This window comes from Rhizobium sp. Nf11,1, from assembly GCF_050587665.1.
GTDB lineage: Bacteria > Pseudomonadota > Alphaproteobacteria > Rhizobiales > Rhizobiaceae > Rhizobium.
This window is the reverse complement of sequence record NZ_JBOBHU010000004.1, coordinates 169,150-226,820: the sequence shown is the minus strand read 5'-3', so window position 1 is coordinate 226,820 and position 57,671 is coordinate 169,150. Positions and strand designations below refer to the sequence as shown.

General features: G+C 61.9%; 42 protein-coding genes and 1 tRNA gene (2 of these 43 only partly in view). 18 read left to right on the top strand and 25 right to left on the bottom strand.

What is annotated here, in order from left to right; all coding sequences use genetic code 11:
* A protein-coding gene (locus ACQ7C1_RS08855; protein WP_430958089.1) for an adenylate/guanylate cyclase domain-containing protein crosses the window boundary here: on the bottom strand, positions 1–1,292 show its 5' portion. 259 nt of this gene lie to the left of the window's left edge; 1,292 of the gene's 1,551 nt are visible here — the first part of the coding sequence; it begins with the start codon at positions 1,290–1,292; the stop codon falls past the left edge of the window.
* A 330-nt stretch (positions 1,293–1,622) separates the two neighbouring features.
* Here ACQ7C1_RS08855 and ACQ7C1_RS08850 point away from each other — a divergent pair, with 330 nt between their 5' ends.
* The gene (locus ACQ7C1_RS08850; protein WP_430958088.1) at positions 1,623–3,794 is read left to right on the top strand and encodes a CHASE2 domain-containing protein; all 2,172 of its coding nucleotides are present in this window, start codon (positions 1,623–1,625) and stop codon (positions 3,792–3,794) included.
* A gap of 6 nt (positions 3,795–3,800) precedes the next feature.
* On the opposite strand, the gene ACQ7C1_RS08845 is transcribed toward ACQ7C1_RS08850, so the two are convergent.
* Positions 3,801–4,844, bottom strand: a complete 1,044-nt coding sequence (locus ACQ7C1_RS08845) for a FecR domain-containing protein (protein WP_430958009.1) — start codon at positions 4,842–4,844, stop codon at positions 3,801–3,803.
* A gap of 307 nt (positions 4,845–5,151) precedes the next feature.
* Between ACQ7C1_RS08845 and ACQ7C1_RS08840 the strand changes: the two genes are divergently transcribed.
* The 4 genes from ACQ7C1_RS08840 (at position 5,152) to ACQ7C1_RS08825 (ending at position 10,387) form a co-directional block, all read left to right on the top strand.
* Positions 5,152–6,405, top strand: coding sequence for a sarcosine oxidase subunit beta family protein (locus ACQ7C1_RS08840; protein WP_221112648.1), 1,254 nt, complete (start codon positions 5,152–5,154; stop codon positions 6,403–6,405).
* 109 nt (positions 6,406–6,514) lie between these two features.
* Entirely contained in the window at positions 6,515–6,856 is a 342-nt protein-coding gene (locus tag ACQ7C1_RS08835; RefSeq protein ID WP_085779479.1) for a sarcosine oxidase subunit delta, read from the top strand.
* Positions 6,853–9,846, top strand: a complete 2,994-nt coding sequence (locus tag ACQ7C1_RS08830) for a sarcosine oxidase subunit alpha (protein WP_430958008.1) — start codon at positions 6,853–6,855, stop codon at positions 9,844–9,846. Before ACQ7C1_RS08835 ends, ACQ7C1_RS08830 begins: the two co-directional genes overlap by 4 nt.
* Positions 9,839–10,387 (top strand): sarcosine oxidase subunit gamma, encoded by a 549-nt coding sequence (locus tag ACQ7C1_RS08825; protein ID WP_430958007.1) that lies wholly within the window; start codon positions 9,839–9,841, stop codon positions 10,385–10,387. The genes ACQ7C1_RS08830 and ACQ7C1_RS08825 overlap by 8 nt, the downstream gene beginning before the upstream one ends.
* Before the next feature lie 144 nt (positions 10,388–10,531).
* Here the strand turns inward: ACQ7C1_RS08825 and ACQ7C1_RS08820 are convergent, their stop codons facing one another.
* The 14 genes from ACQ7C1_RS08820 to ACQ7C1_RS08755 all read right to left on the bottom strand — a co-directional run bounded on the left by ACQ7C1_RS08820 (position 10,532) and on the right by ACQ7C1_RS08755 (position 34,560).
* Positions 10,532–11,020, bottom strand: coding sequence for a MaoC family dehydratase (locus ACQ7C1_RS08820; protein ID WP_097597230.1), 489 nt, complete (start codon positions 11,018–11,020; stop codon positions 10,532–10,534).
* A gap of 89 nt (positions 11,021–11,109) precedes the next feature.
* On the bottom strand, positions 11,110–13,086 hold the full coding sequence (gene glgX / locus ACQ7C1_RS08815) for a glycogen debranching protein GlgX (protein ID WP_430958006.1): 1,977 nt from the start codon (positions 13,084–13,086) through the stop codon (positions 11,110–11,112).
* Positions 13,087–13,099: 13 nt separating this feature from the next.
* Positions 13,100–14,731, bottom strand: coding sequence for an alpha-D-glucose phosphate-specific phosphoglucomutase (locus ACQ7C1_RS08810; protein ID WP_430958005.1), 1,632 nt, complete (start codon positions 14,729–14,731; stop codon positions 13,100–13,102).
* Positions 14,732–14,737: 6 nt separating this feature from the next.
* Entirely contained in the window at positions 14,738–16,180 is a 1,443-nt protein-coding gene (gene glgA / locus ACQ7C1_RS08805) for a glycogen synthase GlgA (protein WP_085779473.1), read from the bottom strand.
* A gap of 3 nt (positions 16,181–16,183) precedes the next feature.
* A complete protein-coding gene (glgC, locus tag ACQ7C1_RS08800) occupies positions 16,184–17,446 on the bottom strand; it encodes a glucose-1-phosphate adenylyltransferase (RefSeq protein ID WP_085779472.1) in 1,263 nt (420 codons plus the stop codon).
* A gap of 18 nt (positions 17,447–17,464) precedes the next feature.
* On the bottom strand, positions 17,465–19,672 hold the full coding sequence (gene glgB, locus ACQ7C1_RS08795) for a 1,4-alpha-glucan branching protein GlgB (protein ID WP_097597233.1): 2,208 nt from the start codon (positions 19,670–19,672) through the stop codon (positions 17,465–17,467).
* On the bottom strand, positions 19,669–22,131 hold the full coding sequence (locus tag ACQ7C1_RS08790) for a glycogen/starch/alpha-glucan phosphorylase (protein ID WP_183698709.1): 2,463 nt from the start codon (positions 22,129–22,131) through the stop codon (positions 19,669–19,671). The genes glgB and ACQ7C1_RS08790 overlap by 4 nt, the downstream gene beginning before the upstream one ends.
* A gap of 275 nt (positions 22,132–22,406) precedes the next feature.
* Positions 22,407–23,654, bottom strand: coding sequence for a vWA domain-containing protein (locus ACQ7C1_RS08785; RefSeq protein ID WP_430958004.1), 1,248 nt, complete (start codon positions 23,652–23,654; stop codon positions 22,407–22,409).
* Positions 23,655–23,768: 114 nt separating this feature from the next.
* Complete coding sequence (locus tag ACQ7C1_RS08780; protein WP_430958003.1) at positions 23,769–24,656, bottom strand: transglutaminase family protein; 888 nt, start codon at positions 24,654–24,656, stop codon at positions 23,769–23,771.
* Positions 24,653–27,070 (bottom strand): circularly permuted type 2 ATP-grasp protein, encoded by a 2,418-nt coding sequence (locus ACQ7C1_RS08775; RefSeq protein ID WP_183698714.1) that lies wholly within the window; start codon positions 27,068–27,070, stop codon positions 24,653–24,655. Before ACQ7C1_RS08775 ends, ACQ7C1_RS08780 begins: the two co-directional genes overlap by 4 nt.
* A 37-nt stretch (positions 27,071–27,107) precedes the next feature.
* Complete coding sequence (locus tag ACQ7C1_RS08770) at positions 27,108–30,431, bottom strand: DUF2126 domain-containing protein (protein WP_430958002.1); 3,324 nt, start codon at positions 30,429–30,431, stop codon at positions 27,108–27,110.
* Positions 30,432–30,541: 110 nt separating this feature from the next.
* Positions 30,542–31,924, bottom strand: coding sequence for a sensor histidine kinase (locus ACQ7C1_RS08765; protein WP_430958001.1), 1,383 nt, complete (start codon positions 31,922–31,924; stop codon positions 30,542–30,544).
* Positions 31,921–32,598 carry a response regulator gene (locus ACQ7C1_RS08760; protein WP_085779464.1) on the bottom strand — a complete coding sequence of 226 codons (678 nt, stop codon included), beginning with the start codon at positions 32,596–32,598 and terminating at the stop codon, positions 31,921–31,923. Before ACQ7C1_RS08760 ends, ACQ7C1_RS08765 begins: the two co-directional genes overlap by 4 nt.
* 93 nt (positions 32,599–32,691) lie before the next feature.
* A complete protein-coding gene (locus ACQ7C1_RS08755; protein WP_097597240.1) occupies positions 32,692–34,560 on the bottom strand; it encodes a TPR end-of-group domain-containing protein in 1,869 nt (622 codons plus the stop codon).
* Between the two features lie 322 nt (positions 34,561–34,882).
* Between ACQ7C1_RS08755 and ACQ7C1_RS08750 the strand changes: the two genes are divergently transcribed.
* From ACQ7C1_RS08750 to ACQ7C1_RS08730, 5 genes are all read left to right on the top strand, one after another.
* Complete coding sequence (locus tag ACQ7C1_RS08750) at positions 34,883–35,929, top strand: ABC transporter substrate-binding protein (RefSeq protein ID WP_430958000.1); 1,047 nt, start codon at positions 34,883–34,885, stop codon at positions 35,927–35,929.
* Positions 35,930–36,222: 293 nt separating this feature from the next.
* Complete coding sequence (locus ACQ7C1_RS08745) at positions 36,223–37,167, top strand: Bug family tripartite tricarboxylate transporter substrate binding protein (RefSeq protein WP_221157131.1); 945 nt, start codon at positions 36,223–36,225, stop codon at positions 37,165–37,167.
* Positions 37,164–37,655: a tripartite tricarboxylate transporter TctB family protein gene (locus tag ACQ7C1_RS08740; RefSeq protein WP_085779460.1), complete on the top strand. Its 492-nt coding sequence runs from the start codon at positions 37,164–37,166 to the stop codon at positions 37,653–37,655. The genes ACQ7C1_RS08745 and ACQ7C1_RS08740 overlap by 4 nt, the downstream gene beginning before the upstream one ends.
* An 87-nt stretch (positions 37,656–37,742) precedes the next feature.
* Entirely contained in the window at positions 37,743–39,260 is a 1,518-nt protein-coding gene (locus tag ACQ7C1_RS08735; RefSeq protein WP_011426797.1) for a tripartite tricarboxylate transporter permease, read from the top strand.
* Between the two features lie 157 nt (positions 39,261–39,417).
* Positions 39,418–39,588 (top strand): hypothetical protein, encoded by a 171-nt coding sequence (locus ACQ7C1_RS08730; RefSeq protein ID WP_097597244.1) that lies wholly within the window; start codon positions 39,418–39,420, stop codon positions 39,586–39,588.
* A gap of 114 nt (positions 39,589–39,702) precedes the next feature.
* Here the strand turns inward: ACQ7C1_RS08730 and ACQ7C1_RS08725 are convergent, their stop codons facing one another.
* Positions 39,703–40,794 (bottom strand): DUF475 domain-containing protein, encoded by a 1,092-nt coding sequence (locus ACQ7C1_RS08725; RefSeq protein WP_430957999.1) that lies wholly within the window; start codon positions 40,792–40,794, stop codon positions 39,703–39,705.
* A gap of 349 nt (positions 40,795–41,143) precedes the next feature.
* On the opposite strand from ACQ7C1_RS08725, the gene ACQ7C1_RS08720 reads away from it, so the two are divergent.
* The 3 genes from ACQ7C1_RS08720 (at position 41,144) to ACQ7C1_RS08710 (ending at position 42,487) form a co-directional block, all read left to right on the top strand.
* A complete protein-coding gene (locus tag ACQ7C1_RS08720; RefSeq protein WP_430957998.1) occupies positions 41,144–41,374 on the top strand; it encodes a hypothetical protein in 231 nt (76 codons plus the stop codon).
* Positions 41,375–41,433: 59 nt separating this feature from the next.
* Positions 41,434–41,613 (top strand): hypothetical protein, encoded by a 180-nt coding sequence (locus ACQ7C1_RS08715; protein ID WP_085779457.1) that lies wholly within the window; start codon positions 41,434–41,436, stop codon positions 41,611–41,613.
* A gap of 148 nt (positions 41,614–41,761) precedes the next feature.
* Complete coding sequence (locus ACQ7C1_RS08710) at positions 41,762–42,487, top strand: hypothetical protein (RefSeq protein ID WP_430957997.1); 726 nt, start codon at positions 41,762–41,764, stop codon at positions 42,485–42,487.
* 6 nt (positions 42,488–42,493) lie between these two features.
* On the opposite strand, the gene ACQ7C1_RS08705 is transcribed toward ACQ7C1_RS08710, so the two are convergent.
* The 5 genes from ACQ7C1_RS08705 to cpdR1 form a co-directional block, all read right to left on the bottom strand.
* Positions 42,494–42,988, bottom strand: coding sequence for a hypothetical protein (locus tag ACQ7C1_RS08705; protein ID WP_183698729.1), 495 nt, complete (start codon positions 42,986–42,988; stop codon positions 42,494–42,496).
* 436 nt (positions 42,989–43,424) lie between these two features.
* Positions 43,425–44,468 carry a porin gene (locus tag ACQ7C1_RS08700; RefSeq protein WP_430957996.1) on the bottom strand — a complete coding sequence of 348 codons (1,044 nt, stop codon included), beginning with the start codon at positions 44,466–44,468 and terminating at the stop codon, positions 43,425–43,427.
* A gap of 463 nt (positions 44,469–44,931) precedes the next feature.
* Positions 44,932–45,126 carry a hypothetical protein gene (locus tag ACQ7C1_RS08695; protein ID WP_430957995.1) on the bottom strand — a complete coding sequence of 65 codons (195 nt, stop codon included), beginning with the start codon at positions 45,124–45,126 and terminating at the stop codon, positions 44,932–44,934.
* A 172-nt stretch (positions 45,127–45,298) separates the two neighbouring features.
* Positions 45,299–45,373, bottom strand: a tRNA-Val gene (locus tag ACQ7C1_RS08690).
* Between the two features lie 84 nt (positions 45,374–45,457).
* Positions 45,458–45,820, bottom strand: coding sequence for a response regulator CpdR1 (gene cpdR1, locus ACQ7C1_RS08685; protein WP_003542883.1), 363 nt, complete (start codon positions 45,818–45,820; stop codon positions 45,458–45,460).
* A 188-nt stretch (positions 45,821–46,008) separates the two neighbouring features.
* Between cpdR1 and ACQ7C1_RS08680 the strand changes: the two genes are divergently transcribed.
* Together ACQ7C1_RS08680 and hisN are read left to right on the top strand one after the other, a co-directional pair.
* Positions 46,009–46,890 carry an N-formylglutamate amidohydrolase gene (locus ACQ7C1_RS08680; RefSeq protein WP_085779417.1) on the top strand — a complete coding sequence of 294 codons (882 nt, stop codon included), beginning with the start codon at positions 46,009–46,011 and terminating at the stop codon, positions 46,888–46,890.
* A gap of 267 nt (positions 46,891–47,157) precedes the next feature.
* The gene (gene hisN / locus ACQ7C1_RS08675) at positions 47,158–47,931 is read left to right on the top strand and encodes a histidinol-phosphatase (RefSeq protein WP_430957994.1); all 774 of its coding nucleotides are present in this window, start codon (positions 47,158–47,160) and stop codon (positions 47,929–47,931) included.
* A gap of 68 nt (positions 47,932–47,999) precedes the next feature.
* Here hisN and ACQ7C1_RS08670 read toward each other — a convergent pair whose 3' ends face one another.
* Positions 48,000–48,974 carry an alpha/beta fold hydrolase gene (locus ACQ7C1_RS08670; RefSeq protein ID WP_097597248.1) on the bottom strand — a complete coding sequence of 325 codons (975 nt, stop codon included), beginning with the start codon at positions 48,972–48,974 and terminating at the stop codon, positions 48,000–48,002.
* A gap of 398 nt (positions 48,975–49,372) precedes the next feature.
* On the opposite strand from ACQ7C1_RS08670, the gene ACQ7C1_RS08665 reads away from it, so the two are divergent.
* Positions 49,373–49,843, top strand: a complete 471-nt coding sequence (locus ACQ7C1_RS08665; RefSeq protein ID WP_097597249.1) for an Hsp20 family protein — start codon at positions 49,373–49,375, stop codon at positions 49,841–49,843.
* 71 nt (positions 49,844–49,914) lie between these two features.
* Here the strand turns inward: ACQ7C1_RS08665 and ACQ7C1_RS08660 are convergent, their stop codons facing one another.
* Positions 49,915–50,919, bottom strand: a complete 1,005-nt coding sequence (locus ACQ7C1_RS08660; protein ID WP_430957993.1) for a bile acid:sodium symporter family protein — start codon at positions 50,917–50,919, stop codon at positions 49,915–49,917.
* A 92-nt stretch (positions 50,920–51,011) separates the two neighbouring features.
* On the opposite strand from ACQ7C1_RS08660, the gene ACQ7C1_RS08655 reads away from it, so the two are divergent.
* A complete protein-coding gene (locus ACQ7C1_RS08655; RefSeq protein ID WP_430957992.1) occupies positions 51,012–51,866 on the top strand; it encodes a LysR substrate-binding domain-containing protein in 855 nt (284 codons plus the stop codon).
* A gap of 40 nt (positions 51,867–51,906) precedes the next feature.
* On the opposite strand, the gene ACQ7C1_RS08650 is transcribed toward ACQ7C1_RS08655, so the two are convergent.
* Entirely contained in the window at positions 51,907–52,959 is a 1,053-nt protein-coding gene (locus ACQ7C1_RS08650; protein WP_430957991.1) for a threonine aldolase family protein, read from the bottom strand.
* 540 nt (positions 52,960–53,499) lie between these two features.
* Between ACQ7C1_RS08650 and gltB the strand changes: the two genes are divergently transcribed.
* A protein-coding gene (gene gltB, locus ACQ7C1_RS08645) for a glutamate synthase large subunit (protein WP_430957990.1) crosses the window boundary here: on the top strand, positions 53,500–57,671 show its 5' portion. It continues 550 nt past the right edge of the window; 4,172 of the gene's 4,722 nt are visible here — the first part of the coding sequence; it begins with the start codon at positions 53,500–53,502; its stop codon lies off the right edge, out of view.

Genomic DNA, 57,671 nt, shown 5'->3' with positions numbered 1-57,671 from the left:
TGGGCGTCGACGATCTCGTTCACCAGCGCATAGGTTTCGTAGCTGATGACGATTTCTCCGCCCTGGGCAATCGACTGCAGCCTGGCTGCGAGATTGGCCTCCGCGCCGATGATCGTATAGTCCATGCGATCGTTGCTGCCGAAATTGCCGACATTGCAATAACCGCTGTTGATTCCCATGCGCACGACGAAAGGCTCCTCGGTGCCGTTTCTGCGCCATCTGTCCTTGAGTTCGCCGAGGCGACGCTGCATGTCGACGGCCATGCGCAGGCAGGCTTTCGCATCTTCCTCCGGACCCTTCGTTTCCGGGTCGCCGAAGAAGACCAGCATGGCGTCGCCGATGAACTTGTCCACCGTGCCGCCATGGGCGAGGGCAATGTTCGACATTTCGGTCAGATATTCGTTGAGCATATCCGTCAGCGCTTCCGGCTGCAGCCGCTCGGTGGTCGCGGTGAAATCCTTGATGTCGGAGAAGAAAATCGTCAGGCGCTTGCGCTCGGTATGGACGACGACGTCTTTCTGTCCGCTGAAGATGCTCTTGTAGATCTGCGGCGAGAGATAACGTGAAATCTTCAGGGAAACGCTCGCCAGGAACTCGTTCGCCGCTTCGAGATCGCGGTTGGCGCCATGGATGGCGCGGGCCTGCTGGCGCTGCAGCAGAATGAAGCTGAGGCCGATGATGGCGACAAAAAGGAAATAGCAGAGCAGATATTTGAAGGCGAAGACGTTGCTTGCATAAGGCTGCTTGATGACCACTTCCTGGATGCCGCGCACATCGCCGACCTTCCAGTCGGTCTTCGGACTTTCCGGGTGGCTGTTGTGACAGGCAACGCAAGCCTGGCCCATGACGACCGGCGTGACGAAGCGCAAGGTATCGGTCAATCCGACGCGGGTGAGGTCGCTCAACGTCTGCTGTGGATTGGCGCGCAGTGCGACAAGCGCTCGTTTCTCGAAATCGTCGAGCTCGTGGGAAGCGCGACTTTTGAACGGCAGATCGGAGACGAAGCGGTATGTGATGTTGGCCTGCTGCTCTTTTATGACGTCGCCGAGTTCCAGCGAAAGTGTCGCCGGCAGCGGGATGGCGCCGGGGATATTGGCGTAGTTGTGGGAGACGACCGTGCCTGCGGTCGCGCCGCTGGCGTGCGCGGCCAGAACGCGTCCGACGACATTGGCGGAATAGTAGGAGCGGATGCTCGATATCAGCGAGCTCATATCGCGCGCCTGGCGTCTGAGGGTATTTCCTGAGAGGTCGCTGATGTCGAGCCAGACGGCCAGCGGCAGTCCTGCCAGCATCGCCAGCACGACGACGATCAGCCAATAGCCGGTGCGGCGCACGGCGGTTTCGGAAATCACGGGAGCCCCTCACTCTTCCATATAAAAGCATTCGCGCTTCGCGCCGTTACAAGAACATTTCACCGCGCGTCCGACAAGATCGAAGCCGTGTCGTCCAAGCAAAAGCGTGGTCGAAACGACGGCGTCGCCAAATTTGAAGATGCCGTTGCGCCGACCGGCGGGAAGCGGAAGGCTGGAAAGCGAAAAGAAGCGTCGGGGCGCATGAGTGAATGGCGTCCGGACACAAAGCGGCGTAGCCTGTCGTTTGGGAGAGGGACACCGGTTGAGATGATGACGCGCGTGCAGCAAATTGGTGTCGTTGTCGGACTGGTGATCGTGGCTGCGCTGACGATGCTGCGGGCAGACGATCCCGGGATCTTCAAGCTGATCCGTGGGGTGACCTTCGACGAGTACCAACGCCTGCTTCCGCGGACATTCGAGCCCATGCCGGTCCATGTGATCGATATTGATGAGGCGTCGCTGCGCGAGTTCGGCCAATGGCCGTGGCCACGGGACCGGTTGGCCCTGCTGGTGGACCGGCTTTCTGACATGGGCGCTGCGGCCATCGCCTTCGACGTTCTCTTTTCAGAGCCGGACCGGCTGTCGCCGCGCAACGTCGTGCGCGAGGTGGCGGGGGTTGATCCGTCCCTGGCAGAGAAGCTTCCCGACAATGACGAGATCTTTGCCCGCTCGATCTCCGGCAAACCCGTCGTGCTCGGTTTCGGCCTTTCCAACGAAGGCAGTTACCGGCCGCCAGTCAAGGCGGGTTTTGCTTTCACCGGGGAAAGCCCCGTCTCGGCTCCGCCCTATCTTGCGGCATCGACGCCGCTCAGGCCGCAATTGGAAGCCAATGCCGCAGGGCTCGGCCACATCAGCCTCAATCCCGGCAATCCTTCGCCGGTGGTGCGGGCGGTGCCGTTGTTCCTGACCGACGGCGTGCAGCTCTATCCCAATCTCGCGGTCGAGGCGCTGCGCGTCGCGCAAGGTATATCGACGTATGTATTGGCCGGGGCGCCCGATCGCGCCGGCGTGATGACATCGGCAAAGATCGGCGATTTCGTCGTGCCGCTGACGGCGGCGGGCGAATTTTGGCTCTATCTCAGCCCCGACCGAGCCGAGCGCTATATCTCCGCCCGCCAGGTGCTCGCCGCCGGAGGCGCCTCTCCCGAGATCTCCGCCGCCATTGACGGCAGCATCGTCTTCATCGGCACCTCGGCGGCAGGCCTGCAGGACATCCGCGTCACGGCGCTCGGCGAGAACGTTCCCGGCGTTTCGATGCATGCGCAGGTCGTCGAGCAGATTCTCTCCGGCCGTTTCCTGTCGCGGCCCGACTGGGCGGACGGGCTGGAAATTCTCACGATCGCGGTGCTCGGATGCCTGCTCGTCGTGGTGACGACCTTCGTCAGTCCCGCCGTCGCACTGGTCTGCGGCCTGCTCATTACCGCAATGGCGCTCGTGGCCTCCTGGCTCTCCTTTCTTTATGCGGGGCTTCTTCTCGATCCATTGGCTCCGATCGTCAGCGGATCGGTTATCCATTTTGCCGCAACCTCGTTCCGCATTCTGGTGATCGACCGGGAAAGGCGCGAGGTGCGGCGCGCCTTCGGACATTATCTTTCTCCGTCTCTGCTGCATCGCATCGAGCATAACCGCGATGCCTTGCGCCTCGGTGGAGATGACCGGGAACTGACGGTAATGTTCGTCGACGTCAGGAACTTCACTGAAATCAGCGAACGGCTGGCGCCGACTGATGTCGTTGCCTTCCTGAATACATTGCTCGACGCGCTGAGCCGTCATGTCGTGGCTAACGAAGGTACTCTCGACAAGTTTATCGGCGATTCGATCATGGCATTCTGGAATGCGCCGGTTGATGTAGCGGATCACGAAATCAAGGCGGTTCGCACGGCGCTCGCCATGCGCGAGACACTCGCCGAACTGAACGCCGGCGACGCCTTCGGCTTCGGACCCGATCAGGAGGTCGGCATCGGCATCGGCATCCATACCGGCGTTGCCTGTGTCGGCAATATGGGCGCCAAAACCCGCTTCAACTATTCGGCTGTCGGAGATGCGGTCAATGTCGCGGCCCGCATCGAGTCGTCCTGCAAGGAGGTCGGCTTCGATATCCTCATCTCCGACAGCACGGCTCGCTCCGTGCAGGGGATGGCGGTGATCGAGGCCGGCGCCCTCTCGCTCAAAGGGAAGAGCAGCCGGACGCAGATCCTTGCGGTCGTCGGCGATGAACGCGTCGCAGCATCCCAGGAATTCGCCGCGCTCGAGCTCGCCCACAAGCAGCTGATGCAGGCCCTGCAATCGCATTCGCGGAACAGCCGGAAGCTTATCGGCGCGTCAAAGCTCAGGGCCGTGCAAGTGCTCGGCGGTCTGGCGGAATTCTACGAGCGTGTATCGGGCAGGACCGATCATTTTCGCGAAGTGCCGAGGGCGGTCGAAGAGAGCGCCGCAGACTGACCGGCCTCAGCGACCGCGATTGAAATCACGGCTCCTATGGTGGTTCCGATCATTGTCACCATCACCATCACCAGCACCATCATGATCATGATGGTGATCGCGACCTCCATCATGTTGGCGGTCGTGCCCCCGATGATCCAGACCGTGATTTCCCGGCTTGCCGTCCTCGTCATGCCGGCCATGACCCTCATGCTTATCGGGCCTGTCCGGCTTGTCGTGGTCGGGTCTATCATGATGGGGCTTGTCGTGGTGCGGCATTTCCGGCTTCTGCGGTCGCTCCTTTTGTGGCTCGGCCTCTCTCTGTGGCGGATCCTGTCTTTGCGGAGCGGGTGCAATTGCCGGCGGCGGCCGGTCTCGTTCGCTTCTTTCCGGCACCAGCGAAGCCATATTGCATCCGCCGAGCAGGCCGAGGCCACCCGAAAGCCGCTGGTTGCCGGAGAGGAAGGGCAGAGCGCGCTCATTTCCAAGCTTCTGGAGGACGTTACGCTCCACTCGCCGGGCCGCCGTCATGTCGCCGTTCGGTTTGGCGATAACGCAGTCGCAGCGTTGCTGCAGCTGCCGGCAGCCGCCGGGGCCGCAAAAGCGGGCCGCGCCGTTCAACAGGACGACGGCGGTGGTGCCGTCAGGGCCGACATAGAAATCGAATGCGGTGCCGCGCACGCCGATCGTGCCTGCAGGCGTCAGAATTTGATAGGCCGAGGACTTCGAAGTGCCGCTTACCCAGCGGAAGGTCCCCTTGGCGGCCTTGATGGTGAGTTGCTTGACCGATTGGGTGTCGTCGAAAACATATCTGTCGATGACGACGGAGGACCCCCAGCCGACCGCAAGTTTGGTGCCGTCTCTAAATACAAACTGGCCCAGCCCAGACTGCGAAGTCTTGATGCGTTCGTCGCGGTGAACGCTTGTGTTGACTTCGATCGGGCCTGCTTGTCCAGTCACCTCGGTCTTGATGACCACAGCCTGGCCGACCGGCTCGGCGGCAGTTGCCAGCCGGAAGCCGCATAGCGCAATGAAAAGCGCCTGGAATAAAAGCCGCCCCCGTATGCACATGATACACCAATCCCGGCAACGGGGAAAAATTAACATCATACTAACTGCTTGTCTTTTCACCCTCTTGGGCTAGTCAGGTCTGCCGCCAAGGGGAAGGCCGGACCTTCGCAAGATCCTGCAGGATGATGTTCGTTTGAGTTTGGGAAGCGGCGCTTAACACCATCGCAAATTGCTCAGTTTTCGACACGATGTCGTTCAGTGTCAAAAGTGAAGCTCTCGCGCGTCGCAAAACAGCCGTTGTGCCGCATTTGGATTTGCGATTTGTATGGGCGCGAGTACAGCCCTTGCCCGAAGGAGAAGAAGGCGGATGCGGAAATATTCGGTTTTTGCCGTGGCGCGGGAGGCCCTTCGCGGCCACAGTGGTTGGGAGAAGCAGTGGACTTCGCCGGAGCCGCGCGCCGAATACGACGTCGTTATCATCGGCGCTGGCGGACATGGCCTGGGAGCCGCCTATTATCTTGCGAAGGAGCACGGCATCACCAATGTGGCGGTGCTCGAGAAGGGCTGGCTCGGCGGCGGCAACACCGGGCGCAATACCACCATCATCCGTTCGAACTATCTCTATGAAGAGAGCATGCACATTTACGAGCATTCGATGAAGCTCTGGGAAGGGCTTTCACAGGAGCTCAACTACAATGTGATGTATTCGCCGCGCGGCGTGATGATGCTCTCGCACAATATTCACGACCAGCAGTCGTTCAAGCGACACATCCACGCCAACCGGCTCTACGGCATCGACAATGAATGGCTGACGCCGGAGCAGGCCAAGGCTTATTGTCCGCCGCTCGACATCTCCGCCAGTGCGCGCTATCCGATCAACGGTGCGGCGCTGCAGCGCCGCGGCGGCACGGCGCGGCACGATGCGGTGGCCTGGGGATATGCGCGCGCAGCCTCCGATCGGGGTGTGCACATCATCCAGAACTGCGAAGTGACTGGCATCCGGCGCGGTCCGGACGGACGGGTGACCGGGGTCGAGACCTCGCGCGGCTTCATCGGCGCCAGAAAGGTCGGCGTATCAGCCGCGGGCCATACCTCGACAATCATGAAGATGGCGGATGTGCGCGTGCCGCTGCAGTCGAGCCCGCTGCAGGCGCTGGTCTCCGAGCCGCTGAAGCCGATCTTCCCCTGCGTCGTCATGTCGAACACGGTGCATGCCTACATCTCCCAGTCCGACAAGGGCGAGCTCGTCATCGGCGCCGGTACCGACCAGTATAATTCCTATTCCCAGACCGGCGGACTGCAGATCATCACGCATACGCTCGACGCCATCTGCGAACTCTTTCCGATGTTCCGGCGCGTGAAGATGATGCGGCAATGGGGCGGCATCGTCGACAATACGCCGGACCGTTCGGCGATCCAGTCAAAGACGCCGGTTCCCGGGCTTTACGTCAATTGCGGTTGGGGCACCGGCGGCTTCAAGGCAACGCCGGGCTCGGCCAATCTCTTTGCGCACCTCATCGCCCGCGATGAAGCGCACAAGTTCAATGCCGGCCTGACGCTGGAACGCTTCCGCAGCGGCCGGCTGATTGATGAAGCGGCGGCTGCGGCGGTGGCGCACTGATGATGAACGTGTTCGCTCAGACGCTCGCTTCTTTCGTTATTCACGCCCTCATCCGCCTTGAAAGCACCTTCTCCCTGCTGGGGAGAAGGGGAGGAGAAGGAAATCTCACATGCTGCTGATCCATTGCCCTTACTGTCAGGAAGAGCGTTCCGAGCTCGAATTCCGCGGCGCGGGTGACGCGCATATTGTGCGGCCCGCTGATATCGCCTCGGTCTCGGACGAGGAATTTGAAGAATACTTCTTCCTCCGCGACAACCCGAAGGGGCTGATCTTCGAACGCTGGCGGCATATTCACGGCTGCGGCCGGTTCTTCAACGCGGCGCGCGATACGGTGAGCGACAAGTTCATCATGACCTACAAGGCGGGCGAGCCGAAGCCGCGGATCGGTGCCGAGGCCGAACAGCATAGCCCTGTCGAGACCTATGAAGCGGTGGAAGGAGAGGCCCAATGAGCGGTGCTAATCGTATCGCCGGGAAGGGGCGTCTGACGCCTGCAAAGACCGCGCGCTTCAGCTTCGACGGCAAGAGCTATACGGCGCTGGAAGGCGATACCGTCGCTTCGGCGCTGATCGCCAACGGCATTCATCTCGTCGGCCGTTCGTTCAAATATCATCGGGCTCGCGGCATCCTCTCGGCAGGCGCCGAAGAGCCGAACGCGCTGATCGATGTCGCGCGTGACAAGGCGCGCAAGCAGCCGAACGTCCGCGCTACGGTGCAGGAAATCTTCGACGGCATGATCGTCCAGTCGCAGAACCGCTGGCCTTCGCTTGCCTATGACGTCGGTGCGGTCAACAACCTGATGTCGCCGTTCTTCGCCGCCGGCTTCTACTACAAGACCTTCATGTGGCCGCGCTCCGCCTGGAAACATGTCTACGAACCGTTCATCCGCCGCGCTGCCGGTCTCGGCGTCGCGCCGACGGAAGAAGATCCGGACCATTATGCCAGCCGTTACGCCCATTGCGACGTGCTCGTGGTCGGTGCTGGGGTGGCCGGGCTTTCGGCGGCGCTGGCCGCGGCCGAGACCGGCGCGAAGGTGATCCTCTGCGACGAGCAGGCGGAAGCCGGCGGTGCGCTGCGCTACGATGCGGGGGTGAGGATCGACGGGCAGGATGGTTACGCCTGGGCGCAGAAGACTGTGGCGCGGCTGAAGGCGATGGACAATGTCGAAGTGCTCACCCGCACGACCGCCTTCGGCTACTACAACCATAATTTCGTCGGCCTTGCCGAGCGCGTCACCGATCACATGGCCAAGCCTTCCCGTGATCTGCCGCGCGAGCGGCTGTGGCAGGTCCGGGCCAAGCGGGTGATTCTCGCCACCGGCTCGATCGAGCGGCACATGGTATTTCCCAACAATGACCGGCCCGGCATCATGCTCGCCTCGGCGGGGCGGATGTACCTCAATCATTACGGTGTCGCCGTCGGAAACAATGTCGGCATCTACACGGCGCACGACTCTGCCTATGAGGCGGCTTTCGATCTCAAGCGGGCCGGTGTTTCGGTCGCCGCCATCGTCGATTGCAGGCAGGCGCCGGGTGCTGCAGTGCTGGCGGAGGCGCGTGCACTCGGCATAGATGTTCTTACCGGCCAGTCGGTCATCAATACGGCGGGGCGGCTGCGCATCTCATCGATGACAGTAGCGCGCAACGGCGGCGGTTCGCCGCGCAAGATCCCGGTTGATGCGCTTCTGGTTTCGGCCGGCTGGACGCCATCCGTGCATCTGTTCTCGCAGTCCCGCGGCAAGGTGGCCTTCGAAGCGGAAAGCCAGCGTTTCCTGCCCGGCACCTATGCGCAGGATTGCCTTTCGGTCGGCGCCTGTAACGGCACCGACGACCTGCAGCGAACGGTCGAGGAATCGCTTGCCGCAGGCGAACTGATGGCGCAGGCCGCGGGCAAGAGCGGCGGCGGGAAAATCACGATTTCGGCCGAGCAGCCCTATGACTGGACGGGCGGGATGATCGGCGCTGCCGAAGGCGCCGGACCGAAGACGAACGCCAAGGCCTTCATCGATTTCCAGCATGACGTCTGCGCCAAGGATATCCGCCTTGCCGTGCGCGAAGGCATGCATTCGATCGAGCATATCAAGCGGTTTACGACCAACGGCATGGCCTCGGATCAGGGCAAGCTTTCGAATATGCATGGCCTGGCGATTGCCGCCGAAATGCTCGGCAAGGAAATCCCGCGGGTCGGTCTCACGACTTTCCGCGCACCCTATACGCCGGTGACCTATGGTACGCTGATCGGCCATTCACGCGGAAAGCTGTTCGATCCGACGCGCAAGACGCCGCTGCACGACTGGGAAGAAGCGCATGGCGCCGTTTTCGAGGATGTCGGCAACTGGAAGCGCGCCTGGTTCTATCCGCGCTCGGGCGAGAACATGCACCAGGCGGTCGCGCGCGAGTGCCGGACGGCCCGCGAGTCGGCAGGCATCTTCGATGCCTCTACGCTCGGCAAGATCGAAGTGGTAGGCCCGGATGCGGCGAAATTCCTCAATCTGATCTACACCAATGCCTGGGATACGCTGAAGCCCGGCAAGGCGCGCTACGGCATCATGACACGTGAGGACGGCTTCGTTTATGACGACGGCGTCGTCGGGCGTCTGGCAGAGGATCGTTTTCACGTGACGACGACGACAGGCGGAGCGCCGCGTGTTCTCCATCACATGGAAGATTACCTGCAGACGGAATTCCCCGATCTGAAGGTGTGGCTGACCTCGGTGACCGAACAATGGGCTGTCATCGCCGTCCAGGGACCGAAGGCGCGCGAGATCGTCGAGCCTCTCGTCGAAGGGGTCGATCTTTCCAACGAGGCCTTCCCGCATATGAGCGTTGCCGAGTGCACGGTCTGCGGCGTACCGGCGCGGCTCTTCCGCGTTTCCTTCACGGGAGAAATCGGTTTCGAAATCAACGTGCCGGCCGACTACGGCCAGTCGGTGCTCGAAGCGGTCTGGGCCAATGCCGAACCGCTCGGCGCCTGCGTCTACGGCACTGAGACCATGCACGTCCTGCGCGCCGAGAAGGGCTATATCATCGTCGGCCAGGATACGGACGGGACCGTAACCCCCGACGACGCGGGCGTCGCCTGGGCCGTTTCGAAGAAGAAGAAGGACTTCGTCGGCATTCGCGGGCTGCAGCGGCCGGACCTCGTCAAGGAGGGACGCAAGCAGCTCGTCGGCCTCGTTACCAAGGATCCGAAGTTGGTGCTCGAAGAAGGCGCGCAGGTCGTCGCTAGCCCGAACGAGCCGAAGCCGATGACGATGCTCGGCCATGTCACATCGGCCTATTGGTCGGAAAATTGCGGCAGGTCGATCGCCTTCGCTCTGGTCGCCGGCGGCCGGGCGCGGATGGGCGAGACGCTTTATGTGCCGATGCCGGATCGGACGATCGCCGTCGAAGTGACGGATCTGGTATTCTTTGACAAGGAAGGAGGCCGCATCCATGGCTGATGTCGCAATTCGCAAGCCGGCGCTGGCCGGCCGTCTCGGCGGCTCCGCCACTGTGCGTCTGGCCGTCGCACCGCCCGCAAGCCGCGTGGCGCTGCGCACGCCGGCGGGGTCGCTCAAAGCACTTTCTTTGGCTCTCGGCCTCTCTGTGCCGACCACGCCGAAGACGTCCGGCCGCGCCGGTGCGCGCTCGGCGCTCTGGCTCGGGCCGGACGAGTGGCTGTTGATCGATGAGGCCGGTGGCGATCTGATGGCGGCATGTTCCAGCGCCGGCGCGCTGCATTCGGCGACCGACGTTTCCCACCGCAACGTGGCGGTCATCGTCTCCGGGCCGGGTGCGGAGGCGACGCTTGCGGCCGGCTGCCCCCAGGACCTGTCGCTGTCGTCCTTTCCAGTCGGCGCGGCCTCGCGCACGGTCTTCGGCAAGGCGGAGATCGTACTTTTCCGCACGGAAGAAGACACGTTTCGGGTGGAGTGCTGGCGGTCGTTTTCCGATTACGTCTTCGGGCTGCTGGCCGAGGCGGCGGAAGATGCCGGGCATTGAGGCTTTTGGGCCGGTGGCTTAAGAGCCAGATGAAATTTGCAGGGGCCGCAAATGACAGTTGCGGGCCCATTCGTGCCAATGCCTGGCATCTGTGATGGATACGGCGAAGCCATCAATCCGGGTGCGTAGGAAAGCGGCTCTTGTCTACGCGTCTTCCGGCCGGTCCTTCGGGTCGAACTGGATGATGGTGATCCATCTTGCCGTCAGGGCCGGCTTCTTCTCGTTTTCGATTTCGATCGTCACATCGTAGGTGGTCATCAGCATGCCGCCGCCGCGGAAGCGGGCGTCGGAGAGCAGGAAGCGGCCGCGAACACGGGCGCCGCTCCTGACCGGGGTCATGAAGCGGACCCGGTCGAAGCCGTAGTTGATGCCCATGGTCTGCTCGCGCACCCTCGGCAGGCAGTTGTAGTTCATCGCCGACAGCAGGGACAGCGTCAGGAAACCATGGGCGATCGTGCCGCCGAAGGGGCTTTCAGCGGCGGCGCGCTCGGGATCGACATGAATGAACTGATGGTCGTCGGTCGCCCCCGCAAAGGCGTCGATCATTGTCTGATCGACGGTGATCCAATCCGAAAGACCCGTTTCCATGCCGATCAATCCCCGCACGTCGGAGAGTGAAATTTCCGTGACCATGAATTCCTCGTGAGAAAAGCCGCCGGGCAAAGCCTTATCGTGCATTCATGACGATTGCGACAAGGATTTGAGTGAGTTGGGGGAGGCGATCATTTTTCTACGAAAAAGGCGACGGAGCGTGGCTCGACGGTCACGCTGGCACCGGCATTCTTCGCTCCCTCCGGCGTCAACTGGCGCCAGCCCGGCTCATTCTCTGACGGGAGCGTAAAGAGCTGGCGGCTCTCGGAACGATTGAAAAGCACGGCAAGGCGGGTCTGTTTGCCGCGCGAGGAGCGGTCGCCTGTGGTAAGCAGCATGCCGAGGGTCGAGAGCGACGGCGTCTCCCATTCCGCAACGGTCATCGGTTCGCCGGAGAGTGAGATCCATTCGACGTCGCCGTTGCCGGAAAGGAAGCCCGTTTCGGAAAAGACGGTAAAGCGGCGGCGCAGTCCTGCGACGAAAGCAGTATGGGCGACGAGATCCTCGTTCAGCGCCTTCCAGTCCAGCCAGGTGATCTCATTGTCCTGGCAATAGGCATTGTTGTTGCCGCGCTGGCTGCGGCCGCCCTCGTCGCCCGCCGTCAGCATGATGCTGCCGCGGGTGGCAAAGAGCGTTGAGATCAGCGCCATGACGTCGTTGATCCGCCGCTTGCGGATACTGGGATAGAGGGTCTCGCCTTCGACGCCGTTGTTCCAGGAATGGTTCTCGTTGTGACCGTCCCGATTGTGCTCGCCGTTGGCGTCATTGTGCTTGCCGGCATAGGAGACGAGGTCGATCAGTGTCAAGCCGTCATGGGCGGCGAGGAAATTGACGCTGCGCGTCGCTTTGCCGTCGTTGCGGGAGAAGATGTCGGAGGAACCGGCAAGCGCCGTTGCGAGCGAGCCGGTCTTCCATTGGTCGCCACGCCAGTAACAGCGCAGATCGTCGCGAACCCTGTCATTCCATTCGAGGAAGGACAGCGGGAAGTTGCCGAGCTGGTAACCGCCCGGACCGATATCCCAGGGTTCTGCGATCATGATGCGGTCGGCAAGCAGATCATCGGCAAGGATCGCAGCGAGCGTTCCGCCCTCGCGCTCGAACCCGCTCGCGGTGCGGCCCAGCACCGGGGCGAGATCGAAACGGAAACCATCGACGCCGGCGTTGAGCACGAAATGCCGCAGGCTGTCGATGACGAGGCGCCTGACCTCGGGATGGTCGCAGGCGATCGTGTTCCCGGTACCTGTGTCGTTGATCAGTTCGCCGGGGCTGTTTCGGGCGTGGCGGTAATAATGCAGGTTGTCGAGGCCGCGTAGCGACAGCGTCGTGCCATAGCGGTCACTCTCGCCGGTATGGTTGAAGACGAGATCGAGGATGACGGCGATGCCTTCGGCATGGAGAGCGGCGACCGTCCTGCGCAGTTCCGCCATGCCGCGGGGGACAATCCGGGGATCGAGCGCCATCAGGCCGACGGGGTTATAGCCCCAGCCGTTTGTGAGACCGAGCGCCGGTAGATGACGCTCATCGATCCAGGCGGTAATCGGCATCAGTTCGATGGCATCGACCCCGATCCGCTTCAGATGCGCGATAACGGAGGGATGGGCAAGCGCTGCGACTGTGCCGCGTTCGGCTTCCGGCACGTCGGGGTGAAGGATGGTGAAGGGCCGCACCGCCACTTCATAGATAAAACCGCCCGGTTTGAAGAGCGGCTTGTCGATTGCGGCTGGGGTGTCGGTGGTGACGATCGCCTTCGGCATCAGATCCTGGCTGTCCTCGCCGTAGAGCCCGAGGCGGGGATCGTAGCGGAACGGCCGGTCGATTTCCTTGGCGTAGGGATCGATCAGCAGTTTGGACGGGTCGAACCAGAGGCCGTTGTCGGGCGCATAGATGCCGTCGGCGCGATAGCCGTAGCGGGCGCCTTGACCGAGGCCGTCGACGAAGAGGCGATGGACGTGGTTGCCATCCCGGGCCATCGGTAGGCGTGCAAATTCCCTGTTGCCGTCACCTTCGAAGAGGCAGAGTTCGATCTGCGCGGCGTGATGCGACCACACGGCAAATTCGACGCCGCTCTCGAAGACGATCGCACCCCGCGCCGAATTGCTGTCCTGCATGTCCCGCCCCGGATCAGGTGATCACGGTTGGCTCATCGCGTCCCGTGCGCTCACGAATGCTGGCAATGCTTTCGGCGGCCGCAATCAAATCGGCGAGCGCTTCCTGCGTTTCGATGTTGTGGCGAGTCGAATCCGGCTCGTAGCGCTCGATATAGACGCGCAAGGTTGCGCCAGACGTGCCGGTGCCGGAGAGACGGTAGACGACGCGGGAGCCGCCCTCGAAGAGCACGCGGATGCCCTGATGCTCGCTCACCGACTTGTCGATCGGGTCGTGGTAGGCGAAGTCGTCGGCTTTCTCGACCTTCAGGCTGCCGAAGTTTTTGCCGGCCAAGGCGGAAAGCTGGCTGCGGAGATTGTCCATCAGGCCATTCGCCGCGTCCGTGTCCAGGCCTTCATAATCGTGGCGCGAGTAATAGTTGCGGCCGTAGGTCTGCCAGTGCTGGGTGACGATGTCGGCGACGCTCTCGCCGCGCACGGCAAGGATGTTTAGCCACAGCAGCACGGCCCAGAGGCCATCCTTCTCACGGACGTGATTGGAGCCCGTGCCGGAGCTTTCCTCACCGCAGATCGTCGCCATGCCGGCGTCGAGCAGGTTGCCGAAGAATTTCCAGCCGGTCGGCGTCTCATACATGCCGATGCCACGCTTTTCGGCGACGCGGTCGGCCGCGCCCGATGTCGGCATCGACCGGGCGATGCCGGCGAGACCGCCGGAATAGCCGGGGGCGAGATTGGCGTTGGCGGCAAGGATGGCCAGGCTGTCGGAAGGGGTGACGAAGATGCCGCGGCCAATAATGAGGTTGCGGTCGCCGTCGCCGTCGGACGCGGCGCCGAAATCGGGGGCGTCCTCGCCCATCATCTCATCGAAGAGTTCCTTGCAGTGAACCGGATTCGGGTCGGGGTGATGACCGCCGAAATCCGGCAGCGGCATGAAATTGCGCACCGAACCGAGGGGAGCGCCAAGACGATTTTCGAAGATTTCCTTGGCGTAGGGTCCGGTGACGGCGCTCATGCCGTCGAAGGCGATGCGGAAACCGAGGCTGATCAGATTGCGGATGGCGCCGAAATCGAACAGTTCTTCCATCAGCGCGGCATAGTCCTCGACCGGGTCGATGACCGAGAGGATCATGCCGCCGGGAAGCTCGTCCTTGCCGATGCGGTCGAGATTGACGTCTGCGAAATCGGCGATCTTGTAGCTGTCGATTGTCTTGGAGCGCGCATAGATCGCGTCGGTGATCTTCTCCGGCGCCGGGCCGCCATTATTGATATTGTATTTGATGCCGAAGTCTTCGGTCGGGCCGCCGGGATTGTGGCTGGCGGAGAGGATGATGCCGCCGAAGGCCTTGTACTTGCGGATGATGTGGGAGGCGGCCGGCGTCGACAGAATGCCGCCCTTGCCGACCATGACCTTGCCGAAGCCGTTGGCAGCGGCCATCTTGATCGCCTTCTGGATGACTTCGCGATTGTAGTAACGTCCGTCGCCGCCGATGACGAGGCACTTGCCCTGATAGCCTTCCAGCGAATCGAAGATCGCCTGGATGAAATTCTCGGCATAATTCGGCTGCTGGAAGACCGGAACCTTCTTACGCAGACCGGACGTGCCGGGTTTCTGGTCCAGATAGGGCGTGGTGGGTACGGACTTGATCATTTTAGGTCACATGCCTTTCGAGACGAGGCTTGAATAGAGGGCAGCGTAGCGTTCGGCGCTCTTCTCCCAGGAGACATCCGATTTCATGCCTTGCTTTTGCAATTGGGTCCAGAGTTTTCGGTCCGCGTAAAAATGCATCGCACGGCGGATTGCCTGTAGCATGCCCGTTTCGGTCACGGGTGAGAATTGTATGCCGGTTGCCACTTTCGCCGCAAGTGCGGCGTGATTGGCGTCGATCACGGTGTCGTTCAATCCGCCGGTGCGGGCGACGATCGGCACGCAGCCATAACGCAGGCCGTAAAGCTGGGTGAGGCCGCAGGGTTCGAAGCGCGACGGAATGATGATGGCGTCGCAGCCGGCCTGCATCAGGTGCGACATCGGTTCGTTATAGCCGATCGAAACGCCGATCCGGCCGGGATGGCGGCTGGCGGAGGCAAGCAGCGCGCCTTCGAGCGCTGCTTCGCCGGAGCCGAGCACGACGAGTTTGCCGCCCATGGCGACAATCTGGTCGGCGACGTTGGCGACGATATCCATGCCCTTCTGCCAGGTGAGGCGGCTGATGACGCAGAAGATCGGAGCATCGTCATTGTCGAGGTGGAAGAACTCGGCGATCGAGCGGCGGTTTTCCTCGCGGTTCTTCAGCGTCGTCGGGCCGTAATGGGTGTGGACGACGGGATCGGTCGCCGGATTCCAGACATCGGTGTCGATGCCGTTGACGATTCCGTGCAAATCGTCGATGCGGGTGGCGATGACGCCTTCGAGCCCCATGCCGAATTCCGGCGTCAGAATTTCGTCGGCATAGGTGGGGCTGACTGTCGTGACCGCATGGGCAGTCTGCAGGCCGCCCTTGAGGAAGCCGACGGTGCCGTAATATTCGATGCCGTCCATGGCGAAGGCATGACCTGGCAGACGCAGACCGGCAAAAATCTCCGGGCCGAACTGGCCCTGAAAGGCGATGTTGTGGATGGTCAGCACGCTCGGCAGTTCCGGGGTCGGATAATAGCGCATGTAGACCGAGGTCAGCGCCGCCTGCCAGTCGTGGGTGTGGACGAGATCCGGCCGCCAGCCGGGCAGCAGTCCGGCGCCGATTTCGGAAGCGGCAAGCGACAGGGCGGCGAAACGGCGCCAATTGTCGGGATAATCCTTGCCAAGCGGATCAAGATAGGGACCGCCCGGCCGCTCGTAATAGGCGGGCGCGTCGAGGACGAGCAGATCGAGACCCTCATGTTCAACCTCGAGCACGGTCGCCCGCTCACCGAGCAGGTCCGGGAATTCGAGTCTGACGACAGGGTCGCGAATGACCTTCATGACGGCGGGGTAGCCGGGCAGGAGGGTCTTGGTCTCGACCCCGAAGGCTTTCAGAGCAATTGGCAGGGCACCTGACACGTCGGCCAGACCCCCTGTCTTGATCAAGGGGAAGACTTCGGACGAAACCGAAAGAACTTTCATACGTCAGATATCCAGCTTGTCGATCATCGGTTGGGTGATCAGGCAGATGCCCCCTTCCGACCGCCGGAAGCGTTTGGCGTCGAGTTCGGGATCCTCGCCGACGACCAGCCCTTCCGGAATGACGACACCATGGTCGATCACGACGTTCTTGAGTTGCGCCCGCCGCCCGATCTTCACATTCGGCAGGATGACCGCCCCTTCCAGCTTGGAAAATGAATTGGCCCTGACGCCGGTGAAGAGCAGGCTTTTGTTGAGGCTGGCGCCTGAGATGATGCAGTCGCCTGACACAACCGAGGAGGTGGCCGAACCGCGGCGGTCGTCGTCGTCATGGACGAACTTCGCCGGCGGGGTGATCTCGGCATAGGTCCAGATCGGCCAGGACTTGTCGTAGATATCGAGCTCCGGGACGATGGCCGTCAGATCGATATTGGCCTGCCAGTAGGCGTCGATCGTGCCGACGTCGCGCCAGTAGGGCTCGTGCTCGAAATCGGAGCGGACACAGGATTTGGCGAAGCGGTGGGCGACGGCCTTCCCGTTTTTGACGATATAGGGGATGATATCCTTGCCGAAATCGCGGCTCGACGTCGGGTCGGCGGCGTCGCGGCGCAGCGCATCGAGCAGGAACTTGGTGTGGAAGACGTAGATGCCCATCGAGGCGAGCGCGAAATCCGGCTTGTCGGGAATACCGGGGGGATCCGCCGGCTTTTCGATGAAAGCGAAGATCTCATCCTTTTCGTTGACATGCATGACGCCGAAGCCGGTCGCTTCCATGCGCGGCACTTCCAGGCAGCCGATCGTCACGTCCGCGCCGGAATCGACATGCTGCTGGAGCATGTATTCATAGTCCATCTTGTAGACATGGTCGCCGGCGAGAATGACCATGTATTCGACGCCGTAATCCTCGATAATATCGATGTTCTGATAAACGGCGTCGGCGGTGCCTTCATACCATTGCGTTTCGGAAACGCGCTGCGATGCAGGCAGGATGTCGAAGCTTTCGTTTCGCTCCGGGCGGAAGAAGTTCCAGCCGCGCTGCATGTGACGGATCAGCGAATGCGCCTTGTATTGCGTCGCGACGCCGATGCGGCGAATGCCCGAATTCAGCGCGTTGGACAGCGCGAAATCGATGATGCGTGCCTTGCCGCCGAAATAGACGGCGGGCTTGGCACGCCGGTCGGTGAGTTCCTTGAGACGGCTCCCCCTGCCGCCCGCCAGAACGTAAGCCATTGCGTCGCGGGCAAGTGGCTGAATACGCTTCTCTACCATTTTCTCCTCCCACCAGTCTTAATTTTCAGGTTCAAGCATGATTGTCGCCAAGGGCGGCAGCGTGATCGAGCAGGTGATATTGCCGCCGGCATCGACGGCCTGCACGCGCCCGCCATTGCCCTTCCCGCTACCGCCATAGATGTCGGCATCGGTATTCAGAATCTCCCGCCAGCGGCCTGCGGAAGGCAGGCGTAACAAGTAGTTCTCGCGGTAGACGGGAGTAAAGTTGGTGATGACGACGATCGGCTTCTGGCCCGGCGCCTTGCGTTGCCAGGCGAAGACGGAATTCTCGCCGTCGTCGGCAATCAGCCATTCGAAGCCGTCGCCCTCGCAGTCACGCTCATGCAGGGCGGGCTTGCTGCGATAGGTGAAGTTGAGGTCGCGCACCAGGCGCCGCATGCCCTCGTGCATACGATATTGCAGCAGGTTCCAGTCGAGCGACCGATCCTCGCTCCATTCGCTCCACTGGGCGAATTCCTGGCCCATGAACAACAGCTTCTTGCCGGGATAGCCCCACATGTAAGCGTAGTAGGCGCGCAGATTGGCGAACTTCTGCCAGTCATCGCCCGGCATCTTGGCGATCAGCGAGCCCTTTCCGTGAACGACCTCGTCGTGCGACAGCGGCAGGACGAAATTTTCCGAATAGGCATAGAGGAGGCCGAAGGTGAGCTCGTTATGATGGTGTTTGCGGTGCACCGGGTCGCGCTTCATATAGCTCAGCGTGTCATGCATGAAGCCCATGTTCCATTTGAAACCGAAGCCGAGCCCGCCTTCATGCACGGGTTGCGAGACTTTTGGCCAGGAGGTCGATTCTTCGGCGATGGTCATGACGTTGGGGTGCTGGCCGTAAATGCGGATGTTGAGGTCCTGCAGGAAGCGGACCGCTTCGAGGTTCTCGTTGCCGCCATATTCATTCGGAATCCATTCGCCGTGCTTGCGGGAATAATCGAGGTAGAGCATCGAGGCGACGGCATCGACGCGCAGGCCGTCGAGATGGAATTTCTCGGCCCAGTAGAGAGCATTGTTGACCAGATAGGAAACCACTTCGGTGCGGCCGAAGTTATAGATCGCCGTGTTCCAGTCCGGATGGAAGCCCTTGCGCGGGTCTTCGTGCTCGTAGAGCGCCGTGCCGTCGAACCAGCCGAGGCCGTGCTCGTCGGTCGGGAAATGCGCCGGTACCCAGTCGAGGATGACACCGATGCCCACCTTGTGGCAGCCGTTGACGAAGCGGGCGAAGCCTTCCGGCTCGCCGAAGCGGGCGGTCGGCGCATAAAGGCCGGTCGTCTGGTAGCCCCAGGAGGGGTCGTAGGGATGCTCGGTGATCGGCAGAAATTCGATATGGGTGAAACCCATGTCGACACAATAGGGGATGAGACTGGAGGCAAGTTCGTCCCAGGACAGCATGGTGCCGTCCTGCCGGCGCTGCCAGGAGCCGGCATGCACCTCATAGATCGAGATCGGCTGTCGGCGCTTGTCGGTTTCGCGCCAGTGCTTCAGATGGGCCTCATCCTCCCAGACCTGCTCCAGCTCGGCAGCGGCGATCGAGGCGGTCTTGGGTCTGAGCTCGCTGCGGCGGGCGAAGGGATCGGCCTTCAGCGGCAGCAACACGCCGTCGTGGCCGCGAATCTCGAACTTGTAGGCGACGCCGAGCGGCACATCGGGAGCGAAGATTTCCCAGATGCCGCTGTCGGCGCGAAAGCGCATCACATGGCGGCGGCCGTCCCAACCGTTGAAATCGCCAACCACGGAAACGCGCTGGGCGTTCGGCGCCCAGACCGCGAAGTGGATGCCCTGCGCGCCGTCATGCTTGATGAGATGCGCGCCCATCTTGTCGAACAGGCGCAGATGCGAACCTTCACGGGCGAAATAATCGTCCATCGGCCCAAGCACCGGCCCGAAGCTGTAGGGGTCGGTGACTGCCCATTCGGCGTCACCGCGCCGGGCGCGGTAGCGCACCGGCTGCAGCTTCGCGAGCGAAACCGGCCCGGCGAAGAACCCGTCGGCGTGGAGCTGATTCAATTCGCCGATGATGCCGCCATCGAGGGTCATGGCGGTCACTTCCTCGGCACCCGGGATGAAGCACCGGGCAACGAAAGCGTCGCCGGCTTGGTGCACACCTAGGATGGCAAAGGGATTGGAATGCGAGCCGGCAAGGATCGCCGTGATTTCATCTGCCGAAATTTCCCAGGAAAGCTTTACTTCAGGGAGGGTTTTCGGCGTTTTCATCCGGCTCTCCAGATTTCGTCTGCATATTGCCTGATCGTACGGTCGGAGGAGAACCAGCCCATCCGTGCGGTATTGTTGATCGTCTTCGTGTACCAGGCCGCCTGGTTGGTCCAGATCTGGTCGACGTCGCGCTGGGCCTGGGCATAAGCGTCGAAATCGGCGGCGACCATGAACCAGTCATGCGAATAGATGCCGTCGATCAGCGCCGTGTAGCGATTACGGTCATCGGGCGAGAAGACGCCGGAACCGATGGCTGAGAGCGCCTGAGAGAGTTCGCGGGAGCCTTCGATAATGGCGCGGGGATTGTGGCCATCACTGCGGACCTTGGCGACCTCGTCGGCCCTAAGGCCGAAGATGACGATGTTATCTTCGCCGACATTGTCACGCATCTCGACATTAGCGCCGTCGAGCGTGCCAATCGTCAGCGCGCCGTTGAGGCCGAACTTCATATTGCCTGTGCCGGAGGCTTCCATACCGGCGGTCGAAATCTGCTCGGAAAGGTCGGCGGCGGGAACCATGACCTCGGCGAGCGAGACATTGTAGTTGGGCACGAAGACGACCTTCAGCAGGCCGCGCACCGATGGGTCGTTGTTGATGGTGCGGGCGACGTCGTTGATGAGTTTGATGATGAGCTTGGCGTTGTAATAGCTCGGCGCCGCTTTGCCGGCGAAGAGTTTTACGCGCGGCACCCAGTCCAGTTCCGGATGCGAGCGGATCTGGTCGTAAAGCGCGACGGCTTCGATGATGTTCAGAAGCTGGCGTTTGTATTCATGGATGCGCTTGATCTGGATGTCGAACATCGCCGACGGATCGAGCTTCACGCCCATGCGGCTGGCGACGAGATTGGAAAGGGCCACCTTGTTGGCCCGCTTCACTGCGGCAAACTTCTGCTGGAAGCTCGGGTCGGAAGCATGCGCCTCGAGCGGGCGCAGCTTTTCGGCGTCATCGAGGAACTCATCGCCGATCGCCTCGCGGATCAGACCGGTGAGGCTGGGATTGCACTGCTGCAGCCAGCGGCGCGGCGTGATGCCGTTGGTCTTGTTGTTGATGCGGTCGGGATAGAGCTTGTGCAGGTCGGCGAACACCGTGACCTTCATAAGGTCGGTGTGCAGGGCCGAGACGCCGTTGATCGAGTGCGAGCCGATGAAGGCGAGATTGCCCATGCGCACGCGGCGGTCGCCGCTTTCCTCAATCAGCGAAATCGAGCGGATTTCGCTGTCGGAGAAGTTCTTGCCCTTGCGGGCATCGAGCAGGATCTTGGCATTGATCGCGTAGACGATCTGCATGTGGCGCGGCAGCAGGCGCTCGAAGAGCGGAACGGGCCAGCTTTCCAAGGCTTCGGGCAGAAGCGTGTGGTTGGTGTAGGAAAAGGTGCGGCGGGTGATATCCCAGGCCTGGTCGAAATCCATACCGTGCACGTCGCAGAGCAGGCGCACCAGTTCGGCGACCGAGACGGCCGGATGGGTGTCGTTCAGCTGAATGGCCACTTTGTCGGGCAGCGAGGTGAAATCGTCATATTGCTGCAGGTGGCGGCGCAGAATGTCTTGCAGCGATGCCGACGAGAAGAAGAACTCCTGGCGCAGGCGCAGTTCCTGGCCGGCAGGGGTGGCGTCGGCGGGATAGAGGACGCGGGTCAGGCTTTCGGCCTTGTTGCTTTCGCGCAGCGCGCCGATATGGTCACCGGCGTTGAAGGCATCGAGCAGGATCGGGTCGATCGGCTGCGCCGACCAGAGGCGTAGCGTGTTGACCCGTTTTCCCCGCCAGCCGACGACCGGCGTGTCGAAGGCGGCGGCGATGACGCGCTCGGCCGGCTTCCAGACGTAGCGCGGCTGGTCGTCATGGGTGGTGATGAATTCGACAGAGCCCCCGAAACCGATTTCATAGGAGCTCTCGCGGCGCTCGAATTCCCAGGGATTGCCGTGGGCGAGCCAGTTCTCGGGCAGTTCCACCTGCCAACCGTCGGCCATCTGCTGTCGGAATAGGCCGTGGACGTAACGAATGCCGTAGCCATAAGCCGGAACATTGACCGTCGCCATGCTCTCCATGAAACAGGCGGCGAGGCGGCCGAGGCCGCCATTGCCGAGCGCTGCGTCCGGCTCCAGGCCGGCAATGACATTGACGTCGACGCCGAGCGAGGCCAGCGCATCGCGAACCTCTTCCATCAGGCCGAGATTGGACACGGCATCGCGCATCAGCCGGCCGATCAGGAATTCGAGCGAAAGATAATAGACCCGCTTTGCGCCGGTCGCATAGACCTCGCGTGTGGAGGCCATCCATTTGTCGATGATACGGTCGCGCACCACCAGGATCGTCGCCGTCAGCCAGTCATGCGGCTTTGCCACCTTGGCATCCTTGCCGATGCGATAGGTCAGACGTTCGATGATTTCCTCAGCGAGAATTTCCGGCCTTGAGCTGCGGGGAGCGGGAGAGGGGATAACCGGCTTGGAAACGGTATTCATGGTCAGATCTCGCCAATTTTAATTTGGTTTCAGGCTGTTATGCCTGATTTAATCGATTTGTCGCCTGCGCTTGCGACAGTTTATGCATCGTTAGGAAGCACTTGCAACAAAGGATTTGGACAAACGAAAAATTTGCGAAACCTTCATATTCGCCTCGCTGAGGAGGGTTGATTTCAATCGCCTTTCCCGATCTGATGTGAGGATAGGGATAGCAAAAAGCCGCGCCGGTTTGCTCCGGCGCGGCTTTTTGTTCGGCATTTCACCTGGCGGTATCGCTAGTTAGTCAGACGCGTCAGTTGTGTGGAAGCCTTCGCTCCGATCGCCTTGAACGCGGCCAGGAGGTCTTCCATTTGTTCTGCCTGGAAATAATGGGCAGCATCGGAGGCGCAATACTGCAGCAGCGCCTGTCCGCCCGGCGGCGCCATGAAGGCGATCGTATAGATTTCGATACCCTTGGACTTGGCGATGTCACATGTCGCCCTGGTCAGGGTGTCATAGGAACGGCCGCCGCTGCTATCGTCGTTATTGTCGCCGTCCGTCATGAAGACGATGTACTTTTTGGGTATCTGCCCGGTCTTCAGCTTATGGGCGGCGTCCTCGGCATCGTTACCTGCGGCATTTTTTGCCGTCAAGGATGAATACGCCGTGCTCATCGCCCCGCTCGAGTTGGTGCCACCTCCTGCCTGAAGCGCGTTGACGTAGCTCGAGGCACCGGCAGTTCCCCAGGCAAGAGTGCTGGGTGTGTATTGAACGATATCATAAGAGACTGCGCCGGTGCGTACGTATTGGGCGTTGGGATCGGCGCTGGTGAGCTGGCCAAAAAGATTGCCAGCGGCCATCTTCAGCGCCTCTATCTTCGTATAGTAGTTGGTGCGGCTGCCGGTGCAGGTGTCGTAAACCCACTTGCCCTTCTTGTTGAGGTGGGGGTTGCAGTCATAGGTGAAGGTTTCCGTCGGATCATCCTTGTTGACGGTTTCAGTAGGGTCTCCCATCGACCCTGACTTATCGAGCGCGAGAAACATGGAGATGGAGCCCTGGGAATTGGAGCCCGGGGTCTGAGAAGGACCACTGACCGTCGTGCTTGACGTCGAAAGATGCTGCGTGCTGAAGCCGACCGCCTGCATGAGCGGATTGACCGTGAGGTCGTAGCTCGGTGTAACCGTTACCTGGTAGGATGTCGAGCCGCCCGATGTACTCGTTTGGACATTGACGGCAGTCGCGTTCTTGATATCGACGCCGTCCTGCAGGTAATTCGCCATTTGCCCGGCGATGAAATTCCGCGCGAAGGCTTCCGCCTGAGAGGTTTGGATCGTGCCGTTCCCCAGAGCAGTCGCAGTTGCCAGCGCGGCTGAATCGGCCGCCTCCTGCAATTGCTGTTTCGAGAGCAGCATATCACCGACCTGGATTGCCATGCCGGCAGCGCCGAGCAGAACCGGCGCCAAGATCGCCGTCATGATACCGAAATTTCCGCCTCGATCGCTGAACATGCGACGCAGGCAGGGACGCAAAATGGAGGTGCTCATCATGTTCACCCAACTGGAAACCCTGTGAGGTGATTTACGCACGCGGCTTCTTTACGCAGTCCTTACGGCGTCAATAGAATTTTAACGAATCGGCAAATTTTTCCAATTTTGGGATCATTTCAGCGGGATGACGTCGACCGCCTGAACGGCGCGCTGGCCGCCATAGCTTTTCAACACGCCGATGACGGGAACGACGTCGGAATAGTCGCGGCCGTAGGCGACGACAATGTGGTCCATGCCGGCGGGGATGTCGTTGGTGGGGTCGAGTTCGATCCAGCCGATGGTCTCGCCGCACCAGACCCGCACCCAGGCATGCATGGCGTCCGCCCCTTCCAGCCGTTCCTTGCCGGGGGGCGGAATGGTGCGCAGGAAACCGGAGACGTAGCCGGCCGGAATGCCGAGGCTTCTAAGCGCCAGGATCATGACATGGGTGAAATCCTGACAGACGCCGCGCTTCAGCCTGAACGCTTCGAGGGGGGTCGTGTCCACCGCGGTTGCGTCGGAATCGTAGGTGAAATCCTTATTGATGAGGGCGCAGAGCGCATGGGCGATCTGCATGGCTGTCAGTTGGGGCGTGACGCAGCTTCGTGCGTAATCGCCAATCTCGCGCGTCTGCGTCAGGCGCGGGCTGTCGCCGAGAAAGTGATGCGGCGAATCCGGCGCAAGTGACCAGACGCCGGATATTTCCTCGGGCAAGTCGGCAAGCAGCGGCGAGAAATCTGCTGCGATCGGCAGGCTTTCGACCTGCACACGCGCCTGCATGCGAATGTCGAGCGTCTCATGCGGCGTCCGCAGCATGAAGGAGGTGGCGGGATGTTGGAAGAAATCGACGAAATGAGACTGCTCGTCCGGCGTCGGCGAGATGGTGATCGAGCCGGCGACCAGGCGTTGCCGATTGCTCAGCGACAGCGGCATCAAGCGCATGATATGGCGAGCGCCGGAGGCCGGCACGTCGTAGCTGTAACCCATGCGGAGCGATAGATCGTAAAGCACTGCCGTCACCCGAGATAGGTCTGGGCGAGCAGATCGGAAAGCTGCTCCAATTCGCGTTCGAGCCGCTGGTAGACCTCGACCCCCATGCCCTCCGGCGTCATTACCGCCAGACCGGAATGAAGCCGCATCGCCTCGCGGTAGAAGGGCGACATCTGGCCGTTGATCAGGGCGTTCGGCAGTTGCTCGACCTCATGATGGATCTCGTTCACCTGGAAGAGAACCGAGCGCGGGTTGAGGGGGTCGAGCGCAAGCAGGTCAGTGACGGTCAGCCGCGCGGTGTTAACGTTGTAGCGTCGGCGATGGGTCATGACGCTGTCGCCGATCTCGAGCAGCATGTCGAGCGCGCCGTCGGGCGCTTCCGGGCCGGACATGTGCCCGAGCAGGCGCGTCATGTGCAGGCCGCGCTCGATATAGCGGCCGAGGGAGAGGAAACGCCAGCCCATGAAGCGGTACATGTTCTCGTGCACGAGGCCGGCAAAGCCCGCGAGCTTGCGCAGGAGGATCGTCATCGCATGGCTGGCGTCATCGCCGGCAGTGACGGTGGCGTGAAAGCGGCGGGCGGTTTTGGCGAGATCGTTGAGGGCGAGCCAACCATCGGGCGAGAAGCGGTCACGGATGTTGCTGGCGGAATAGACGGCGCTGTCGATGTTGCGCAGGAGCCTCTCGGGCACGGGCTCGGCGGTATCGATATCGACGGCCGCGAGATAGGCGGAGACGTCGGCGAGCAGCGGCTGGCTCGGATCGGCGGCTTCGGCATAGCGCGCATGCCAGGCGCGCAGGATCCGCAACGCCCCTTCGGCGCGTTCAATATATCGGCCGAGCCAGAACAGATTGTCGGCCGCCCGGCTCGGCAGGCTGCCCGGCATGTTGCGGGTGAAGCTGCCCTCGGCCGGCAGCAGGGTGTGGCGCTCGACCGGCTTGTCGCTGACGATCCAGACGTCGGCGGCTGCTCCGCCGGACTGCATGGCGATCGCCGAGACGTCGGCGCCGGAGCCGATGCGGGCAAAACCGCCGGGCATGATCTGCCAGCCGTTTGCCGTGCGGGCAGCGAAGACGCGCAGCGACATCGGCCGCGGCATGAGTTTGCCGTTCACCCAGGCGGGCGTCGTCGACAACGTGACGACTTCCTGACCGACCAGTTTCTGACCGTCCGAATTCAGCCAGTTGGCGATGGAATCTTTGGCCGTTGCCCGCAGCGACGAGCCGAGCACGGATTCGCCGTTGTCGTCGAAGAAGGGCGCACGGGAATAGGCCGGGCCGATCACCATTTTTTCGATGTTCTTGGCGACCTGTTCGCGCTCTTCCTTCTGGCCGCACCACCAGGTGGCAATCGACGGCAGTTTCAGATCCTGCCCCAGCAGATGCCGGCAGATGGTCGGCATGAAGGCGAGAAGCGCCCGGGTTTCGAGAATGCCGGTGCCGAGCGCGTTGACGATGGTGACGCTTTCGGCGCGCAGCGCTTCCACGAGACCGGGCGTGCCGATATGCGAATTCTGGTTCAGCTCCAGCGGGTCGGCAAAGGCCGAATCGAGGCGGCGCCAGAGCACGCCGATCGGCTTCAGGCCGGCGACGGTGCGGACCATCACGCGTCCCTTGACGACGGCGAGATCCTCGCCCTCGAGCAGCATGAAGCCGAGATAGCGGGCAATGTAGGCGTGTTCGTAATAGGTCTCGTTGGCAGGACCTGGCGTCAGGACGGCGATGCGGTCGTCGCCTGAATGTTTCATGTCCTGCAGCGCATCGCGGAAGGCGCCGAAGAACGAGGCGAGGCGGTGGACGGGCGTTTCGGCATAGATGTCGGAGAAGGCGCGGGTCGTCGCGACGCGGTTTTCAAGCGCGAAGCCGGCGCCGGAGGGAGCCTGGGTGCGGTCTGCCAGCACCCACCAATTGCCGTCAGGCCCGCGGCCGATTTCGAAGGCGCAGAAGTGCAGATAGTGGCCGGATGCCGGCCGGATGCCGGCCAGCGGGCGCTGAAATTCGGGATTGGCGGCGATCAGCGCCGGCGGCAGGAATCCTTCCTCGACCAGTCGGTTCTCGCCGTAGATATCGGCAATGATCGCCTCCAGGAGGTCGGCGCGCTGGACGAGGCCTGCCGACAGCGCCTGCCATTCGCGCTCGTCGATCAGCACCGGGATATGCGAGATCGGCCAGGCGCGTTCGCCGGCTCCCTTGCTGCCATAGGCACGGTAGAAGACGCCGGCGTCTCTGAGGTAGCGGTCGGCGCGGGCGAAACGCTCCGCGAGATCCTTTTCCGGCATTGCGCCGAGATGCGAGAGGAAACGCTGCCAGACGGGGCGGACCGTGCCTTTATTGTCGACCATCTCGTCGGCGGTGCCGGGAAGCGGCGCATAGCCGAAGGCCGCATCCTTGCCGATGCTGCTCTCCGCCTCTTGCCTGCGCTCCACTGCCGGTCTCTTACCCATCAAACCCAACCTCACCCTCGGCCTCTGCCCCCGGGTCTCAAATGCCGGCAGGCCGCCTCAGATCCAGCGTCAACGGGAATTCCGGCGAACCCGTCTCGGCGCGCGGGATGAAACCGCCCGCCGTATGCCCCCACGGCTCGAAGCGGGCCAGCCGCCTTGCTTCCGCCTCGTTGCCGTTGACCGGGAAGGTGTCATAGGTCCGGCCGCCCGGATGGGCAACATGATAGATGCAGCCGCCAATCGAACGCTTCGACCATGTATCATAAATGTCAAAAGTCAAAGGTGTGTTGATCGGCAGCACCGGATGCAAGCCCGAAGCCGGCTGCCATGCCTTGTAGCGGACGCCGGCGACCGATACGCCCGACGTGCCGGTCGGCGTCAGCGGCAGGACGCGGCCGTTGCAGGTGACGGTGTAGCGCGCGGTATTGCTGGTTTCGAAGCGTACCTGCAGGCGTTCGACGGACGAATCGACATAGCGAACCGTGCCGCCGATCGCGCCTTGCTCACCCATGACGTGCCAGGGTTCCAGCGCCTGACGCAGTTCCAGCTTCGATCCTTCATAGTCGACCTCGCCGCAGAAGGGGAAGCGGAATTCGAGCTGGGCCTTGAACCATTCAGGGCTGAGATCGAAGCCGTTTTGACGCAAGTCCGCCAGCACATCGAGGAAGTCGGCCCAGACATAATGCGGCAGCATGAAGCGGTCGTGCAGCGAGGTTCCCCAGCGCACGAACTTGCCGTCGGTCGGTTTCATCCAGAAGCGGGCGATCAGCGCACGCACCAGCAGCTGCTGGGCCAGCGACATGCGGGCATTCGGCGGCATTTCGAAACCGCGGAACTCCACCAGGCCGAGGCGGCCCGTCGGGCCATCGGGGGAGAAGAGCTTGTCGATGCAGATTTCGGCGCGATGGGTATTGCCGGTCACGTCGATCAAGAGGTTGCGGAACAGGCGGTCGACGAGCCAGGGCAAAGGCTGCTGGCCGCGGCCGGGCGCCGGGATCTGCGCCAGTGCGATTTCCAGCTCGTAGAGGCTGTCGTGGCGGGCTTCATCGATGCGCGGCGCTTGGCTGGTCGGGCCGATGAACAGCCCGGAGAAGAGGTAGGAAAGCGAGGGATGGCGTTGCCAGTGCAGCACGAGGCTCTTCAGCAAATCCGGGCGGCGCAGAAAGGGGCTGTTGTTCGGATTGCTTCCGCCGACGACGACATGGTTGCCGCCGCCGGTGCCGGTATGGCGGCCGTCGATCATGAACTTGTCGGCGCCGAGACGGCTTTGGCGGGCCTCCTCGTAGATGGCAGTGGTGATGTCGACCGTCTCTTTCCATGTCGAGGACGGATGAATGTTGACTTCGATGACGCCGGGATCCGGGGCGACGCGGATGACGTTGATGCGCTCGTCTTGCGGTGGCGGATAGCCTTCGATGTGAACGGCGAGACCGAGAGCGGCGGCCGCTCGTTCGGTCGAGGCGATGAGATCGAGATAATCTTCGAGCGTTTCTGTGGGCGGCATGAAGACGCAGAGGCGGCCATCGCGCGGCTCGACGGAAATCGCGGTGCGGACGTGGCCGCCGATCTCGTTCAACGATTGAGGTGCCGCCGGTTGCTGGCCGGTGAAGGGCTGGAAGTGCGCGGACTGTAGCGGACGCCCGCTATCCTCGGCGAAATCCGGCAGTTCCGGGCGCTGCACAAACGGATCGAGCGGGTTGATATAGGGATATTGCGAGGGCGGGATATAGGCGAGCGAATTGAGCGGCAGACGATAGCCGACCGGGCTGTCGCCCGGCACGAGGAAGATGCGGCCGCGCCGCGTCGACCATTTCTCGCTCGTCCAGGTGCGGCCGCTGGCGCGCGCGTTCCAGGCCTGAACAGGCAGGACATAACCGGTCGGGCGGGTCAGTCCGCGATCGAAGACACGGGCGATACGACTGCGCTCCTCGGCGTCCTTGAGCTTGGAATTCGCCGGATCGACATTCTCCGGCAGGTTCGCTTCCTTGGTGAGCCATTCGGCGGGATCCTCGAAGGCCGGCGCGACATATTCCGGGGACACATCCAGCTCGCCAGCAATCGCCGTGAGCAGCCGACCGGCATCATCCTCCGTGACCTCATAATTGCGGCCCTCGGTGGCGACGAGATTGTCATCGGACCAGATCGGCAAACCATCTTTGCGCCAGTAGAGCGAGAAGGTCCAGCGCGGCAGGCTTTCGCCCGGATACCATTTGCCCTGGCCGTAATGCAGAAAGCCGTTCGGGGCGAAGCGGGTGCGAAGCCGGCGGATGAGCGCGTCCGCCTTTTCGCGCTTGGTCGGGCCGACGGCCTCGGTGTTCCATTCGGCGGATTGAAAATCGTCGATCGAAACGAAGGTCGGCTCGCCGCCCATGGTGAGGCGCACATCCTCGGTTTCGAGGATACGATCGACTTTCTCGCCGAGTTCGTTGAGTTCGTTCCAGCTGTCATCGGAGAAGGGCTTGGTGATGCGCGGATGCTCGGCAACGCGCGAGACCTTCATATCGAAGGCGAATTCGGTTTCGGCCTCGCCGAAATAACCGCCCGAGATCGGCGCGGCGTTGCGGTAATGCGGCGTTGCTGCAAGCGGGATATGGCTTTCGCCGGTCAGGAGGCCGGAGGTCGGATCGAGGCCGACCCAGCCGGCACCCGGCAGATAGACCTCGGCCCAGGCATGCAGGTCGGTAAAATCGACCTCGGTCCCGGAGGGGCCGTCGAGCGCCTTCAGGTCAGGCGTCAGCTGAATGAGGTAGCCGGAGACGAAGCGCGCGGCAAGGCCGAGATGGCGCAGGATCTGGACGAGCAGCCAGCTGGTGTCGCGGCAGGAGCCTTTGGCGTTTTCCAGCGTCTCTTCCGGCGTCTGCACACCGGCTTCCATGCGGATGACATAGCCGATCTGCCGCTGCAGGCGGGCGTTCAAACCGACGACCATATCGATCGTCGGCTGGCCCGGCGACCAATCGAGCGTCGGCAGCAGCGCCTTGAGACGCGGGCCGGCGGGCTCCGGTGTCATGTAGATCGACAGATCCTCACGGATGGTTTCAGGATAGTCGAACGGCCACTTGGTCGCCTCCTCCTCTACGAAGAAATCGAAGGGATTGTAGACCGTCATGTCGGCGACCAGGTCGACCTCGATCTTGAACTCGGTCACGGGATCGGGGAAGACGTAGCGGGCGAGGTAATTGCCGTAGGGGTCCTGCTGGAGGTTGACGAAGTGGTTGGAGGGCGTGACCTTCAACGAGTGGCTGAGCACCCGCGTCTTCGAATGCGAGGCCGGTTTCAACCGGATGATCTGTGGGCCGAGGCGGACCGGTTTGTCGTAGGTATAATGCGTCAGATGATAGATGCTGGCTTTGATCGACATATTTCTCTTTTTATCCGGCGCGCATCATTGTGCGGCTTGCTGTTCCCGAAGTCAGTGTGTGCAATGCAGCGAAAGAAAGCAAGGGCCGAACGTCGAGGACCCGGCGGCTTTTACGCCGCTTTGGCGAAGGTGACCGCCGCCTTCAGACCCTTGCCGCCCGCGCCCGGTTCCAGCGTCAGGGCGGCGTTGAAAAGATTGGCGATTTCTTCGACGATCGGCAGGCCGAGGCCGGCGCCAGGCGCGCCGGAATCATTGCCGCGCGAAAAGCGCCTGCGAACCGCCTCCAGCTTCTCGCTGGGAATACCGGGACCATTGTCCTCGACTTCGAGGCGAACCGTGTCGGCGGCTGCGATGATGCGGACGGTGACCTCAGCCCCCTTGCCGGCATAGGCGATGGCGTTGCCGGCGAGATTGCGCAGCATCTCGCCGATCAGCAGCGGCTCGGCGCGGATCATGGCCGGGCTTTCGCCCTCGAAGCCGAGATCGATACCGGCGACGGCGGCCGCCGGGATCTGCTCGCCGGTGATTTCCTGAGCGATTGCCGCAAGGTCGATGGCGGAGGCGGCCAGCGCCTCCTTGGCGGTGGCGGCATCGATCGTCGCCATCAGGAGAAGCTGAGCAAGGATGCGCTCGGCATGCGCCACGGCCTGGTCTCCCTTCAGCGCCGCCGCCTGGGCTTCATCAAGCGTGCCGGCGCGGGCGGAAAGGGCGAGCTGGGTGCGGATGATCGCTAAGGGCGTGCGCAACTGATGGCTGGCGTTGCCGGTGAAATTGCGCAGCGCATCGAGGGCCGACTGCAGGCGGACCATGAAAGAGTTCACCGTATCGACCAGCGGCTCGACCTCGCTCGGCACGGTTTGTTCGATCGGATGCAGATCGTCAGGGCTGCGTTCGCCGATAGCGTCGCCGAGCTTGTAGAGCGGGCGGAGCGCCACCGTGACCGATATCCAGACGATCACCGCCGCGCCCAGGATCATGAAGGCGAGACGTAGCGCCGAACGTACGAGAATCGCCTGCGTCAATTGCCGACGGGCGATGGTGGTTTCGGCGACCGTCACGACGAAGGGCACGGAGCGGATGCCCGTCGAGGCCGAGCGCTCGAGAGTGGCGATGCGGATCGGTTCGCCGCGGAAGCTGTCGTCGGCAAAGGCCGCTGCATTGCCGGGCGTTTTCTTCAGGACCGGCAGGGATTGATAGCCGGTGATGAATTGACCCGGAGGGCCGTCAACACGGTAGAAGACCCGGTCCTGCGCCGCCGAGGTCAGCATTTCAAGAGCGACATAGGGAATGTCGACCTGCAATGTCCCGTCTTCGGCGACGACGACGCGTTCGGCAATTGCCAGAGCGGAGCCGGCGAGCACGCGGTCGGAGACGATATTCGACGTCTGGACCGCTTCGCGATAAGTATCGGCGAGCGCCAGCGTGCCGATGACGGCGGTCGAGATCAGCAGCCAGAAGAGCAGCCGGCGCCTGAGGGAGTAGGCGGCTTTCATGAGGCCCCGGGCAGCTTGTCGAGATAGTATCCGATGCCGCGGGCGGTCTTGACCGTCAGGCCGTGCGGCGAGAGGCGTTTCCTCAGCCGGCTGACATATTGCTCGATCGCGTTTGCGGAAATATCGTCGTCGAAGGCCGTCAGCGACTGGATGATCGCCTCCTTGGCCACAACCTTGCCGGCCCGCATGAAGAGGATTTCGAGCAAGCCGAGTTCGCGGGCGGGAATATCAAGCGGGGTATCGCCTGATGAAAAGGTGCGGGAATTGAGGTCGAAGGAAATGCCGCCGAAACCGACGGTCGCCGAACGCAGCCCGGCCTGGCGGCGCAGCAGCACGCGTACGCGGGCCTCGAATTCGGTAATATCGAACGGTTTGATCAGATAATCGTCGGCGCCGAGATCGAGACCCTTCACCCGTTCTTCCGGCGTGCCCCGCGCCGTCAGGATCAGGACGGCTGCTTGGTTCTGCCGGGCGCGCATGGCGCGCAGCACGTCGAGCCCGTCCATCTCGGGCAGGTTGAGGTCGAGAATGACAAGATCGAAATTTTCCGCGGCGATAACCGCATTTGCGGATGCGCCGTCATGGACGACATCGACGGCATGGCCCGTGCCGCGCAAAATCGCCGACAGGCCGTCGGCCAACGCGATATTATCTTCTGTGAGCAGGATGCGCACGGATGTTCCCTCTGTTTTCAAAGGAGATTACAGAGGTGACCGAGCGATGTCATAGCGATTTTCAAAATTAAGTGAATGGCCGGGGACGAGATTTCAGCTCCCGGTCCTCTCGACCCGTTCACGTTCCGTCATTGCGATCGCCAACAATTTCCGGAAGCGGGGATCCTCGCGGATGTTGTCGAGGTCGGAATCATTGTCGAACCATTTGATATGATAGACGGAGCTGTGCGGCAGCAGCTTCTCGAGCAGGTCGATTGCTCGGTCGGTATCGCCGAGGACGGAATAGACGCAGGCAAGATTGTACTGGGCGACAATGTCGTCGGGATCGATGGCGATCGCGCGGGCGGCCCAGTCGCGCGCCCGCTTCGCATCGCCGAGATGGGCAAGCGCCAGCGCGCCGCGATGGGCCGGGCCGGAGTTTTCGGGATTGAGATTCAGCGCACGTTCGGCGCGCAGCAGGCCGAGTCGTGCCCAGTTTTCCGTATCCACCGGACGGCCGAGGGAGCGGTAGGCCGACATCAGATGGATCGGCGAGACGTAGTCGTCAGGGCGGATTTCGGCGGCGCGGGTGAAATATTGAACGGATTTGGCAAAGTTGCCGCGCATGAAGAAGAACCGGGCGTAATGGAAATTCGCCTCGAAAAGGTTCGGGTCGAGCGTGAGGGCACGTTCGAAAGCGGCCGCCGCACGATCATCGAGGCCGCTCTGATGCAGGGCCAAGCCATGCGAGGCGTGGGCCTCGGGAAGATCGGGGTCGAGCTGAAGGGCCCGTGCGCTCATATCGAGAATGCGCCTCAGCGGCACATCGTCGGGCGCCCAGTCGCGGATCGCAGCGTCGCAATCGGCGATGCCGGCATAGGCCCGGGCATAATCAGGGTCAAGTTCTACGGCCTTGCAGAACATGCGCCTTGCGAGCTCGAGGTAGGATTTTGTCCAGGTGTGGGAGAGCTGGCGACCCCTGAGATAATAGGTATAAGCCTCGACATTGGCCGTCGGTTCGTTGGCGATTGCCTTCTTCTCCTCCGGCAGCAGGCGCACCTTCAGCTGACTGACGATCGCCTGTGTGATCTCGTCCTGGATGGCAAAGATGTCGGTAAGGTCGCGGTCGTAACGTTCGGCCCAGAGATGGTCGCCATTGGCAGTGTCGATCAGCTGGCCGGAGATGCGTACGCGCTTGTCGAAGATGCGTACGCTTCCTTCGAGCACATAGCGCACACCGAGTTCCTGGGCGAGGCGCTTCAACTTCACCGATATGCCCTTGTAGGTAAAGATGGTGTTGCGCGGCACGACGTGCAGGCTCGAGATCTTGGAAAGATCGGTGATGATGTCTTCGGTGATGCCATCGGAAAAATAATCCTGATCGGCGTCACCGCTCATATTTGTGAAGGGCAGCACGGCAATGAAGCAGGTATTGCGGTTCTCAGCCACCAGCCTGGTGGAGGAGGGTGGCGCCAAGGTGACGGTGTAGACCTGAACGGGCTGCCTGATATTCTTCAGCATGTGCTCGCCGATGAACTCGAAGCCGAGATTGAGGCGCGAGCCGACCTGGTCGCGCACGGAGGCCGACACGGCGATGCCGCCCGGTGCTGCGATACGCTCAAGCCTTGCGGCAAGATTGACGCCGTCGCCGAATATGTCGCCGTTCTCGACCACGACATCGCCGAGATTTATGCCGATGCGGAATTCAACGCGCTCGTCCTTCGGCACGTTCTCGTTGCGGGCCGACATGCTGCGCTGTATTTCGGCAGCGCAGGCGACGGCATTCACCACGCTCTGGAATTCGGCAAGGATGCCATCGCCGGTGAGTTTGACGATCCGGCCCTTGTAGTCGGAAATCCGAACGTCAATCAGCTCGCAGCGATGGCGGTTCAGCGCCTGCAAGGTGCCTGACTCGTCCATGCCCATCAGTCGGCTGTAGCCGACGACATCCGCAGCGAGAATAGCGCTCAGTCGTCGTTCCATGACCCCTCCCATGGATCTTCCCAGGATAGTCTAGCTTTTTCTAGAGTTTTTGTCGCGTAGAGTCGTCCCCGAAAACAAGTTCGGGCGGCTTCGACGTTTTGACGCGGCAGCGCGACCATATATCGTCGCGGTTCTTCATCAATACTCTAAAGGGGTGAAGCATGGAACTGATCGCTAATCCTTTGTGGTGAAGAGGCCGTTCCCATTGAGGAAAGCGACATTATTGTCCGGATTGATGTTTCCCGGTCGGCAGCTTCGATCCAGCGCCCTTGCTCCTCTCTGTGCGCTCAGGCATTGTTGCTGCATGAGGAGAATTTGCATTTTGCTGCTGGCGTTCTGGCCGGGTTGCGTCCTGGCGGACCAAGCCTTCTTTCCGGCGAAGTCGAGCGATGCCGCCGCACCGGTGCTGACGGTCTATTCTTCGCTTGACGAGCCCTTGGCACAGCCGATGATCCGCGGTTTCCAGGAGGCCAATCCCGATGTCGCGGTCAGATATGAAGACATGCTGACCGGTGAAATCTACGACCGGATCGTCAGAGAAACCGATGCGGGCGGCAAAACGGCGGATTTTGCCTTTTCCTCAGCGATGGACCTGCAGGTGAAGCTTTCCAACGACGGCTATGCGCAGGTCAGCAATCTGCCGATGAGTGCTGCCTGGCCGAAATGGGCGAACTGGCGCAATACCGCCTATGCGCTGACCTTCGAGCCGGCGGTCTTTGTCTATCACAAGCCGAGCTTTGCGCACGAGCCGGTGCCGAGCTCGCGGGCGGAATTCGTGGACTATCTGAAGCGCAAGGGCAATGCGGTCTATGGCCGGATCAGCACCTACGATATCGAGCGCTCCGGTGTCGGCTTTCTTTTCATGGCGCGCGACCAGGAGCAATTCGGCGACATCTGGTCGGTGATCGGCGCGATGGGCGCGGCCGGCGTCAAGCTCTACTCGACTAGCTCGGCGATCCTCGAACGCGTCGCCGACGGGCGCTTCGTGCTCGGCTATAATATTCTCGGTTCCTACGCCGCCGACTGGGCTTCGCGGCACCCCGATGTCGGCATCGTGCTGCCGAAGGACTATACGGTGGTGATGTCGCGCATCGGGCTGGTGCCGCAGGCTGCAGCCGAGCCGGAGCTCGGCCGCCGCTACCTTGCCTTTTTCATGTCGAAGGAGGGCCAGACGATCATGGCGCGCGAGCTGCAGATCCCGGCCGTCAGCCCGGAGGTGGCGGGGGAGAACACTGCCAATACGCTGCAGGAACTGCTCGGCGCCCAACTTCGGCCGGTGCCGGTCAGTCCCGGGCTGATGGTCTATCTCGATCAGGTAAAGCGTGCTCGGCTGATTGCGCACTGGAACGAGGTTCTGCGGGCACAGTGAAGAAGGCCAGCTTTCGGCCGGTTCATGACCTCAATATCTGTTACACCTTCGGCGGGCTGCTGGCCCAATTACGGCAAAAAAGCGGCTTCTCCTTCTGGATATCTGGCCGATGTCAGCTAGATGACAGGTTGTTGTGGTGGCTTTGGCTACTTCTTCTCCGTGGAGGCGGAGAATTGAAGTTTGGGAGGCATTCCGCTCGTCATTCAGGACAACTGCGTCCGCTGGCCGGCCACCCCTTCCGATTCACTCGAGAATAACAGGCGGTTCGCTCAACCGCCCACGGAGGACACATCGTGAAGCATACGTTCATCGCAACCATTCTTGCAGCCGCCATCGCGCTGCCGGCCTATGCCGCCGACTACACCATCATCGCGCCGGCCGCTCCCGGCGGCGGCTGGGACCAAACGGCCCGTTCCCTGCAGGCTGCGCTGCAGCAGGAGAAGATCGCCGGCAACGTACAGGTCCAGAACGTTCCCGGCGCCGGCGGCACCATCGGCCTTGCGCAGTTTGCCAGCCAGGCTGCCGGCAATCCGAATTCGTTGATCGTCGGCGGCTATGTCATGGTCGGCGCCATCCTCACCAACAAATCGCCGGTGACGCTCAAGGATGTGACGCCGATTGCCCGTCTGACCGGCGAATATGAGGCCATCGTCGTTCCCGCCGCGTCCGACATCAAGACCATGGCCGATCTGGTCGCGGCGCTGAAGAAGGATCCGGGCTCGGTTTCCTGGGGCGGCGGCTCGGCCGGCGGCACCGACCACATCACCGCAGGACTGATTGCCAAGGCTTCCGGCGTCGACCCGACGAAGATCAACTATGTCGCCTTCTCCGGCGGCGGTGAAGCGCTCGCAGCCATTCTCGGCAACCAGGTCACAGCAGGCGTTTCGAGCTACAGCGAGTTCGAATCGCAGGTGAAGGCAGGCATGCTGCGTCTCCTCGCCGTCTCCAGCGACAAGCGTATCGACGGCGTCGACGCCCCGACGCTGAAGGAGGCCGGCACCGACGTCAGCATCCAGAACTGGCGCATGGTCGCCGCAGCCCCTGGCCTGTCGGACGACGAAGTTGCCAAGATCACCGCCGATTTCGAGAAGCTGCACAGCTCCGCCACCTGGCAGGAAACGCTGAAGACCAAGGGCTGGGCCGATACCTATCTTTCCGGCGATGCCTTCAAGGCGCAGCTCGAAAAGGACGTCTCCGCCACTGAGGGCATTCTTAAAGAGATCGGACTTGTTCAATGAGCGAGGATAAGACCTCCTCGGCAACCGAGCGCCGCCCTGATCGGGCGGCGTTCATCATTGCCGTTTTTCTCTTCGCCATCGCCGGTGTGATGGCCTGGGATGCAACCCATCTGAAAACGATCGCACAGTACGCCCGCATCGGTCCGGCGACGGTGCCTGAGGTGGTGGCGTTCGGGCTCTTCTGTCTTGGCATCTGGACCCTCGCCGAAGCTTGGCGCGGCGAGTTTCCGGAACGAGAAAAGCAAGAAGTGGCGCCCGTCATCTGGATCGTCGCGGGTCTTGCCTGCCAGATGCTGCTCCTGCGCGTTGCCGGGTTCTCGATTGCGACCGGTATTCTGTTTGCACTGACCGCACGCGGCTTCGGCAAACGCAAGCTCTGGATCTCGCTGCCGATCGGCATCGTTTTCAGCTTCGTCGTCTGGGCGATCTTCTCGCAGCTCCTGCAGCTGACGCTGCCGGCCGGCCCGCTCGAACATCTGTTCTTCTGACAGCGCGGGACGCGCTGTCAGCTCTTTTGATTTTTCGCGGCGACCGATTGCGAAGGCACGGACGGGAACGCCGCCTGGGACACCAAGATGAGCACATTCGAATTCCTATGGCAGGGAATCCTGGTTGCGATGCAGCCGATGAACCTGGTTTATGCGCTGGTCGGCGTGACACTCGGCACGGCCGTCGGCGTGTTGCCCGGCATTGGCCCGGCGCTCACTGTGGCGCTGCTGCTGCCGGCCACCTACAAGCTCGATCCGGGCGGCTCGCTGATCATGTTCGCCGGCATCTATTACGGCGGCATGTATGGCGGTTCGACGACGTCGATCCTGCTCAACACGCCGGGTGAAAGCGCATCGATCGTCACCGCGCTCGAAGGCAACAAGATGGCGCGGGCCGGGCGCGGCGGACCCGCATTGGCGACGGCAGCGATCGGCTCCTTCGTCGCCGGCCTCATCGCCACGCTCGGGCTCGCCTTCATCGCGCCCTACATCGTCAAGCTGGCGCTGGTCTTTGGGCCGCGCGAATATTTCGCGCTGATGGTGCTCGCCTTCGTCACCGTCTCCTCGGCCTTCGGAGATTCGGCGCTTCGAGGCCTGACCGCGCTGTTCATCGGTTTCGCGCTCGCCATGGTCGGCATCGACCAGCAGACGGGGCAGGCCAGGCTTTCCTTCGGCATCCCCGACCTGCTCGACGGCGTCGAAGTGACGACGCTGGCGGTGGCGATGTTCGCGATCGGCGAGACGCTCTATATAGCAGCGCAGGGCAACCGGGTCGCGGAGCAGGTGGAGGCGGTCAAGGGTTCGCTCTGGATGAATGCACAGGACTGGTCGCGCTCCTGGAAGCCCTGGCTTCGCGGCACGCTGATCGGTTTCCCGATCGGCGCGATGCCGGCGGGCGGCGCTGAAATCGGTACGTTCCTGTCCTACTCGACCGAAAAGCGGCTGGCGAAGAACCCGGAAGAATTCGGCCATGGCGCGATCGAAGGCGTGGCCGGACCGGAGGCGGCGAATAATGCGTCAGCCGCCGGCACGCTGGTGCCGCTCCTGACCCTCGGCCTGCCGACGACGGCGACGGCGGCGATCATGCTCGCCGGCTTCCAGCAATACGGGCTGCAGCCGGGGCCGCTCCTGTTTGCCACCAATCCGCAGCTCGTCTGGGGACTGATCGCCAGCCTGCTCATCGCCAATGCAATGCTGCTCGTCCTCAACCTGCCGATGATCGGGCTCTGGGTGCGGCTGCTGACCATTCCGAAGCCATGGCTCTATGCCGGCATCCTGCTGTTTGCGACGCTCGGAACCATCGGCGCCAACCCTTCCGTGTTCGAGCTCGGCATGCTGCTCGCCTTCGGCCTGCTCGGTTATGTGATGCGGCTCTTCGGCTATCCGATCGCGCCTGCCGTCGTCGGCCTCATCCTCGGGCCGCTGGCCGAGCAGCAACTGCGCCGCGCGCTGGCGATCAGCCAGGGCGACGTGACGACGCTGGTGATGTCACCGATCGCGGCAGGCCTTCTCATCGTTGCGGCGGCTGCCTTCCTGATCCCGCTGATCCTGCGCATCCGCGGTCGGGGCCAGGTGCTGTCGCAGCTGGCGGCAAACGAAGACTAGAAGAAAAAGACAACCTTACCCCTGCCTGGAGGCCGGCCATGGAACCATGCGCCGGCCTCTTCTTTTTGCATGGCTGCGGTGATTTTCCGTGCATTGTAGATGCGACAGCGCACTGCCATCTATGAGTGGTCAATCATAAAGCAAGAGGAACAGGACAATGTCCGCCATCCGCAATTCAGTCCACGCCGGCTTCCTGGGCCGTGCATTTGCTGCGCTGAGCGCCGCCAACGCCGTCAGCGCCGCTGTCGAAGCCGGCCGTCGTCCGCGCGCCCGCGACCTCAAGGAGCTTGGCATTGATCCGGCTTCGTTCGCTCAGGTCATCCGCTAAGCCGCTCAAGGCATGCAGGAATGAAACAGCCCGCAACCGGATGGTCGCGGGCTTAATTTATGTCGGAGTAGCCGCAACGCTGAGGCGCGTTGCGACCCGTAATTGTCTGCCACGTCAGGCGTGCAGTTCCTCCCGCCGGTCGGCGTGATCTTCTGCCCGCTCGCGCCTGTTGTGGCGAATGGACGACCAGAGCGACAGGCCGATCAGTGCCGCGCCGCCGAGACCGGTGATCACTTCGGGAATATGCACCAGGGTTTGCGCATACATGATCACTGCGAGGATTAGGATGGCGTAGAAGGCGCCATGTTCGAGGTAGCGGTATTCGGCAAGCGTACCCTTCTCCACCAGCATGATGGTCATCGAGCGCACATACATGGCGCCGATGCCGAGGCCGATTGCGATGACGAAGAGGTTCTGCGTCAAGGCGAAGGCGCCGATGACGCCGTCAAAGGAGAAGCTGGCATCCAGCACCTCCAGATAGATGAACGCGCCGAGGCCGCCCTTGGCGGCAGCGCTCATCGTCTGCTGCGACGCGTCGAGCAACTCGCCGACGACCTCGACGGCTAGGAAGGTGAGCAGGCCGTAGATGGCGCAATGGACGAAGACGCTGGCTTCCTCGCCGCCGATCAGCCAGGAGAAGACAAGCATCAGCGCCAGCACGAAGGCGATCTCGATGCCCCTGATGGTAGCCGAGCGCGCCATCACCTTCTCCAAGCCGCGAAGCCAATGGATCGTCTTTTCATGGTCGAAGAAATAGCTGAGGCCGACCATCATCAGGAAGGTGCCGCCGAAGGCTGCGATCGGCAGATGCGCATCGTTCATGATGCGGGCATATTCCTCGGGTTCGCGGGCAGCCAGCACCAGAGCGTCCCAGGGGCCGATCCGTGCCGCGATCGCGACGATCGCCAACGGAAAGACGATGCGCATTCCGAAGACGGCAATGATGATGCCCCAGGTGAGGAATCGTTTCTGCCAGACCGGCGTCATCTCCTTCAGCTTGTTGGCATTGACGATGGCATTATCGAAGGAGAGCGAGATCTCCAGCACCGCAAGCACGGTGCAGATGAAGAAGACGGTCGCCATGCCGCCGGTCGTGCCGGTCGTCTGCCAACCAAGCACGGCGCCGAGAACAAGGCCGAGAGCGGTGACGATGAACGCCCAGCGGAAATAGCCGAGCGAGGATTTAGTGGTCTGGGGCTGGTTCATGGCCGCACCTCGGGGCCGCACAGCTTGTTGGAGAGGGTGGAGATTTTGTCAAAACGCCGCATGCCACAACGGGCATGCTGACGAGGCATGGTGAGCTTTTTCATCGATGAAAAATCCGCCGGCTGAGTTGCAGGCGGTACCGACATCACGAGAGCGCCGTAAAAACTCTCGCCAGAGGGGCCCGGCACCAATGTTTCCCGCAGCCGATGTCTGGAAGGCTGCGGGATGGGCCTTAGGTAATCTACTTCCCAAACCAGTCAAGGCCAAACGCCCCACGGAAAACCGCACAATTTCGGGAACCATCCGCGCCTCCGCTCGTTAAACCCTGGTTGAGCTGAAAAGGACGCCGATGATGCACACTTCGACCCATATTCCCGACAAACGCACAGAGGCATCCGACCGCATGAAGCGGGCAAAGCCGAACCGTATGCAGAAGGCACAGGTGCTGCCGCCGCATCACGTCGACCTGACGCTGACGCCCGGCGTCTATCACGACATTCACGTGCCGGCACATGTGAGCGGTGCGGACCTCTCCAAAGGAGGCCCCGAAATCAAAGCTCATACGAAAACGAAGAAATAGCGGCTCCGAGGGCTTTTCGGCGCACTGACAGTTGATTTGAACCACAGGGTGAGAAGCACATGACAATGAACTTTGTGCCCCGGGATATTGTTATCCGGCACGAAAATGAATGGCAGGCCATCCGCGAGGGGGCGGACAACCGCATCGAGATCGGTAAACGCAAACAGCCGATCGGTTCCCCCATCAGCGGCGCCGCATCGGCCGGAAAAAACGAGTCTTCAGCTCAACGTCCGGACTAGGCGAAAGACAAACCTCTGGAGATAGGCGCCCGGCGATGCCGGGCGTTTTGTCGTCTAGCGCATCGGCCCGCGTCAAAGATAACGGCCCTCGCCAACCTTTCGGAAAGGATTGGGCAGCGATAATCCCGGCCTCACGGGATTCGGAAAGATGGCCAAGACAGCGACACGCGGCCGCCGCAAGGCGCCGGCGAGAGGAAAGAGCAGAGCACGCAGCAGTGGCGGATTGCTGCCTTGGGCGGTGATCGGCATTGCCGCGGTCGGCGGCATCGTGGCTCACGACAATTGGAAGAGCCTTCAGCCGCTGCTTGAACAGCAGTCGACGCCGATCGCACGCGAAATGGCGGAGCCGAGACCTGTCGCCAGGAAGGATGTGCCGCCGAAGCAGGTGGCGCTTGCCGCACCGACGCCGAGAGCCGCGCCGACGACGCTACAGGCGCCGCCGCTGCCGCCGGCCGCAATCCCGACGCCGGGCATCCAGCCGATCAAGGCGGTGCCGGCCCCGGCCTCTCCCGGAGCTCAGCAGACGGCGACGGGCGCCTTCGGCTATTGCGGGCAGGGCGCGCACATCAATTGCGTCGGCGACGGCGGCGTTTTCTGGTACAAGGGCGAAAAGATCGTCATTGCCGATATGGCAAGCCCGGTGGCCGACCAGGCGCGCTGCGATGACGAACGCAGGGTGGCCTTTGCCGCGAAGCTGCGCCTGCTGGCGCTTCTGAACGCCGGCCCGTTCACCATCGATGCGGCCGGAAAGACGGAGTCCCCAGGCGCGCCGCGGATCGTCTCGCGCGACGGACGCTCTTTTGGCGCACAGCTGATCAAGGAAGGGCTGGCGCGCAAGCCGGGGGCTGCCGGCGGCGCGTGGTGCGCTGCCTGACGGCAGCTATTTTCCCTTTTTCACCAGCTTGCCGCCGGTACGGAAGCTGCCGGTGAAGGAGGAGTCCTTGCTTTCGGCGGTGCATTCGATCGCAATCGGCTTGCCGGCGTAGGGATTGCCGAAGGTGCAGAAACCGGCGACCTTGACTTGGCCGGTCATCTTGTTGCCGACGCCCGTCGTGACGAGGCTCAGCGGCAGGCGAGCATTGCCGTTGGAGGCCGGCTTGATGCCGCTGCCATCGCCCTGGAAACCGAGCGCCTTTCCGTCCGAAGTGAAGATGAAGGTCACCGAGCCGTTGGCCAGGGTGACGCTGGCAAGCTCATTTTTGCAGCCCTTCGTGGCGTCGAACTTGGCGACAACCAGTTTGGCGCATTTGCCGGAAAGCGTAATGACGCCGGGGGCGCCGGGAAATGTCTCTGGCGGGGAGGCGGGCGCAGCAGCGGCTGGCAAGGCGAGGACGGCGGCAACAAGGCCGGCGGCGACAAGCGCGGATAATTTCATTTCGATCTCAAACCCCATCTCGTGGCGAAGCGAATCAGTGCTTCAGCCTCGGTTCGCCATGGCATGGTTCTGTGTCCGAATTTGGCTCTGTTGTCGACGGCACCAGGATTTCGCCGACGACCGGGCCGGATCGGCGATCGGTGGCGGATGAGCGGAAGGTTTTTTGAACTGAGTGGGTACAGATGGCTTGGGATGCTCGAGATCGACAGCGACCCGATGCGACATGACGGTGGCAAGGCGCTCATCGAGCGCCTGCCGTCTTGACCGTATTTCTGGGTTGGACGCACTTCGGATCAAGGGGAATGGGCCCAGGCAGGGAAGTCCAGGCCCATTCTTTCCCGATCGGAGGTCAGTCAGATCAGGAATTCGTGGCCGCCGGCCCGCAGCGCCGCGCGTCTTTTCAGATGCGCTGTGGTTGATTGCCGGCAGCCTTTTATTAGAACGTGCGCTGCAGGCGGAAGTAGCCCGAGGTGACGTCGTCAGCATTGTCCGGATCGAGGTACTGAACCGAAACCTTTGCCGAGAAGTTGTCGACGATCTGGTAGTCGACCGTTACGCCGGCCTTCCAGGCGTTAACGTCATCCTTGAACTCGCCGGCAGTGATGCCGTAGTTGTCGTAGTACTGAACAGCCGGGGTGATCTTGAGCTTGTCGGTCGCCTTGATGGCGTATTCGGCAGCAATCGCCCATTCAGCCTTGTTGTAATAAGCGTTCGGATTGCTTGCGTAGACAACTGCGAGGCCGAGCGTGCCCGGACCGACGGCAACCGTACCCATTGCACGGACGGCACCTTCTTCGTTGTCGGTGTCGTAACCAGCCGTGATCTGGTAGCTGAAGATACCAGCCTTGCCGCCGAGACCGACTGCAACGCCGACGTTGTTAGCGGTTTCGCCGTTGTAGAACGGGCTATCTTCCAGCTCGTCGACGCTGATGCCGGCGTAGAAGGCGTCGGTTTCGTACTGATAACGCAGCGAGTTGTGCAGCGTGACCGGAGAGCCGATATCGTCGGTTTCGCCGGAGAGGCCGTCGTCCCACCAGCTGTAGAACAGACCAGCGCGGAAGCCGGCGATGTCGAGGTAAGCCGAGTCGAGCTGGGCCTTCTGTGCCGAAGCGTTGTCAGCGTTGAACTGCATGACGATGACGCCGGTCAGCGGACCATATTCGGTGTCGCTCTTGGCCGTGAATTGAACCTGGCCGCGGGTACGGGCGTCCCAATCCGAGTCGTTGGCGACAGAACCGCCGCCGCCGGCGCCGATCGAGCTGGCGTTCGGAGCAACGTCCACCTGGAAACGGACGTAACCGTTGATCTTCAGGCAGGTTTCGGTGCCCGGGATATAGAAGTAGCCGGTGCCGTAAGCGTCGCAGACGCGAACATATTCAACCGGTTCCGGTTCGGCGGCGACGATAGCGTCAGCGGCCTGAGCGCCGGTTACTGCTGCGAGAGCAGCAGCGGAGCCGAGAAGAAGGCTCTTGATGTTCATGGAATAACCTCCAGTTCAGATGCGAGAGGATGAAGACCGTTGCCATCGGCAGTCCCTACATGTCTTCACCCCGTGTGATCGAAGCGGCACCTTTTTAGCTTGGTGTCTGCCTCGCCGCGGAGGTTACAGAAGGGTCGTTGCACCGCAACGTGATTGTCGATCATGACAACACACTGGATAGCTATGTTGCTGAAATCACACGCGTTTTGTCACAAACTCGTCATCTGTTTGTCACAAAAATCATACTTTTGAATTTTGAACAACGAGGGGCTGAGCATTCCGCAATGGTATGCAATTGATGCTCGAATGAACGCGTCCTCATATGAGAGCGCGCCGTAACTGCAATCTGCGTGAGTCGGCGCAGGGCCAGGCGACCGGATTGCCTGGACATGCCGATCGATCGGAGCAAGGGACGGATCTCAATGATTGCGACATCCTCAAACGGAGACAGATGCGACGTGCCTTAAGGACTTTTGAAGTCGTCCCAGAGGATCGCCACACCAGCCCCGAACATCGTGATCGGAATCAGCCAAAACTTGATGCTGATCGGTTGAACGTCATGAAACTGCATGTAACCGAAACCGAAGAGGCCAACCCCAGCCAGGACGAGGCCCAGAATTATGGATATCGCTTTACGTGTCCGCGTCCTTTGCGTCATGCGTCCCCTGCTTCCCGCATGGATGGTCGTCCCACAGCCGATAGATCCCGCCCGATCTGGTCGGAGCTAATCACGCAAGCCCCCTCGCGCTAAAGTCCGGATTCAGGCGCACGCCGGTCTTGATAAATAAAATCCCGATCGGAGATCTGTCAATGATGTCAGGGAGATCGGATGGTGGGCGTGACAGGGATTGAACCTGTGACCCCTACGATGTCAACGTAGTGCTCTCCCGCTGAGCTACACGCCCATCCGATGGCGGCGCATAGATCACAAAACCTTTGGAGCCGTCAATAGGCTTTTTTCAGTTTTGTGACGCGCCGCCCGACAAGCCTTACGCGGCAAGCATTTTATTGACCTCATCGACGAGGTCGCGCAGGTGGAAAGGCTTGGAAAGGACCTTGGCATCCTTCGGCGCCTTCGAATCGGGGTTCAGCGCCACGGCGGCAAATCCGGTGATGAACATCACCTTCAGGTCGGGGTCGAGTTCGGTGGCGCGGCGAGCCAGCTCGATGCCATCCATTTCGGGCATGACGATATCGGTCAGGAGCAGAGAGAACGGCTCCTCGCGCAGGCGGTCATAGGCGCTGGCGCCGTTGTCGTAAGAAAGGACCTTGTAGCCGGCCTTTTCGAGGGCTTTCACCAGGAAACGGCGCATGTCATTGTCGTCTTCGGCGAGAAGTATCTTCTGAGTCATCAATCCAGACCGCTAATCAATAGGTTTTGGGTGGGCTGCCAGCCGTTTACACTAGTCTTTGTCCGGTAAACAACCGGTGAATTGCCTATGCGCGACCGCCATCCCTCCTACATAGTATGGACTTGCGGCCGGGCAACTGGCAACATGGGCGAAGCAGTCAGTTCATGACATGGTAAAGAGGGCCAGAAGTGCCGGAAATCCGCGAATACGAGCTTTTTGAGGTTCATGAGCCCGTGTCGCAGACCATTCCTTTCGTCTACAACTCCCCCCATAGCGGCCGCGTTTATCCACCGGAATTCATCGCGCAGTCGAGGCTGGAAGGCATAGCGATCCGCCGTTCCGAGGACCATTACGTCGACGAGCTGTTCGGCTCGGCCGTCGAACTCGGCGCGCCACTGCTCGCCGCCAATTTTCCGCGGGCCTATCTCGACGTCAATCGTGAGCCCTACGAGCTTGATCCAAGGATGTTCGACGGGCTGCTGCCGCCCTATGCCAATGTCAATTCGCTGAGGGTCGCCGGCGGGCTTGGAACCATTCCGCGCATCGTTGCCGAGAACATGGAGATCTATGCACGGCGGCTGCCGGTGCAGGAGGGGCTCGATCGGGTCGAGGCAGTCTACAAGCCTTACCACGCGGCGCTGCGACGGCTGATCGCCCGCACCCATGTGCAGTTCGGCTTCGGCGTTTTGATCGACTGCCACTCGATGCCCGGCAATGTTCGGGTCGCGGGCTGCACCGGGCGGCCCGATTTCATCATCGGCGATCGCTACGGCACCAGCGCTTCGGCCGAACTTTCGCGCGCCGCCATCGCCATCCTCGAGGAAATGGGCTTTGCTGCGATCCGTAACAAGCCTTACGCCGGCGGCTTCATCACCGAACATTACGGCCGTCCCTCGCGCGGTCTGCACGCGCTGCAGATCGAAGTGAACCGGGCGATCTATGTCGACGAGGTGACGCTGGAGAAGCGTGAGGATTTCGCCGCGGTGGCCGACGCCGTCGCGGCCTTCATGCGGCAGATGGCGGATCATGTCGAAAAATTCGCCGGCGATCGGGCGCTGGCCGCCGAGTAAACCTGCGATTTCCTGATCTCGGCTTGCCTCCCCAGGCCAAAAAAAACCGCGCTTGTCAGCGCGGCTAAGTCTAGGGAGGAAACACCCAAGGAGGGTATTTACAGTCAGAAGACTGTAATGACGACGCTACTATTGCGTTGCACAAATGTCAAGCAATATATTGCGCTGCGATATCTTTGGGCAATTCGCCCGAAGTCGCCCTCGTCGTTTGCATTCCCGCTCGTTTTCGCTATGAAAGCGCATTCCCGCCAGCCAAACGGTGTCACCATGCTTCCTGACCGTTCATTCTTCAATCGTCTGGCGGAGGTCGCCCGCGCCGAGACGCTGCCGCGCTTCCGCTCCGGCCTCGACGTCACGAACAAGCTTTCTTCCGGCTTCGATCCGGTGACGGAAGGCGATCGGGCGGCCGAGCTCGCCATCCGGGCGCTGATCGAGGAGAATTTCCCCGACCACGGCATTCTCGGCGAGGAGCATGGCGATGTCGGGCTCGACCGGGACTATGTCTGGGTGATCGATCCGATCGACGGCACGCGCGCCTTCATATCGGGCGTGCCGGTCTGGGGAACGCTTATCGGTCTGCAGAGGCAAGGCCGGGCGATCATGGGCATGATCGAGCAGCCCTTTACCGGCGAACGTTATTTTGCCGACGAGAACGGCTCGATCTATATCGGGCCGGAGGGTGAGCGACGGCTGGTGACCCGCCAGTGCGAGGCACTTTCGAGCGCCATCCTGTTCACGACCTCGCCACATCTCTTCACCGGCGGCGAGATGGAGAAATACCGGGAGATCGAGGCGCAGGTGCGGCTCTTCCGCTATGGATGCGACTGTTATGCCTATGCGCTGCTTGCCGCCGGTCATATCGATCTCGTCATCGAAAACGGGCTGAAGCCCTATGACGTCGGCGGCATTATTCCGGTCATCCAGGGGGCGGGCGGTATCATCACCACCTGGGACGGCGGACGGCCGGAAAATGGCGGCTCGATCATCGCCGCCGGCAGCCGCGCGGTCTATGAGCAGGCAATCGCCATCCTGCAGCGCTGAAGCCGGGCTCGGCAAAGCCGATGCCCCGGGTCGGAAAGGCCGATGCCAGTCAGCTCGGTTGCTCCGGCTTATGTGCCGAGGGCGGCGACATCATGGTTTTCCTCGGCATCGCTGCCTGGGATGAAGGCGTGGAAGGCCGCCAGCGCCGCGGCGCGATAGATATCCCGTTCCTGGAAGATCTCATGGCGGGCGCCGTTGATCGGCACCAGCTGGCCGGCGCGGAAATAACGTGAGAGCCGCTCCTGCGCCGTGTAGGGCACGACGCCGTCTCGTGTCGGGGCGATGACGATGGTCGGGATGGTGATCGAGAAGAGATGGTTGGGCGAGGTGACCCGGTCCATGGTCCGGAAGGCTTCGGTCAGCCAGCGGGCCGTCGGCGGCCCGAGCGTCAGTTCCGGATGAGCCTTCATCATCGCAACATTGCGCTCGAAGCGCGCTTCGTCCGAGGTCAGCGGATTGTCGCGGAAATCCGGATCCTTCAGCCTCGAAGTCAGCGGCATGAAGCCAAGGCCGGCGGTCGTAAGCGCGCCGGCGAGGGTGCGGATGACGCGAGGCGAGGCCGACTGACCGGTCAGGCCGATGAAGGGAGCCGATAGCACCATGCGATCAATGCGGGTAGTCAGATAGGGAGCGGCCGACAGCGCGATCAGCCCGCCGGTGGAATGGCCGAGCAGGTAGAACGGCAGGCGGGTATCCGGCAGCACTATCTTTTCGAGGAAGGTGTCGAGGTCGCGCTCGTAATCGGAAAAGCGGCGGATATGGCCGTGATTGCGGCGCTTCAGGAGCCGCGACGAACCGCCTTGGCCACGCAGGTCGAAGGTCGCGACCCAGAGGCCCTTGCCCGTCAAGTCACGGATCGTCTCGAAATATTTTTCGATATATTCGTTGCGGCCATGGATGATGACGACCGTGCCCTTGGCGACTTGGCCACCGGAGCGGAAAACGGCGTAACGCAGCCGGTGGCCGTCATGGGTTTCAAAGAACCCTTCGGTGCGGTTTTCCGGGGCGGGATTATCGGGCGTCGAATAGAGAACCTGATCCATGACTTACCAATGCGCCGCTGCTGAATGCTTCCCTCAGGGATAGCGCATGGCGACCAGCTTGGAAAGCCGGGGAAAAAGGGCCGGCGGGAGCGTGAGGGCGCTCGCGGCCGGCCCAAGTTTAGACTGAAGAAGAAGGGACGATGCACTTCAGCCATCGGGGCCAGTGTCACCCGACATCGTCATTTCTAGACCGGCATGTCTGAACGCGCTCCGAACCGGCCGTTCACGCGGGGTTCACGGCCGGTCGAGGTGATTTCGAAAAGGTCTTGAACTCCTCGAATCGCATCACCATCTCCATTCTGCGGGTGCCAAAAGGGCCCGCGCAACCGTCCCGAGACTGCCAAGATGGGGTTTCAGGGGCATTTTACCGCAACACGTCGCTTCCCTAGGAGGACATCATGCGTCACGTAGACTTCTCTCCCCTCTATCGTTCGACAGTCGGTTTCGACCGGCTCTTCACCATGCTCGACAGCCTTGCTCAGCCGGAGCAGGCGCAGACCTATCCGCCCTATAATATCGAGCGCACCGGTGAAAACACCTATCGCATCACCATGGCGGTCGCCGGTTTCGACGAGACCGAGCTTTCGATCGAAGCTCATGCCCATGTGCTGTCCGTGAAGGGTGAAAAGAACGAGGAAACCGCCGAAGGCGGCGAATTCCTCTATCGCGGCATTGCCAAGCGCGCCTTCGAGCGCCGCTTCCAGCTCGCCGATCATGTCGAGGTGTCAGCCGCTTCGCTGAAGAACGGCCTGCTTCACATCGATCTTCTGCGCAACATTCCCGAGGCCATGAAGCCCCGCAAGATCGCGATTGCCGCCGAGCCGGTCGAGGCTCCGAAGGCGATCGAGGCGCAGGTCATTAACGGTTAACAGCTGTCCCTCTGGGACACCGGACGGCGCCCCGATCGGGGCGCCTTTTTTGTTGCCGTTCAGCTTATTGTTCAGGCCGGGCTTGCGGCATCCTTCATCTGCTGTTCCGTTACGCGCCGGGCTGCTGCTGCGGCATATTTCTGGGCGATGACGGCGCAGACCATCAGCTGAATCTGGTGGAAGAGCATCAGGGGAAGCACGATCGCGCCAATCGACTGGCCGGCGAAGATGACGTTTGCCATCGGCACGCCGCTTGCCAGGCTCTTCTTCGAGCCGCAGAAGGTGATGGTGATCTCGTCGGCCTTGTCGAAGCCCAGCCAGCGGCTACCGAACATCGTCAAAACAAGGACAAAGGCCAGAAGCACGACGTCGGCGACGACGACGACGGCGATGTCGGCAATCGAGAAAGTGTTCCACAGTCCTTCGACGACCGCCGTCGAGAAGGCAAGATAGACCACCATCAGGATCGAGCCGCGGTCGACCGGCATCAGGATCTTCTTCTTGGCGCGAATCCAATCGCCGATCCAGGGCTGCAGGATCTGGCCAACGATAAAGGGGGCAAGCAGCTGCAGCAGGATCTGCTGAAGCGCGTCGAAGGAGAAGCCGCCATGGCCGCCGACGGAAAAGAGCAGGCCGACCAGCAGTGGCGTCAGGAACATGCCAAAAATGTTCGAGGCCGAGGCCGAGCAGATCGCGGCGGGCACGTTGCCGCCCGCCATCGAGGTGAAGGCGATCGACGACTGCACCGTCGACGGCAGCACGCAGAGGAAGAGAATGCCGAGATAAAGCGGCCGTGGCAGGATCGTGTCGGGGATGAAGCCGAGCCCAAGCCCGAGCAGTGGGAAGATGCCGAAGGTCGTCAGCAGGATGATCAGATGCAGCCGCCAGTGCAGCAGACCAGCAATGACGACGTCACGGGAAAGGCGCGCGCCGTGCAGGAAAAACAGCGCCGCGATGGCAAGATCGGTGGCGATGCCGAAATAATCCGCAAAACTGCCGCTCGCCGGAAAAAGGGAGGCGAGGATGACGGCGCAGACGAGCAGGATCGTGAACGAATCGGGCAGAAAGCGTCGCATCGCGGTCTCGCAGCAATAAAGTAACCATTGTTCTGTCCTCCATTATGATCCAGGATGCAAGAAATAACAGTTATTGAGATTCTGGATTTCCTATGCTCGACCTCTCGCAGTTGCGCAGTTTCGTCGCCGTCGAACAGATGGGCAGCTTCACCCTTGCCGCGGAAAGGCTGGGCCTCGGGCAATCGACGGTCAGCCAGCATATCCAGCGGCTGGAGGCGGCACTCGGACGCAAGCTGCTCGCGCGCGACACGCACAAGGTGATGCTCACCGGTGATGGCGAGGCGCTGCTTTCGCGTGCGCGCGCCATGCTTTCGATCGAGGGGCAAGTGCAGGCGCTGTTCAAGAGCACCAGCCTGCGCGGCAGCCTCCGGCTCGGCGTGTCGGAGGATTTCGTCACCAGCCAGCTACCGGCGGTGCTGGAGGATTTCGTTCGGTTGCATCCGTCTGTGGACCTGGAACTGACCGTGGCGCTCTCCGGCGTTCTTTACGAAATGCAGGACAATGGCGAAATCGATCTGGTGCTTGCCAAGCGCCGACTTGGCGATGGGCGCGGAAAGCTGGTCTATCGCGAGCCGCTCGTCTGGCTGGCGCGCGATCCTGAACGAGTACTCGCCTCCGGCCCGCTGCCGCTGATCGCATTTCCGCCACCGAGCGTCACGCGGGCGATCGCCCTAGAAGCGCTCGGGCGCAATGGCGTGCCGTGGCGAATCGTCTGCACTTGCGGCAGCCTGAGCGGGCTGACGGCAGCAGCGCGGGCGGGAATGGGTGTGCTGGTGCAGCCGCGCAGTATGGCTCCCGCCGAACTGAAAGAGATCGCCGCGGGGAAACTGCCGGTGCTCGAGGACGTGGAATTCGTCTTGGTGCCGCGCAAGGGCGCGGATCAGGTGCTGGTCGCGGCGCTGTCCGACGATATTCTGCAAAAAGTAAGGGGGCTGAGGTCCGCATGACCCGTCGCCGTCACCGGTCGGAAGCCCTACCGATCGGCGCTCAGGCAGCCAGACACCTCAGGAAACCATCCACGTCGGCTTCTGTGGTTGCGAAGCTGGTGACAAGGCGGATTAGGGTTTCGCTTTCGGAAACGAGTTCCGAGGTTGCCGCAGGCACAGGCCATTCGTAGAATTTCGCGCCTTTTTCCTCTGCGGTTCTTGCAGCACTCTTGCTGATGACGGCAAAGACCTCGTTGGAAGCGGTCGGCCAGGCGAGGCGCCCGGCGCTGCTGGCGGCAATTCCGGCGCGCAACCGGTCGGCCGTGGCGTTCGAATGGCGGGCGAGATCGAGCCAGAGACCGTTTTCGAAATAGGCATCGAACTGGGCAGCGATGAAACGCGACTTGGAGAAAAGCTGGGCGGCGCGCTTGCGAATGAAGGGCATTTCCATTGCCTGATCCGGATTGAAGAAGATGATCGCTTCGGCGCACCAGCAGCCGTTCTTGGTACCGCCGAAGGACAGCATGTCGACGCCGCGTTTCCAGGTCATCTCCGCCGGCGTGGCGCCGAGCGCGATCAGCGCATTGGCGAAGCGGGCGCCATCCATGTGGAGCGGCAGGTTGCGCTTCCTGGATATTGCGGCAATCTCGCCGATCTCCGGCAGGGAATAGACGGTGCCGATCTCGGTCGCCTGGGTAATGGTCACAGCACTGGCCCGGCCCTGACGGAGGGCGTCCTCGGGGAAGTGGGCGATCTTTGCCGAAAGCTTCGCCGGATCGATCTTGCCGGCTTCACCGTCGACGGCCACGAGGCGGGCGGAGCCGGAGAAGAATTCCGGCGCGCCGCATTCATCCTCGATCACGTGCGCTTCCGAATGGCAGAAGGTAATCCCGCCGGGACGCTGAACGCTCGCCAGCGCCAGGGAGTTGGCGGCCGTGCCGGTGGCGACGAAGAAAACGGAAACCTCACGTTCGAAGATCTCGGAGAAACGAGCCTCGACCTTTTTGTCGAGGTCGCCGGCGCCATAGGCCGGAGCAAATCCGGCCGATTCCCTCAGCAGGCGTTCGGCAATGGATCGGTGGGCGCCGGCCCAATTATCGGAAGCAAAGAACATGGTGGAGACCTGGGGAGTGGAAGGAGCTGGGAGGTTCGCAGCGGACCTTACGCCAAAGCTTCACGGGATCAAGGTTGCCGGCACTAACACATCACGAAAATTGAGGGACGCAATTAATAAAAATAATGAGGCTACCTGGCGTAATTTTATTTCGCAACTGGGGTTTTTCTGGCAATCTTCCGTCGCAAAATCACGATTTTTGGCGTGACGCTCTTGCGGACGGAGAAGGTTTCTGGCATAGAGCTGATGAATTAGGACAGTGTTGCTGTCCTATTCTGGCCTTAGTGGCCGAAGAGGCGCCGAAAACCCTGGCAGCGACGGGCTTTCACGCTATAGTTCTTCCGAGCGTCAGCCCTCCGGCTGGCGCACGGGGGCGAATGGCAGGCGCGGAACGCGACGGTTTGCTTTCCTCAAGAAGCAGATGTCTGCGGCCGATCTTCACCATGCAACAGCGCTGTCATGCGACGGACCTATTTTCAGGTTGCGACGCAAGACGAAAAGCCGCCCGCGGCCCCGCGGGCTTCGACAGGAGGAAAGACGATGACGAAGACGCCATCCATGGAATTTGACCGGTTTGCCGCTGCAGAGGCGCGCGCGACGGCCAATACGTCCAAATCCGCTTCCGGCCTGCCGAAGAAGCAGGGGCTTTACGATCCTGCCAACGAGCATGACGCTTGCGGCGTTGGCTTTGTCGCGCATCTGAAGGGCGAGAAGTCGCACCAGATCGTCAAGGACGGCCTCTTCATCCTCGAGAACCTGACGCATCGCGGCGCCGTCGGCGCCGACCCGCTGATGGGCGACGGCGCCGGCATCCTGGTGCAGATTCCCGATCGCTTCTTCCGCGAGGAAATGGCGGCGCAGGGCATCACCCTGCCGCCCGTTGGCGAATATGGCGTCGGCCATATCTTCATGCCGCGCGACGAAAAGCAGATCGAGCACTTCAAGAAGGTGATCAGGGACGTCATCGTCGAGGAAGGCCAGGTCTTCATCGGCTTCCGCGACGTGCCGGTCGACAATTCCTCGCTTTCCAAGGCGCCTGATATTGCCGCGACCGAGCCGCATCACGTGCAGGTCTTCATCGGCGCCGGTGAAGACGCCGAAAGCAACGACGAGTTCGAGCGCCGGCTGTTCACGTTGCGCAAGGTGATCTCCAACCGTATCTATGACGAGTTCGACGGCGAGGAGAGCAACTTCTATCCAGTGTCGCTGTCATCGGCGACAGTGGTCTACAAGGGCATGTTCCTGGCCTATCAGGTCGGCGCCTATTATAAGGACCTGTCGGACCCGCGGTTTGAAAGCGCGGTCGCTCTCGTGCACCAGCGCTTTTCGACCAACACCTTCCCGTCGTGGAAGCTCGCGCATCCCTACCGCATGGTCGCCCATAACGGCGAGATCAACACGCTGCGCGGCAACGTCAACTGGATGGCGGCGCGCCAGGCGTCGGTCTCCTCACCGCTGTTCGGCGAGGACATCTCCAAGCTTTGGCCGATTTCATACGAGGGACAGTCGGACACGGCCTGTTTCGACAATGCACTGGAATTCCTGGTCCGCGGCGGTTACTCGCTGGCGCATGCGGTGATGATGCTGATCCCGGAAGCCTGGGCCGGCAACCAGTCGATGGCGGCCGAACGCAAGGCCTTCTACGAATATCACGCCGCGCTGATGGAGCCGTGGGACGGACCGGCTGCCGTTGCCTTCACCGACGGCAAGCAGATCGGCGCCACGCTCGACCGCAACGGCCTCAGGCCGGCGCGTTATCTCGTGACCGATGACGACCGCGTCATCATGGCATCCGAGGCCGGCGTTCTGCCGGTTCCTGAGGAGAAGATCATCCAGAAGTGGCGCCTGCAGCCGGGCAAGATGCTGCTGATCGACATGGAAGAAGGCCGCATCATCTCGGACGACGAGGTGAAGTCGAAGCTTGCAACGGCGCATCCCTATCGCAACTGGCTCGACCGCACCCAGCTCATCCTCGAAGACCTGAAGCCGGTGGAGCCGAGGGCGCTGCGCCGCGACGTGTCGCTGCTCGACCGCCAGCAGGCCTTCGGCTACACGACCGAGGATACCAAGATCCTGATGTCGCCGATGGCGACGACGGGTCAGGAAGCGATCGGCTCGATGGGCACGGATACGCCGATCTCGGCAATGTCGGAAAAGCCGAAGCTGCTTTATACCTATTTCAAGCAGAACTTCGCGCAGGTGACGAACCCGCCGATCGATCCGATCCGGGAGGAGCTCGTCATGAGCCTCGTCTCCTTCATCGGCCCGCGCCCGAACATTCTCGACCATGAGGGCATGGCGAACGCCAAGCGCCTCGAAGTGCGCCAGCCGATCCTGACCAATGGCGATCTCGAAAAGATCCGCTCGATCGGCCATACGGAAGACCGCTTCGACACCAAGACGCTCGATTTCACCTATGATATCGAGCGCGGCGCGGCTGGCATGCCTGAAATGCTCGACCGGCTCTGCGAGCGCGCGGAGGCGGCCGTCAAGGGCGGCTACAACATCATCGTGCTCTCCGACCGCCAGATCGGTCCCGACAGAATCGCTATTCCGGCGCTGCTGGCGACGGCTGCCGTGCACCATCACCTGATCCGCAAGGGGCTTCGCACCTCCGTCGGCCTCGTCGTCGAGACGGGGGAACCGCGCGAAGTGCATCACTTCTGCCTGCTCGCCGGCTACGGCGCCGAGGCGATCAACCCTTATCTCGCCTTCGACACGCTGCTCGACATGCATGCCAAGGGCGAGTTTCCGAAGGAAGTCGATGCATCCGAAATCGTCTACCGCTACATAAAGGCGGTCGGCAAAGGCATCCTCAAGGTGATGTCGAAGATGGGCATCTCGACCTACCAGTCCTATTGCGGCGCGCAGATCTTCGATGCGATCGGCCTGTCGTCGGAACTGGTCGATAAGTATTTCTTCGGAACCGCAACGATGATCGAAGGCATCGGCCTCGAAGCGATCGCTGAAGAGACCGTTGCCCGCCACACCGCAGCCTTCGGCAAGGATCCGCTGCTGGCGACAACGCTCGATATCGGCGGCGAATATGCCTACCGCATGCGCGGCGAAAGCCATGCCTGGACGCCGGACGCGGTTGCAGCCCTTCAGCATGCCGTGCGCGGCAATGCCGAGGATCGTTACCGCGAATTCTCCGAAATGGTGAACAACTCGGCGCTGCGGATGAACACGATCCGCGGGCTCTTCAACATCAAGAGCGCCGAGGCGCTCGGACGTAAGCCGGTATCGATCGACGAGGTCGAGCCGGCCGCCGATATCGTCAAACGTTTCTCGACCGGGGCGATGTCCTTCGGCTCGATCTCCAGAGAGGCGCATACGACGCTGGCGATCGCCATGAACCGGATCGGCGGCAAGTCGAACACCGGCGAAGGCGGCGAGGAATCCGACCGCTACATGCCGCTCTCCGATGGTTCGATGAACCCGGAACGCTCGGCGATCAAGCAGATCGCATCGGGCCGCTTCGGCGTCACCACCGAATATCTGGTCAATGCCGACGTGCTGCAGATCAAGGTGGCGCAGGGCGCCAAGCCCGGCGAAGGCGGTCAGCTTCCGGGTCATAAAGTCGACGCGACCGTTGCCAAGACCCGCCACTCGACGCCGGGTGTCGGCCTGATCTCGCCGCCGCCGCACCACGACATCTATTCGATCGAGGATCTGGCACAGCTGATCTACGATCTGAAGAACGTCAACCCGACCTCCGACGTCTCGGTCAAACTCGTCTCCGAAGTCGGTGTCGGCACCGTCGCCGCGGGTGTCGCCAAGGCGCGCGCCGACCATATCACGGTCGCCGGCTTCGACGGCGGCACGGGTGCCTCGCCGCTGACCTCGCTCAAGCATGCCGGTAGCCCCTGGGAGATCGGCCTTGCCGAAACCCAGCAGACGCTGGTGCTGAACGGCCTGCGTTCGCGAGTCGCGCTGCAGGTGGACGGCGGCCTCAAGACTGGCCGCGATGTCATCATCGGGGCGCTGCTGGGCGCCGACGAGTTTGGCTTTGCCACCGCGCCGCTGATCGCGGCCGGCTGCATCATGATGCGGAAGTGCCATCTCAACACCTGTCCGGTGGGAGTGGCGACGCAGGACCCGGTGCTGCGCAAGCGCTTCAAGGGCACGCCGGAGCACGTCATCAACTACTTCTTCTTCGTCGCCAACGAAGTGCGCGAGATCCTCGCCTGGCTCGGGTTCACCCGGCTCGACGACATTATCGGCGCTTCGGAGCTCCTGGAGAAGGACGAGATGCTGGCGCACTGGAAGGCGAAAGGCCTCGATTTCAGCCGCATCTTCCACAAGGTCGAGGCTGCCAAGGAGGAGACTTTCTGGACGAGCCGGCAGCAGCACCCGATCGATGATATCCTCGATCGCAAGCTGATCGAGCTCGCGCAGCCGGCGCTGACCGACAAGACGCCCGTCGCCTTCGAGGTCGGCATCAAGAACGTCGATCGTTCGGCGGGCGCAATGCTTTCCGGCGAAGTCGCCAAGCGCTTCCGCCATCGTGGGCTGAAGGAAGACACGATCAACGTGACGCTTCGCGGCACTGCGGGGCAGAGCTTCGGCGCATTCCTGGCGCGCGGCGTCACCTTCAACCTGATCGGCGACGGCAACGACTATGTCGGCAAGGGGCTTTCGGGAGGCAAGATCATCATCCGGCCGCCGGAGAATTCGCGGATCGTCGCCGAAAACTCGATCATCGTCGGCAA

Excerpts from the sequence above, each read along its gene's own strand:
- ACQ7C1_RS08720 (WP_430957998.1), top strand. The coding sequence starts at position 41,144 with ATGATGCACACTTCGACCCATATTCCCGACAAACGCACAGAGGCATCC.
- glgC (WP_085779472.1), bottom strand. The coding sequence starts at position 17,446 with ATGGTAGAGAAGCGTATTCAGCCACTTGCCCGCGACGCAATGGCTTAC.
- ACQ7C1_RS08840 (WP_221112648.1), top strand. The coding sequence starts at position 5,152 with ATGCGGAAATATTCGGTTTTTGCCGTGGCGCGGGAGGCCCTTCGCGGC.
- ACQ7C1_RS08705 (WP_183698729.1), bottom strand. The coding sequence starts at position 42,988 with ATGAAATTATCCGCGCTTGTCGCCGCCGGCCTTGTTGCCGCCGTCCTC.
- ACQ7C1_RS08670 (WP_097597248.1), bottom strand. The coding sequence starts at position 48,974 with ATGGATCAGGTTCTCTATTCGACGCCCGATAATCCCGCCCCGGAAAAC.
- ACQ7C1_RS08715 (WP_085779457.1), top strand. The coding sequence starts at position 41,434 with ATGACAATGAACTTTGTGCCCCGGGATATTGTTATCCGGCACGAAAAT.
- ACQ7C1_RS08820 (WP_097597230.1), bottom strand. The coding sequence starts at position 11,020 with ATGGTCACGGAAATTTCACTCTCCGACGTGCGGGGATTGATCGGCATG.
- glgA (WP_085779473.1), bottom strand. The coding sequence starts at position 16,180 with ATGAAAGTTCTTTCGGTTTCGTCCGAAGTCTTCCCCTTGATCAAGACA.
- ACQ7C1_RS08735 (WP_011426797.1), top strand. The coding sequence starts at position 37,743 with ATGAGCACATTCGAATTCCTATGGCAGGGAATCCTGGTTGCGATGCAG.
- ACQ7C1_RS08825 (WP_430958007.1), top strand. The coding sequence starts at position 9,839 with ATGGCTGATGTCGCAATTCGCAAGCCGGCGCTGGCCGGCCGTCTCGGC.
- ACQ7C1_RS08810 (WP_430958005.1), bottom strand. The coding sequence starts at position 14,731 with ATGATCAAGTCCGTACCCACCACGCCCTATCTGGACCAGAAACCCGGC.
- ACQ7C1_RS08830 (WP_430958008.1), top strand. The coding sequence starts at position 6,853 with ATGAGCGGTGCTAATCGTATCGCCGGGAAGGGGCGTCTGACGCCTGCA.
- ACQ7C1_RS08650 (WP_430957991.1), bottom strand. The coding sequence starts at position 52,959 with ATGTTCTTTGCTTCCGATAATTGGGCCGGCGCCCACCGATCCATTGCC.
- ACQ7C1_RS08785 (WP_430958004.1), bottom strand. The coding sequence starts at position 23,654 with ATGAGCACCTCCATTTTGCGTCCCTGCCTGCGTCGCATGTTCAGCGAT.
- ACQ7C1_RS08790 (WP_183698709.1), bottom strand. The coding sequence starts at position 22,131 with ATGAATACCGTTTCCAAGCCGGTTATCCCCTCTCCCGCTCCCCGCAGC.
- glgX (WP_430958006.1), bottom strand. The coding sequence starts at position 13,086 with ATGCAGGACAGCAATTCGGCGCGGGGTGCGATCGTCTTCGAGAGCGGC.
- ACQ7C1_RS08655 (WP_430957992.1), top strand. The coding sequence starts at position 51,012 with ATGCTCGACCTCTCGCAGTTGCGCAGTTTCGTCGCCGTCGAACAGATG.
- ACQ7C1_RS08660 (WP_430957993.1), bottom strand. The coding sequence starts at position 50,919 with ATGCGACGCTTTCTGCCCGATTCGTTCACGATCCTGCTCGTCTGCGCC.
- ACQ7C1_RS08755 (WP_097597240.1), bottom strand. The coding sequence starts at position 34,560 with ATGGAACGACGACTGAGCGCTATTCTCGCTGCGGATGTCGTCGGCTAC.
- ACQ7C1_RS08725 (WP_430957999.1), bottom strand. The coding sequence starts at position 40,794 with ATGAACCAGCCCCAGACCACTAAATCCTCGCTCGGCTATTTCCGCTGG.
- ACQ7C1_RS08695 (WP_430957995.1), bottom strand. The coding sequence starts at position 45,126 with ATGACGCAAAGGACGCGGACACGTAAAGCGATATCCATAATTCTGGGC.
- ACQ7C1_RS08710 (WP_430957997.1), top strand. The coding sequence starts at position 41,762 with ATGGCCAAGACAGCGACACGCGGCCGCCGCAAGGCGCCGGCGAGAGGA.
- ACQ7C1_RS08665 (WP_097597249.1), top strand. The coding sequence starts at position 49,373 with ATGCGTCACGTAGACTTCTCTCCCCTCTATCGTTCGACAGTCGGTTTC.
- ACQ7C1_RS08845 (WP_430958009.1), bottom strand. The coding sequence starts at position 4,844 with ATGTGCATACGGGGGCGGCTTTTATTCCAGGCGCTTTTCATTGCGCTA.
- ACQ7C1_RS08835 (WP_085779479.1), top strand. The coding sequence starts at position 6,515 with ATGCTGCTGATCCATTGCCCTTACTGTCAGGAAGAGCGTTCCGAGCTC.
- hisN (WP_430957994.1), top strand. The coding sequence starts at position 47,158 with ATGCTTCCTGACCGTTCATTCTTCAATCGTCTGGCGGAGGTCGCCCGC.
- ACQ7C1_RS08775 (WP_183698714.1), bottom strand. The coding sequence starts at position 27,070 with ATGGGTAAGAGACCGGCAGTGGAGCGCAGGCAAGAGGCGGAGAGCAGC.
- ACQ7C1_RS08765 (WP_430958001.1), bottom strand. The coding sequence starts at position 31,924 with ATGAAAGCCGCCTACTCCCTCAGGCGCCGGCTGCTCTTCTGGCTGCTG.
- glgB (WP_097597233.1), bottom strand. The coding sequence starts at position 19,672 with ATGAAAACGCCGAAAACCCTCCCTGAAGTAAAGCTTTCCTGGGAAATT.
- ACQ7C1_RS08770 (WP_430958002.1), bottom strand. The coding sequence starts at position 30,431 with ATGTCGATCAAAGCCAGCATCTATCATCTGACGCATTATACCTACGAC.
- ACQ7C1_RS08850 (WP_430958088.1), top strand. The coding sequence starts at position 1,623 with ATGACGCGCGTGCAGCAAATTGGTGTCGTTGTCGGACTGGTGATCGTG.
- ACQ7C1_RS08700 (WP_430957996.1), bottom strand. The coding sequence starts at position 44,468 with ATGAACATCAAGAGCCTTCTTCTCGGCTCCGCTGCTGCTCTCGCAGCA.
- ACQ7C1_RS08740 (WP_085779460.1), top strand. The coding sequence starts at position 37,164 with ATGAGCGAGGATAAGACCTCCTCGGCAACCGAGCGCCGCCCTGATCGG.
- cpdR1 (WP_003542883.1), bottom strand. The coding sequence starts at position 45,820 with ATGACTCAGAAGATACTTCTCGCCGAAGACGACAATGACATGCGCCGT.
- ACQ7C1_RS08730 (WP_097597244.1), top strand. The coding sequence starts at position 39,418 with ATGTCCGCCATCCGCAATTCAGTCCACGCCGGCTTCCTGGGCCGTGCA.